General features: G+C 58.9%; 48 protein-coding genes, 1 tRNA gene, 1 other RNA gene and 5 pseudogenes (1 of these 55 running past the window's edge). 22 read left to right on the top strand and 33 right to left on the bottom strand.

Annotated features, from left to right (window positions below):
- The 6 genes from carB to grpE all read right to left on the bottom strand — a co-directional run.
- Window positions 1-654, bottom strand: the 5' portion of a protein-coding gene (carB, locus tag SOP85_RS21530; protein WP_323628169.1) for a carbamoyl-phosphate synthase large subunit. 2568 nt of this gene lie to the left of the window's left edge; the window shows 654 of its 3222 coding nt (coding positions 1-654); its start codon is at window positions 652-654; its stop codon lies beyond the left edge, outside the window.
- 118 nt (window positions 655-772) lie between these two features.
- The gene (gene carA / locus SOP85_RS21525; RefSeq protein WP_046820625.1) at window positions 773-1909 is read right to left on the bottom strand and encodes a glutamine-hydrolyzing carbamoyl-phosphate synthase small subunit; all 1137 of its coding nucleotides are present in this window, start codon (window positions 1907-1909) and stop codon (window positions 773-775) included.
- Between the two features lie 259 nt (window positions 1910-2168).
- Window positions 2169-2972, bottom strand: coding sequence for a 4-hydroxy-tetrahydrodipicolinate reductase (gene dapB / locus SOP85_RS21520; RefSeq protein ID WP_323628168.1), 804 nt, complete (start codon window positions 2970-2972; stop codon window positions 2169-2171).
- Window positions 2973-2982: 10 nt separating this feature from the next.
- Window positions 2983-4107 (bottom strand): molecular chaperone DnaJ, encoded by a 1125-nt coding sequence (gene dnaJ, locus SOP85_RS21515; RefSeq protein WP_274074075.1) that lies wholly within the window; start codon window positions 4105-4107, stop codon window positions 2983-2985.
- 294 nt (window positions 4108-4401) lie between these two features.
- The gene (dnaK, locus tag SOP85_RS21510; protein WP_274074076.1) at window positions 4402-6318 is read right to left on the bottom strand and encodes a molecular chaperone DnaK; all 1917 of its coding nucleotides are present in this window, start codon (window positions 6316-6318) and stop codon (window positions 4402-4404) included.
- Between the two features lie 102 nt (window positions 6319-6420).
- On the bottom strand, window positions 6421-6987 hold the full coding sequence (gene grpE / locus SOP85_RS21505; protein ID WP_274074077.1) for a nucleotide exchange factor GrpE: 567 nt from the start codon (window positions 6985-6987) through the stop codon (window positions 6421-6423).
- Window positions 6988-7227: 240 nt separating this feature from the next.
- Between grpE and recN the strand changes: the two genes are divergently transcribed.
- Window positions 7228-8901, top strand: coding sequence for a DNA repair protein RecN (recN, locus tag SOP85_RS21500; RefSeq protein ID WP_274074078.1), 1674 nt, complete (start codon window positions 7228-7230; stop codon window positions 8899-8901).
- A 181-nt stretch (window positions 8902-9082) separates the two neighbouring features.
- On the opposite strand, the gene fur is transcribed toward recN, so the two are convergent.
- Window positions 9083-9487, bottom strand: a complete 405-nt coding sequence (gene fur / locus SOP85_RS21495; protein WP_003197684.1) for a ferric iron uptake transcriptional regulator — start codon at window positions 9485-9487, stop codon at window positions 9083-9085.
- 97 nt (window positions 9488-9584) lie between these two features.
- On the opposite strand from fur, the gene SOP85_RS21490 reads away from it, so the two are divergent.
- Window positions 9585-10112: an outer membrane protein assembly factor BamE gene (locus SOP85_RS21490; RefSeq protein ID WP_274074079.1), complete on the top strand. Its 528-nt coding sequence runs from the start codon at window positions 9585-9587 to the stop codon at window positions 10110-10112.
- 59 nt (window positions 10113-10171) lie between these two features.
- Here SOP85_RS21490 and SOP85_RS21485 read toward each other — a convergent pair whose 3' ends face one another.
- From SOP85_RS21485 to SOP85_RS21475, 3 genes are read right to left on the bottom strand one after another with little or no spacing between them, the layout of a single operon-like run.
- The gene (locus SOP85_RS21485; protein WP_274074080.1) at window positions 10172-10486 is read right to left on the bottom strand and encodes an RnfH family protein; all 315 of its coding nucleotides are present in this window, start codon (window positions 10484-10486) and stop codon (window positions 10172-10174) included.
- The gene (locus tag SOP85_RS21480; protein WP_274074081.1) at window positions 10479-10913 is read right to left on the bottom strand and encodes a type II toxin-antitoxin system RatA family toxin; all 435 of its coding nucleotides are present in this window, start codon (window positions 10911-10913) and stop codon (window positions 10479-10481) included. The genes SOP85_RS21485 and SOP85_RS21480 overlap by 8 nt, the downstream gene beginning before the upstream one ends.
- Window positions 10914-10920: 7 nt before the next feature.
- Window positions 10921-12324, bottom strand: a complete 1404-nt coding sequence (locus SOP85_RS21475) for a sodium-dependent transporter (RefSeq protein ID WP_323628167.1) — start codon at window positions 12322-12324, stop codon at window positions 10921-10923.
- Between the two features lie 118 nt (window positions 12325-12442).
- On the opposite strand from SOP85_RS21475, the gene smpB reads away from it, so the two are divergent.
- Complete coding sequence (gene smpB, locus SOP85_RS21470; protein WP_008057382.1) at window positions 12443-12925, top strand: SsrA-binding protein SmpB; 483 nt, start codon at window positions 12443-12445, stop codon at window positions 12923-12925.
- A gap of 125 nt (window positions 12926-13050) precedes the next feature.
- Here smpB and SOP85_RS21465 read toward each other — a convergent pair whose 3' ends face one another.
- Window positions 13051-13818 (bottom strand): FCD domain-containing protein, encoded by a 768-nt coding sequence (locus SOP85_RS21465; protein WP_323628166.1) that lies wholly within the window; start codon window positions 13816-13818, stop codon window positions 13051-13053.
- Between the two features lie 263 nt (window positions 13819-14081).
- Here SOP85_RS21465 and SOP85_RS21460 point away from each other — a divergent pair, with 263 nt between their 5' ends.
- The 8 genes and pseudogenes from SOP85_RS21460 to SOP85_RS21425 form a co-directional block, all read left to right on the top strand.
- A complete protein-coding gene (locus SOP85_RS21460; protein WP_323628164.1) occupies window positions 14082-15776 on the top strand; it encodes a lactate permease LctP family transporter in 1695 nt (564 codons plus the stop codon).
- 151 nt (window positions 15777-15927) lie between these two features.
- Window positions 15928-16752: a (Fe-S)-binding protein gene (locus SOP85_RS21455; protein ID WP_274074085.1), complete on the top strand. Its 825-nt coding sequence runs from the start codon at window positions 15928-15930 to the stop codon at window positions 16750-16752.
- Window positions 16749-18203, top strand: coding sequence for a LutB/LldF family L-lactate oxidation iron-sulfur protein (locus SOP85_RS21450; protein ID WP_323605473.1), 1455 nt, complete (start codon window positions 16749-16751; stop codon window positions 18201-18203). The genes SOP85_RS21455 and SOP85_RS21450 overlap by 4 nt, the downstream gene beginning before the upstream one ends.
- Entirely contained in the window at window positions 18203-18874 is a 672-nt protein-coding gene (locus tag SOP85_RS21445; protein WP_323628163.1) for a LutC/YkgG family protein, read from the top strand. The genes SOP85_RS21450 and SOP85_RS21445 overlap by 1 nt, the downstream gene beginning before the upstream one ends.
- Entirely contained in the window at window positions 18871-21684 is a 2814-nt protein-coding gene (locus SOP85_RS21440; RefSeq protein WP_323628162.1) for an FAD-binding and (Fe-S)-binding domain-containing protein, read from the top strand. The genes SOP85_RS21445 and SOP85_RS21440 overlap by 4 nt, the downstream gene beginning before the upstream one ends.
- Before the next feature lie 241 nt (window positions 21685-21925).
- Complete coding sequence (locus SOP85_RS21435) at window positions 21926-22201, top strand: hypothetical protein (protein ID WP_323628160.1); 276 nt, start codon at window positions 21926-21928, stop codon at window positions 22199-22201.
- Window positions 22202-22296: 95 nt separating this feature from the next.
- Window positions 22297-22699: a transfer-messenger RNA gene (gene ssrA / locus SOP85_RS21430) on the top strand.
- A gap of 202 nt (window positions 22700-22901) precedes the next feature.
- Window positions 22902-24139, top strand: a pseudogene (locus tag SOP85_RS21425) (integrase domain-containing protein); the annotation flags it as partial.
- A gap of 163 nt (window positions 24140-24302) precedes the next feature.
- Here the strand turns inward: SOP85_RS21425 and SOP85_RS21420 are convergent.
- The 4 genes and pseudogenes from SOP85_RS21420 to SOP85_RS21405 all read right to left on the bottom strand — a co-directional run bounded on the left by SOP85_RS21420 (window position 24303) and on the right by SOP85_RS21405 (window position 27281).
- Window positions 24303-24575, bottom strand: coding sequence for a hypothetical protein (locus tag SOP85_RS21420; RefSeq protein ID WP_323628156.1), 273 nt, complete (start codon window positions 24573-24575; stop codon window positions 24303-24305).
- Window positions 24572-25552: pseudogene (locus SOP85_RS21415) on the bottom strand (integrase domain-containing protein). The gene SOP85_RS21420 and the pseudogene SOP85_RS21415 overlap by 4 nt, the downstream one beginning before the upstream one ends.
- Window positions 25536-25888: pseudogene (locus tag SOP85_RS21410) on the bottom strand (hypothetical protein). Before SOP85_RS21410 ends, SOP85_RS21415 begins: the two co-directional pseudogenes overlap by 17 nt.
- Window positions 25881-27281 (bottom strand): YfjI family protein, encoded by a 1401-nt coding sequence (locus SOP85_RS21405; protein WP_323628153.1) that lies wholly within the window; start codon window positions 27279-27281, stop codon window positions 25881-25883. The pseudogene SOP85_RS21410 and the gene SOP85_RS21405 overlap by 8 nt, the downstream one beginning before the upstream one ends.
- A gap of 969 nt (window positions 27282-28250) precedes the next feature.
- On the opposite strand from SOP85_RS21405, the gene SOP85_RS21400 reads away from it, so the two are divergent.
- Window positions 28251-28604 (top strand): hypothetical protein, encoded by a 354-nt coding sequence (locus SOP85_RS21400; RefSeq protein ID WP_323628152.1) that lies wholly within the window; start codon window positions 28251-28253, stop codon window positions 28602-28604.
- A 341-nt stretch (window positions 28605-28945) separates the two neighbouring features.
- Window positions 28946-30172: a phospholipase D family protein gene (locus SOP85_RS21395; RefSeq protein ID WP_323628151.1), complete on the top strand. Its 1227-nt coding sequence runs from the start codon at window positions 28946-28948 to the stop codon at window positions 30170-30172.
- On the opposite strand, the gene SOP85_RS21390 is transcribed toward SOP85_RS21395, so the two are convergent.
- From SOP85_RS21390 to SOP85_RS21380, 3 genes are all read right to left on the bottom strand, one after another.
- Window positions 30173-33061 (bottom strand): DNA methyltransferase, encoded by a 2889-nt coding sequence (locus SOP85_RS21390; protein WP_323628149.1) that lies wholly within the window; start codon window positions 33059-33061, stop codon window positions 30173-30175.
- Between the two features lie 84 nt (window positions 33062-33145).
- Window positions 33146-33448, bottom strand: coding sequence for a hypothetical protein (locus tag SOP85_RS21385; protein ID WP_122683635.1), 303 nt, complete (start codon window positions 33446-33448; stop codon window positions 33146-33148).
- A 491-nt stretch (window positions 33449-33939) separates the two neighbouring features.
- Window positions 33940-34015, bottom strand: a tRNA-Phe gene (locus SOP85_RS21380).
- Window positions 34016-34614: 599 nt separating this feature from the next.
- Here SOP85_RS21380 and SOP85_RS21375 point away from each other — a divergent pair.
- Window positions 34615-34773 (top strand): annotated as a pseudogene (locus tag SOP85_RS21375) (NAD(P)H-dependent oxidoreductase); the annotation flags it as partial.
- Window positions 34774-34833: 60 nt separating this feature from the next.
- Here the strand turns inward: SOP85_RS21375 and SOP85_RS21370 are convergent.
- Window positions 34834-35604 (bottom strand): APH(3')-II family aminoglycoside O-phosphotransferase, encoded by a 771-nt coding sequence (locus SOP85_RS21370; RefSeq protein WP_323628148.1) that lies wholly within the window; start codon window positions 35602-35604, stop codon window positions 34834-34836.
- A gap of 43 nt (window positions 35605-35647) precedes the next feature.
- Between SOP85_RS21370 and SOP85_RS21365 the strand changes: the two genes are divergently transcribed.
- Window positions 35648-36085 carry an N-acetyltransferase gene (locus SOP85_RS21365; RefSeq protein WP_323628147.1) on the top strand — a complete coding sequence of 146 codons (438 nt, stop codon included), beginning with the start codon at window positions 35648-35650 and terminating at the stop codon, window positions 36083-36085.
- 16 nt (window positions 36086-36101) lie between these two features.
- Here SOP85_RS21365 and SOP85_RS21360 read toward each other — a convergent pair whose 3' ends face one another.
- On the bottom strand, window positions 36102-36821 hold the full coding sequence (locus tag SOP85_RS21360) for a hypothetical protein (protein ID WP_323628145.1): 720 nt from the start codon (window positions 36819-36821) through the stop codon (window positions 36102-36104).
- 130 nt (window positions 36822-36951) lie between these two features.
- Between SOP85_RS21360 and SOP85_RS21355 the strand changes: the two genes are divergently transcribed.
- On the top strand, window positions 36952-37548 hold the full coding sequence (locus SOP85_RS21355; protein WP_323628144.1) for a hypothetical protein: 597 nt from the start codon (window positions 36952-36954) through the stop codon (window positions 37546-37548).
- Between the two features lie 483 nt (window positions 37549-38031).
- Entirely contained in the window at window positions 38032-38280 is a 249-nt protein-coding gene (locus SOP85_RS21350; RefSeq protein ID WP_323628171.1) for a DUF6124 family protein, read from the top strand.
- Between the two features lie 150 nt (window positions 38281-38430).
- On the opposite strand, the gene SOP85_RS21345 is transcribed toward SOP85_RS21350, so the two are convergent.
- A complete protein-coding gene (locus tag SOP85_RS21345) occupies window positions 38431-39264 on the bottom strand; it encodes a phosphatase PAP2 family protein (RefSeq protein ID WP_323628143.1) in 834 nt (277 codons plus the stop codon).
- Window positions 39265-39289: 25 nt separating this feature from the next.
- Window positions 39290-39961 (bottom strand): histidine phosphatase family protein, encoded by a 672-nt coding sequence (locus SOP85_RS21340; RefSeq protein WP_323628142.1) that lies wholly within the window; start codon window positions 39959-39961, stop codon window positions 39290-39292.
- Window positions 39962-40213: 252 nt separating this feature from the next.
- Here SOP85_RS21340 and SOP85_RS31455 point away from each other — a divergent pair.
- Both SOP85_RS31455 and SOP85_RS31450 read left to right on the top strand, forming a co-directional pair.
- Window positions 40214-41275: pseudogene (locus SOP85_RS31455) on the top strand (methyl-accepting chemotaxis protein); the annotation flags it as partial.
- Complete coding sequence (locus SOP85_RS31450; RefSeq protein WP_406592681.1) at window positions 41270-42133, top strand: methyl-accepting chemotaxis protein; 864 nt, start codon at window positions 41270-41272, stop codon at window positions 42131-42133. The pseudogene SOP85_RS31455 and the gene SOP85_RS31450, both read left to right, overlap by 6 nt.
- An 85-nt stretch (window positions 42134-42218) precedes the next feature.
- On the opposite strand, the gene SOP85_RS21330 is transcribed toward SOP85_RS31450, so the two are convergent.
- From SOP85_RS21330 to SOP85_RS21300, 7 genes are all read right to left on the bottom strand, one after another.
- The gene (locus SOP85_RS21330; RefSeq protein ID WP_323628140.1) at window positions 42219-43682 is read right to left on the bottom strand and encodes an N-acyl-D-amino-acid deacylase family protein; all 1464 of its coding nucleotides are present in this window, start codon (window positions 43680-43682) and stop codon (window positions 42219-42221) included.
- Window position 43683: 1 nt separating this feature from the next.
- Window positions 43684-44544, bottom strand: coding sequence for a MurR/RpiR family transcriptional regulator (locus SOP85_RS21325; RefSeq protein WP_323628139.1), 861 nt, complete (start codon window positions 44542-44544; stop codon window positions 43684-43686).
- 15 nt (window positions 44545-44559) lie between these two features.
- Window positions 44560-45909 carry a GntP family permease gene (locus SOP85_RS21320; RefSeq protein WP_274074108.1) on the bottom strand — a complete coding sequence of 450 codons (1350 nt, stop codon included), beginning with the start codon at window positions 45907-45909 and terminating at the stop codon, window positions 44560-44562.
- Window positions 45910-46095: 186 nt separating this feature from the next.
- On the bottom strand, window positions 46096-47541 hold the full coding sequence (locus tag SOP85_RS21315) for a SulP family inorganic anion transporter (RefSeq protein ID WP_323628138.1): 1446 nt from the start codon (window positions 47539-47541) through the stop codon (window positions 46096-46098).
- 198 nt (window positions 47542-47739) lie between these two features.
- Window positions 47740-48633, bottom strand: coding sequence for an NAD-dependent epimerase/dehydratase family protein (locus SOP85_RS21310; RefSeq protein WP_323628137.1), 894 nt, complete (start codon window positions 48631-48633; stop codon window positions 47740-47742).
- Between the two features lie 103 nt (window positions 48634-48736).
- Window positions 48737-49648, bottom strand: a complete 912-nt coding sequence (locus tag SOP85_RS21305) for a LysR family transcriptional regulator (RefSeq protein WP_323628136.1) — start codon at window positions 49646-49648, stop codon at window positions 48737-48739.
- A 130-nt stretch (window positions 49649-49778) separates the two neighbouring features.
- On the bottom strand, window positions 49779-50369 hold the full coding sequence (locus SOP85_RS21300; RefSeq protein WP_323628135.1) for an NAD(P)H-dependent oxidoreductase: 591 nt from the start codon (window positions 50367-50369) through the stop codon (window positions 49779-49781).
- Between the two features lie 164 nt (window positions 50370-50533).
- Here SOP85_RS21300 and SOP85_RS21295 point away from each other — a divergent pair, with 164 nt between their 5' ends.
- Window positions 50534-50848 carry a putative quinol monooxygenase gene (locus tag SOP85_RS21295; protein WP_274074113.1) on the top strand — a complete coding sequence of 105 codons (315 nt, stop codon included), beginning with the start codon at window positions 50534-50536 and terminating at the stop codon, window positions 50846-50848.
- Here the strand turns inward: SOP85_RS21295 and SOP85_RS21290 are convergent.
- Entirely contained in the window at window positions 50838-51602 is a 765-nt protein-coding gene (locus SOP85_RS21290) for a sulfite exporter TauE/SafE family protein (protein WP_323628134.1), read from the bottom strand. The genes SOP85_RS21295 and SOP85_RS21290 overlap by 11 nt on opposite strands.
- A gap of 204 nt (window positions 51603-51806) precedes the next feature.
- On the opposite strand from SOP85_RS21290, the gene SOP85_RS21285 reads away from it, so the two are divergent.
- Window positions 51807-52691 (top strand): LysR family transcriptional regulator, encoded by an 885-nt coding sequence (locus tag SOP85_RS21285; protein ID WP_323628133.1) that lies wholly within the window; start codon window positions 51807-51809, stop codon window positions 52689-52691.
- On the opposite strand, the gene SOP85_RS21280 is transcribed toward SOP85_RS21285, so the two are convergent.
- The 3 genes from SOP85_RS21280 to kynU form a co-directional block, all read right to left on the bottom strand.
- Window positions 52632-54071, bottom strand: a complete 1440-nt coding sequence (locus SOP85_RS21280; RefSeq protein WP_323628132.1) for an amino acid permease — start codon at window positions 54069-54071, stop codon at window positions 52632-52634. The two genes, SOP85_RS21285 and SOP85_RS21280, sit on opposite strands and share 60 nt — an antisense overlap.
- An 86-nt stretch (window positions 54072-54157) precedes the next feature.
- Window positions 54158-55471 carry an OprD family porin gene (locus SOP85_RS21275; protein ID WP_323628131.1) on the bottom strand — a complete coding sequence of 438 codons (1314 nt, stop codon included), beginning with the start codon at window positions 55469-55471 and terminating at the stop codon, window positions 54158-54160.
- A gap of 102 nt (window positions 55472-55573) precedes the next feature.
- Window positions 55574-56824 carry a kynureninase gene (gene kynU / locus SOP85_RS21270; RefSeq protein ID WP_323628130.1) on the bottom strand — a complete coding sequence of 417 codons (1251 nt, stop codon included), beginning with the start codon at window positions 56822-56824 and terminating at the stop codon, window positions 55574-55576.
- A gap of 176 nt (window positions 56825-57000) precedes the next feature.
- On the opposite strand from kynU, the gene SOP85_RS21265 reads away from it, so the two are divergent.
- The gene (locus SOP85_RS21265) at window positions 57001-57474 is read left to right on the top strand and encodes an Lrp/AsnC family transcriptional regulator (RefSeq protein ID WP_046820664.1); all 474 of its coding nucleotides are present in this window, start codon (window positions 57001-57003) and stop codon (window positions 57472-57474) included.
- Window positions 57475-57494 lie beyond the last annotated feature (20 nt).

Below are 57494 nucleotides of genomic sequence, written 5' to 3'. Positions count from 1 at the left end.
CATCTCGTATTCTTTCCAGCCGATCAGCGATTCGTCGATCAGCAGCTCTTTGGTCGGCGACAGGTCCAGGCCGCGGGCGCAGATTTCTTCGAACTCTTCACGGTTGTAAGCGATACCGCCACCGGTGCCGCCCATGGTGAAGGACGGACGGATGATGCACGGGAAGCCGAGCTTCTCGAGGACCGCATTGGCCTCTTCCATGCTGTGGGCGATACCGGAACGCGGGCACGCCAGGCCGATGGACTTCATCGCCTTGTCGAAACGCGAACGGTCTTCAGCCTTGTCGATGGTGTCGGCGTTGGCACCGATCATTTCTACGCCGAACTTCTCCAGAACGCCTTCACGCTCCAGGTCCAGGGCGCAGTTCAGTGCAGTCTGGCCGCCCATGGTTGGCAGCAGCGCGTCCGGACGCTCCTTCTCGATGATCTTGGCAACGGTCTGCCACTTGATCGGCTCGATGTAGGTGGCGTCGGCCATGGCCGGGTCGGTCATGATGGTGGCCGGGTTGGAGTTCACCAGGATGACGCGGTAACCCTCTTCGCGCAGGGCTTTGCAGGCCTGGGCGCCGGAGTAGTCGAATTCGCAGGCCTGGCCGATAACGATCGGGCCAGCGCCGAGAATCAGGATGCTTTTAATGTCTGTACGTTTTGGCATGGGTTTGTCACTCAAATCCGCAGGTCAGTCGGCAAGCCGTCTTGTTCAATCTGTGAAGACCCGAGGGGGCCACCGGTGTCGGGGCCGCCCTCAGGCTTTGCAACATCAGGGCGAGCGATCAGCGTCGCTTGGCCATCTCGTTGATGAAGCGATCGAACAGGGGTGCTACGTCGTTCGGGCCAGGGCTGGCTTCCGGGTGACCCTGGAAGCTGAAGGCGCTCTTGTCGGTACGCTCGATACCTTGCAGGGTGCCGTCGAACAGCGATTTGTGGATCGCGCGAACGTTGGCCGGCAGGGTCGCTTCGTCTACCGCGAAACCGTGGTTCTGGCTGGTGATCATCACAACACCCGTGTCCAGGTCCTGGACCGGGTGGTTGGCACCGTGGTGGCCGTGGCCCATTTTCAGGGTCTTGGCGCCGGAGGCCAGGGCCAGCAGTTGGTGACCGAGGCAGATGCCGAATACCGGGATCTCGGTTTCCAGCACGTCCTTGATCGCCTGGATCGCGTAGTCGCAAGGCTCCGGATCACCAGGGCCGTTGGACAGGAACACGCCGTCCGGCTTCAGGGCCAGTACATCGGCGGCAGGCGTCTGGGCAGGCACCACGGTCACACGGCAGCCGCGCTCGACCAGCATGCGCAGGATGTTCACCTTGACGCCGTAGTCGTAGGCCACCACGTGGTACGGCAGCTCGGAGGCTTCGATGGTCGCGTGGCTGTCGGTTTTCAGGTCCCAGACAGTCGAGCGCCACTCGTATTTCTCGGTGGTGCTGACGACTTTCGCCAGGTCCATGCCCTTGAGGCCAGGGAAACCCTGGGCAGCGGCGATGGCGGCCTCTTCGGAAATGTTGTCACCGGCCATGATGCAGCCGTTCTGCGCGCCTTTTTCACGCAGGATGCGCGTCAGGCGGCGGGTGTCGATACCGGCGATGGCCACAACGTTGTTGGCCTTCAGGTAGTCGGACAGGGACATGGTGTTACGCCAGTTGCTCGCCACCAGCGGCAGGTCACGGATGACCAGGCCAGCCGACCAGACGCGGTTGGACTCGGCGTCTTCCGGCGTGGTGCCGGTGTTGCCGATGTGCGGGTAAGTCAGGGTAACGATTTGTTGGGCGTAGGAAGGATCGGTAAGGATTTCCTGATAGCCGGTCATTGCGGTGTTGAACACCACCTCACCAACGGTTTGACCGTCGGCTCCAATGGCTTCGCCGCGAAAAATGCTGCCATCAGCAAGGGCGAGTATGGCTGGCTTAGTCAAGAAGACCTCCCGTAAATAAAGCCTGAAAGGGCGATCGCAGGTTGTAAAAAAGCGGAGTGACGTATGGACACGTCACCCCGCTTCTTCACTGAATTATTCTGCGCGCTTTTAGTGGACACACTAAAGCTGTAGCTTACAGAAAAAGGCCTTTTTGGTCTACCGCCAATGAGCCTTAAAGGCTGGAGAATGCGACAGGACGTCGCTTGGCGGGATAAAACCGGGCTCGAACGCTGTGCGCGAGCCCGATTTCGGGTGCATCTTAACGCAGGTCGAGCACGTCTTGCATGTCATATAGACCAGGCTCGCGCCCATCCAGCCACAAAGCGGCACGGACCGCACCCTTGGCGAAGGTCATGCGGCTGGAGGCCTTGTGGGTGATCTCGACACGCTCGCCATCGGCGGCGAACAGCACGGTGTGATCACCGACGATGTCGCCAGCACGAACAGTGGCAAAACCGATCGTCTCGCGCTCGCGAGCACCGGTCTGGCCTTCACGACCGTAAACCGCGACTTTCTTCAGGTCGCGACCCAGGGCATCGGCAATCACTTCACCCATGCGTACGGCAGTACCGGACGGCGCATCGACTTTATGCCGATGGTGGGCTTCGGTGATCTCGATATCGACATCGTCACCCAGCACCCGAGCGGCGGTGTCGAGCAGCTTCAGGCACAGGTTTACGCCGACGCTGAAGTTGGCCGCGAAGACGATCGGGATTTCCTTGCCCGCCTCCGCCAGCAACTGCTTCTCCTCAACGCTGAAGCCGGTAGTACCGATGATCATCGCCTTGTTGTGCTTACGGCAGAAGGCGAGGTTCTTCAGGGTCACCGTCGGGTGGGTGAAGTCGATCAGCACGTCGAACTCATCGACCACACGATCCAGATCACCCGACAGCGGCACGCCGATGCGACCGATGGCCGCCAGCTCGCCAGCGTCCGCGCCGACCAGCGTGCTGTCAGGACGATCCACTGCCGCCGTCAGACCGGCACCCTGCGCTTGCTGCACGGCTTCGATCAGGGTTTTGCCCATGCGCCCGGCGGCGCCCATCACAGCTATACGTCGCATGCCTGTCTCCTTACAAATCGCCGAAGAAGCGTTTCACGCCTTCGAACCAGCCTGTGGTTTTCGGTGAATGACTGTTGTCGTCCGCCAGGGAGTTGCGGAACTCTTCGAGCATTTCACGCTGACGACGGCTCAGGTTGACCGGCGTCTCGACCGCCACACGGCACATCAAGTCACCCGCACCGCCGCCACGCACCGGCGCAACGCCCTTGCCACGCACGCGGAACTGCTTGCCGGTCTGGGTCCCTTCAGGGATTTTCAGCTTGACCCGACCATCGAGGGTCGGAATCTCCAGCTCGCCACCCAGCGCCGCATCGACGAAGCTGATCGGCACTTCACAGAACAGGTGCTTGCCGTCACGCTGGAAGATCGAGTGCTCGCGCACGTTGATCACCACGTACAGATCGCCGGTCGGCCCGCCCATGGCGCCCGCCTCGCCTTCGCCCGACAAGCGAATGCGGTCACCGGTATCGACACCGGCCGGCACTTTCACCGACAGGGTCTTGTACTCTTCGACACGACCTTCGCCGTGACAGGAGTCGCACGGGTCGGAGATGATCTTGCCCTGGCCATGGCAACGCGGGCAGGTTTGCTGCACCGAGAAGAAGCCTTGCTGCATGCGCACCTGGCCGATACCGCCACAGGTCGGGCAAGTCACTGGCGAGGAGCCTTTCTTGGCACCCGAGCCGTCGCACGGCTTGCAGTTGACCAATGTCGGAACGCGGATATTCACGGTCGTACCGCGCACCGCTTCTTCCAGGTCCAGCTCCAGGGTGTAGCGCAAGTCACTGCCACGCTGGGCACCGCCACGGGAACCACCGCGACCGCCACCGAAGAAGTCGCTGAAGACATCGCCGAAGATGTCGGAGAAGTTCTGACCGCCGAAACCGGCACCGCCGCCACCCATGCTCGGGTCTACACCGGCATGGCCGTACTGGTCGTACGCCGCACGCTTGCTGGAGTCGGACAGCACTTCGTAGGCCTCGTTGGCCTCCTTGAACATCTCTTCCGATGCCTTGTCATCAGGATTACGGTCCGGGTGGTGCTTCATCGCCAGGCGACGGTAAGCCTTTTTCAGGTCCGCCTCGCTTGAGCCTCGTTCAACACCCAATATCTCGTAATAGTCACGCTTTGCCATAAGTCTCTGCACTCTTGAGGACGTTCGACAAAACCCTCCTGAGTCTGCCGAACTCATTGAGCCCCAATACAGGCCCGGACCCAACTCACGTCAATTCAACGATCCTGGTCTTGATTCTTGCGGTACTTGCGGCGCGAAAAGCAGGAGCATTTCCGGCCATACCACCAACATCCGAACGTTGTCGCATGCTGTAAAAATTCGCGTATTCCAGATACGCCAACGCGGGAGCAAGCTCCCGCGCGGCGACATCCTACCAGTCACCGCCGCAAGGCAGTCAACCGGCCGACCAACAACTTACTTGTGGTCTTTGACTTCTTCGAACTCAGCGTCGACCACGTCATCAGCCTTCTCGGCCGACTCACCTTGCGGTGCCGCGCCCTCAGCTGGCTGAGCCTGTTCGGCGTACATCTTCTGCGCCACTGGAGCGGAGACTTTCGACAGCTCTTCAACCTTGGCTTCGATAGCAGCCTTGTCGTCGCCTTTCACAGCGGCTTCCAGGGCAACCACGGCAGCTTCGATCGCAGTCTTCTCTTCAGCGCTTACCTTGTCGCCAGCATCGGCAACCATTTTGCGCGTCGAGTGAACCAGTGCATCGCCCTGGTTACGGGCAGCGGCCAGCTCTTCGAACTTGCGGTCTTCCTCGGCGTTGGCCTCGGCATCACGCACCATGCGCTCGATCTCTTCGTCGGACAGGCCGGAGTTGGCCTTGATCACGATCGACTGAGTCTTGCCGGTGGCCTTGTCCTTGGCGCCTACGTGCAGGATGCCGTTGGCGTCGATGTCGAAGGTCACTTCGATTTGTGGCACGCCACGTGGTGCTGGTGGAATCTCGGCCAGGTCGAACTTGCCCAGGGACTTGTTCTGCGCAGCCTGCTTACGCTCACCTTGCAGCACGTGAATGGTCACGGCGCCCTGGTTGTCGTCGGCAGTCGAGAACACTTGCGATTTCTTGGTAGGAATCGTGGTGTTTTTCTCGATCAGCGCGGTCATCACGCCACCCATGGTTTCGATACCCAGGGTCAGCGGGCTGACGTCCAGCAGCAGAACGTCTTTCACGTCACCGGCCAATACCGCGCCCTGGATGGCAGCACCCATGGCGACAGCTTCGTCCGGGTTCACGTCTTTACGTGCTTCTTTACCGAAGAACTCGGTCACCAGCTTCTGAACCAGTGGCATACGGGTCTGACCGCCGACCAGGATCACGTCGTTGATCGCGCCGATCTCGATACCGGAGTCTTTCAGCGCAATGCGGCAAGGCTCGATGGTGCGTTGAACCAGGTCTTCAACCAGCGATTCCAGCTTGGCGCGGGAGATCTTCACGTTCAGGTGCTTTGGACCGGTGGCGTCTGCAGTGATGTACGGCAGGTTGACGTCGGTCGACTGAGCGGAAGACAGCTCGATCTTGGCTTTTTCAGCGGCTTCTTTCAGGCGCTGCATCGCCAGCGGATCACCCTTGAGGTTCATGCCGCTTTCTTTCTTGAATTCGTCGACGAGGTAGTCGATCAGACGAATGTCGAAGTCTTCACCGCCCAGGAACGTATCGCCGTTGGTGGCCAATACTTCGAACTGGTGCTCGCCATCGACTTCAGCGATCTCGATCACGGAAACGTCGAACGTACCGCCACCCAGGTCGTAAACGATCACGGTGTGATCGCCCTTGGCCTTGTCCATACCGTAAGCCAGAGCGGCTGCGGTTGGTTCGTTGATGATACGTTTCACGTCCAGACCGGCGATGCGGCCGGCGTCCTTGGTCGCTTGACGCTGGCTGTCGTTGAAGTAGGCCGGAACGGTGATCACCGCTTCGGTCACTGGCTCGCCGAGGTAGTCTTCGGCGGTCTTCTTCATTTTCTTGAGGATTTCAGCCGAGATTTGTGGCGGCGCCATTTTCTGGCCGTTCACTTCAACCCAGGCGTCGTTGTTGTCAGCCTTGACGATCTTGTAAGGGACCATCTGGATGTCTTTCTGTACCACTTCTTCTTCGAAGCGACGACCGATCAGACGCTTCACCGCATACAGGGTGTTGTGCGGATTGGTCACGGCCTGACGCTTGGCGGACTGGCCAACCAGGATTTCGCCATCGTTGGCGTACGCGATGATCGACGGCGTGGTACGCGCGCCTTCTGCGTTTTCAATAACTTTGGCCTTGCCGTTTTCCAGCACGGAGACGCAGGAGTTGGTAGTCCCCAGGTCGATACCGATAATTTTGCCCATGTTCACTCTCCCGAAACTTTGGATTTGGTTGCCGCAGCAGTGGTGGCTAACTGCGGTAGCACTTAAACGCTTGACTTCTAAATGGGGGCCTCGCGGCTAATTTCAAGCCTGCTCGTCAATCGAAGGCGAAACTGGCGCAGGGGCCTTGCTGACCACGACCATGGCCGGGCGCAGCAGGCGTCCATTGAGCTGATAGCCCTTCTGGAACACCTTCAGAACACTGTTCGGCTCGAGGTCGGCGCTTTCCTGCATGGCCATTGCCTGATGCAGAACGGCGTTGAACGGTTCGCCGTGCGGATCGATCGCTTCCAGCTGATAACGTTTCAGGGTGTCCTGGAACATTTTCAGGGTCAGCTCGATCCCTTCGCGCATCGGACGGATGCTTTCGTCATCCGGGCTGGACAACTCCAGGCCGCGCTCCAGGCTGTCGATGATCGGCAGCAGGTCGCTGGCGAATTTTTCCAGCGCGAATTTGTGAGCCTTTTCCACATCCTGCTCGGCGCGACGGCGGACGTTCTGCAGATCGGCGGCTACACGCAAAGCCTGATCCTGCGCAGCTGCCAGTTGCTCTTCGAGCACTTGTACACGAGCCGCCAGGTCATCACCCGAAGCCTGGGAAGCCTGGTCGGCGTCTAGATTTTGCGTATCCACTGTCTGTTCGTCAGCCATAGAATTCTCCTTTCAATATCGTCCGCGAGCTCGACTCGCGCTTCTGTCCAGCTATATGGGGCCGCAAAATCCGGCTTCAAGGGGCTGGATGCGATTAACCCTACAAAAAGCTCTGCATTGTCATTCCCCAGCGCGCTAAGGATTTCGTCGGTTCAAGCGAAACGAGCTAACGAGGGGCATTGTCAGCCAGAAACAAAACACTGTATAAATAACCAGACCTAAAGCCTGGGAGCGGCCTTCATGCTGGTGCACCTGTCCGTACATAACTACGCCATCGTTGAACATCTCGATCTTGAACTGGATCGAGGAATGAGCGTGATCACAGGGGAAACCGGCGCCGGCAAGTCGATCATGCTCGACGCCCTGGGCCTCACCCTCGGCGATCGCGCCGACAGCGGCGTGGTCCGCCCCGGCGCAGACAAGGCCGACATCCTGGCCACCTTCGACCTGGTCGACATCCCGGAAGCCAGCGCCTGGCTCGCCGAGCGCGACCTCGAGAACGATGGCCCGTGCATCTTGCGCCGGGTCATCACCGCCGAAGGGCGTTCCCGTGGCTACATCAACGGCACGCCCTGCCCGCTGGGCGATCTCAAGGCCCTGGGTGAGCTGCTGATCGATATCCACAGCCAGCACGAACACCAGTCCCTGCTAAAGACCGACACCCACCGCCGCCTGCTCGACGAGTACGCCGGTGCCACGGACCTCGCCCGCCAGGTTCATCTGGCGGCCCAGCGCTGGCGCCAGACTCACCAGGAGCTTGAGCGACTGTCCAACTCCGGCGATGAGCAACGCGCCCGCCATCAGTTGCTCAGCTACCAGCTTGAAGAACTGGAAAACCTTGGCCTGGGCGACAACGAACTGGAAGAACTGGAACAGGAACACAAGAACCTGACAAACGCGGAAACCTTGCTGGGTATCTGCCGGCAAGTGGTGGAACAATGCAGCGAGAGCGATTCCGGCAATGTCCTGAACGCCCTGACGGCAAGCCTGAACCGCCTGTCGAGCGTGAACAGCTCGATTGGCGCGCTGGGCGAAGCCAGCAGCCTGCTGACCAGCGCGCAGATCCAGGTTGAAGAGGCCGTGGGTGAGCTGAACCGCTTCCTGGATAACTTCGACGCAGACCCGGCGCGCCTTCAATACCTGGAAGAACGCCTCGATGCGATCTACACCATGGCGCGCAAACACCGCATCCAGCCGACCGAGGTCGCCGAGATGCAGCAGCGCTTGCTGGATGAAATCGAAACCCTGAACGCCAACGATGAGTCCATCGAGCGACTGAGCGATGAGCTGGCGTCCTATGCCCGTCATTATCAGGAGAAGGCTCGGGAGTTGAGCGACCTGCGCCACCAAGCCTCCAGCAGCCTGGCCAGCGCGGTGGAACAGGAGATCCAGCGCCTGGGCATGCCCGGCGGGCGCTTTGCCATCGAGCTGCGGCCGAACAACAGCAATGAATTGCTGCCGAACGGGCTTGAGCAGGTAGAACTGCTGGTTAGCGCGAACCCGGGGCAGCCTTTGAAAGCCCTGGCGAAGGTGGCATCGGGCGGCGAACTGTCGCGAATCAGCCTGGCCATCCAGGTCATCACCGCACAAACCTCCCGCGTACCGACCCTGGTGTTCGACGAAGTGGACGTGGGCATCGGCGGCCCCACCGCGGAAATCGTCGGCCAGTTGCTGCGTCGTCTCGGCGAGCGCGGCCAAGTGCTGACAGTGACGCACTTGCCACAGGTGGCGGCGCAGGGCCATCAGCATTTATTTGTACACAAAGTTCGCGGCGCGGACGCCACTCGCACGGCCGTCTCCAAACTGAGCAAGAACGATCGCGTCGAAGAAGTGGCCCGGATGCTGGGCGGCATCGACCTGACCAAGGAATCCCTGGCTCACGCCAAGAAAATGGTCGTCACCGCAAAAATCTAAAGCGAACTGTAGGAGCTGCCGCAGGCTGCGATCTTTTGATCTTGCTTTTATAAGGTCAAAAGATCGCAGCCTGCGGCAGCTCCTACAGGCCTATCCAAACCTGCACAAGCAGCAGAAAGCACGAAGGCGACCCTGGGGTCGCCTTCGTTCGTTTCACGAACCGTGGGTTCGCGCGACATGCTTACTTTTTCTTGCGCACGTACAGCACAAGATTGTGATCAACCATCTCGAAGCCATACTTGTCGACGATGGCTTTCTGCAGGCGCTCGATTTCTTCGTCGAAGAATTCGATCACTTCGCTGGTTTCAACGTTGACCATATGGTCGTGATGCTTGCCGTCGTCCAGTTCGAAGACCGCGTGGCCTCCGTCGAAGTTATGCCGCACCACAAGTCCAGCTGCCTCGAACTGGGTCAGTACACGGTAAACCGTGGCCAGACCGACGTCCTCGCCAGCCTCCATCAATGCCTTGTAGACATCCTCGGCACTCATGTGGCGCTGCTCGGCAGAGTCGAGCATTTGCAGAATCTTGACCCGTGGCAGGGTCACTTTGAGGCCGGCTTTGCGTAGTTCGCTATTTTCAACCATGGTCAGCTTTCTCGCGATGCTGCTTCGCAGCTTCTCTTAATGCGGGTATGATCGGCGTTTACGTTGTCCCAGCCAAGATAGTGGAAGTCGCCCACCGATGCAAAACACCAAGCTCTTGCTAACCAGTTTCACCTTTGTGGGACTGCTCGCACTCGCCGGTTGTTCATTCCCCGGGGTTTACAAAATCGACATCCAGCAGGGCAATGTCGTCACGCAGGACATGATAGACCAGTTACGCCCGGGAATGACCCGAAAGCAAGTACGGTTTATCATGGGCAACCCCCTGCTGACTGATACGTTCCATGCCGATCGCTGGGATTACTTGTATAGCCTGCAACCGGGTGGCGGTGAACGCCAACAGGAACGCATTAGCGTTATCTTCAACCCAAATGACCAGCTTGTCAGCCTTTCTGGCGACTTCATGCCCGGCATGAGCCGCGACGAAGCCATTCTGGGCAAGGACAGCGCCCCTGCCGTCACTGCGCCGGCAGAGAACGTCGAACAGCCGAAACCGGAAAAACCGGTCAAGCCAGGTTCGTTGCTTGATCAGATCCAGAAGGAAGTGGACGGTGTCGAAACCGTACCCGTTCCGACTCCAGAACCTCTGGAAACCTCGCCGCAATAATTTGCGACGTAAAAAAACCCGGCATGTCCGGGTTTTTTAATGCCTGGCATTTACCCGGCTCACTGATTTCGCGCTTTAGCCTCGGCAGCCTTGGCCGCACGTAGTCGACGCACCTCCTTCGGATCCGCCAGCAATGGCCGGTAAATCTCGATGCGATCCCCCGGTTGCACCGGGCGACTGTCGGGATGGACGACCACCTTGCCGAAAATCCCCACCGGGCACTGCGACAGTTCCAGCTCCGGAAAAGCTTGTGCAATACCGGACTTCAGCAATGCGGCACGAACGGATGTGCCTGCCGGCACCTTCACCGGCAAGAGCACCTGGCGATCAACGGCGGCATAGACCACCTCGACCTCTATCATCGCCTCAACCATGCATTTGCTTGGCGCGCTGGCAGAACGCGTCCACCAGCGTATTGGCCGCCTGATTGAACAACGGCCCCAGGGTCGCGCGAATGATCGGGCCTGCGTAATCGAACGACAGGTCCAGGCTGATCTTGCAGGCTTTCTCGCCCAACGGCTTGAACACCCACACACCATGCAACTGAGTGAACGGCCCCTCTTCGAGATTCATCTCGATCGATTGGCCGGGCACCAGGGTGTTGCGCGTCACGAAATGCTGGCTGAGCCCGCCCTTGGCCACGCCAACGCTGGCTCGCATATGCTCGGCGGAGCTTTCCAGGACTTCGGCCGTTGAACACCAGGGCAGGAATTCCGGATACCGCGCCACGTCGTTGACCAGGTCATACAGCGCTTGCGCGGGGTACGGCAGCAAGGCCGAACGTGAAATGTGTGTCGTCATGTCAGCGTCACTTCCAGAGCTGGGCGGCAAACACTACGAGAATGCCGATGGGCGCCACATAGCGCATCAAGAACAAGGACAGGGCAAACAACATCGGGTTACGCATCGACAGTTCATCACGCACTGCGTCACGCCCCATTACCCAGCCTGCAAATACCACGAAACACAATCCACCCAGCGGCAGCATGATTCGCGAGGTGAAGAAATCGATCACGCCGAAGAAATCCAGGCCGCCCGCCGCACCCCATTGATAGAGGTGAAACAGCCCGCCTTCGTTCACGAAAAACTTGGCCTCCTTCCAGATATTGAAGGAAAACACGGTGCCCAGACCGACAAACCAGCAGGTAAACGCCAGCCAGAAGGTGACCCAGGCGCGACTGATCTTCGAGCGCTCGACCAAATAAGCCACCATGGGTTCGAGCAAGGATATGGCCGAACTCCAGGCTGCAATCGCGACCAGCACGAAGAACACTACGCCCATCAACTGGCCAAACGCTACGTTACCAAAGGCAAATGGCAGGCTGACAAACATCAGGCCAGGGCCTTCGCTCGGGTTCAGGCCGCCAGCAAACACAATCGGAAACAATGCCAGGCCGGCCACCAGGGACACGAAGGTATCCAGCAGCGCCACACCGACGACGGTCCCGGAAATCGACGAATGCTTGGGCATGTAGGCGCCGTAGATCATGATCGAACCTACCCCGACACTCAGGGAAAAGAACGCGTGCCCCATGGCCGGCAGCAAGCCGTCGAGGACTTTTTCCGGGTGGAAGTCGAACATGAAATGTACGCCCTCCATGAAATGCCCGGTGGTCATGCTGTAGCCCAGCAGCACAAGGATCATCACGAACAGCAGCGGCATCATGATCCGCAGGCTGCGCTCAAGTCCCGCCACCACGCCCTTGGCGATGACGACCGCCGATAGCAGCATGAAAATCGTGTGCCAAAGTGTCAGGCGCCATGGATCGGCAATCACATTGCCAAAGTACGCACCTACCTGATCGGCCGTCGCTCCCTGGAAGTCGCCACGCCCCATGTCGATGATGTAGTCCAGCGACCAGCCGCCGACCACACTATAGAAAGACAGGATCAGCAACGCCGTGATCATTCCGGCAAACGCGCCCCAGGACCACTTGCCCGAATGCCCCGCTTCCAGCGCCAGCACCTTCAAGGCGTTGGCCGGGCTCTGCCGGGCGCGCCGGCCGATCAGGGTTTCGGCGAGCATGACCGGCACACCGATCAATGCGATACAGGCCAGGAACATCAGCACGAAGGCCCCGCCGCCATAGACCCCGACCATGTAGGGGAATTTCCAGATACTACCCAGGCCCACGGCCGAACCGGTCGCGGCGAGTATGAAGACCCAGCGGCTAGCCCAACTGCCGTGGACAGAAACCTTGTCTGTCGACATCGTTATTACGACCAAGCGTTCAAAAAAGAGGCCGCATTGTCCGGGATTCAATCAACCTGCTCAAGCACGCAGCAATCCCGTAGCCGACTCGCGCGCAACTCCCTATAATGCCGCCCCTATGGCTAAACAGAAGAAACACCCAACAGGGACCATCGCGCAAAATAAAAAGGCGCGACACGATTACTTCATCGAACATCGGTTCGAGGCTGGTCTGGTCCTGGCCGGCTGGGAAGTAAAAAGTCTGCGGGCAAGCAAGTTGCAACTGGTTGACAGTTACGTACTGCTCAAGGATGGCGAAGCCTGGCTGCTCGGCAGTCATATCACGCCCCTGACGACCGCCAGCACCCATGTCATCGCCGATCCGGTGCGCACGCGAAAATTGCTGCTCAACCGGCGGGAGCTGGAAAAGCTTGCCGCCGCCGTGCAGCAAAAAGGCTACGCCTGCGTGTGCCTGTCCTGGTACTGGAGCAAGCACATGGTCAAGTGCGAGATCGCTCTGGGCAAGGGCAAGAAGGAATACGACAAGCGCGATACCGAGCGCGAACGCGACGCCGGGCGCGAATTGCAGCGTGCGGTGCGCAACAAGGGCAAGGAAGATTAGTCTTTGCCCTAAGACCGCTTTCGCGAGCAAGCCCGCTCCCACAATGGATTTGTGAACGACACAAAACAAATGTGGGAGCGGGCTTGCTCGCGAATGCAATCGCGCAAACGATACAAACCGTCTGACTACGTCCCCTTGCGCCGCTCCGCCCGAGCCACGCGCTGCACTTCCTGACGCACCTCCTCCAGCACCTCCTGCACATACAGGATGTGTCGACTGGAGACTTCCCGCGCCTGCTCCGCCCTGCCTTCGATAATCGCCTGATACAACTCCCGGTGCTGCGTAATCAGCATGTCGCGGGTTTCGGTGCGCTGCTTGTACATGCCGCCGATGTTCGTCACTACGTTACGCTTTAGCAGATCGAACAGGCCACGAATGGTGTGCAGCAACACCGCGTTATGACTGGCTTCGGCAATCGCCAGATGAAAACTGGCATCGGCCGCGCCCTCTTCCGCCCGACTGACTTCATCGTGGCGCGAATAGCAGTCCTGCAATTGATTGAACGCCGCGGTCAGTCGCTCGCGGTCAACGTCGGTGGCGCGTAACGCCGCGTAATAGGCGCAAGACGCTTCCAGCGTGTGGCGAAACTCCAGCAGGTCGCGCTGGGCTTCGGGGTTGCTTTCCAGCAGATGCAACAGGGGATCACTGAAGGTAGTGCCCAGGGATTCGACCACGTAATTGCCGCCGCCCTGACGACTGACCAACAGGCCCTTGGCGGTCAGCTTCTGAATGGCTTCGCGTAACGATGGACGAGAAACGCCAAATTGCTCGGCCAACGCGCGTTCGGCCGGCAAGCGCTCACCCGCCTTCAGCGTGCCCTCGAGGATCATCCCCTCGAGCTGCTCGACAATATCGTCAGACAAACGGCGCTGCCGAATCTGATCAAACGCCATAACTCATTTTCTCCAACAACCCGACGGTGCGCCGGGGCTCTATTCTGGCCTATCCATGCGGCGCAGGCACCTGCCACGCGAGCATTTCCCGAACAGGCCAGATCCTGCGCAAAACCCTGCCTACGACAAAAGTTTTAGGGCGGCAAATTGACACACCGCCTACAACGCTTTTACCCTAGCCAACAGCGATTGTAATTTGGTATTACCAATTAACCAAGAACGCTGATCAGTGCCTGACCAACAACAATTAGGGGCCACCCCATATGCAAACCTGGCAACAGCTCTACAGCCCGCTCGGCAGCCTCGGCCTGTCCGCACTCGCAGCCGTCATTCCCATCGTGTTTTTCTTCCTCGCCCTGGCCGTGTTCCGTCTCAAAGGACACGTGGCCGGCAGCATCACCCTGGCCTTGTCGATCCTGGTGGCGATCCTTGCCTTCAAGATGCCCGTGGACATGGCGCTCGCCGCCGCCGGGTATGGCTTTGCCTATGGCCTGTGGCCGATCGCCTGGATCATCGTGGCGGCGGTATTCCTCTACAAACTGACGGTCAAGAGTGGCCAGTTCGAAGTGATCCGCAGCTCGGTGCTGTCGATCACCGACGACCAGCGCCTGCAAGTGCTGCTGATCGGCTTCTGCTTCGGTGCGTTCCTCGAAGGCGCGGCCGGTTTCGGCGCACCGGTGGCGATCACCGCGGCGCTGCTCGTAGGGCTGGGCTTCAACCCGCTGTACGCCGCGGGCCTGTGCCTGATCGCGAACACCGCACCGGTAGCTTTCGGCGCCCTCGGTATTCCGATCATCGTCGCCGGGCAAGTGACCGGCATCGACGCTTTCAAGATCGGCGCCATGACCGGTCGCCAGCTGCCACTGCTGTCGCTGTTCGTGCCGTTCTGGCTGGTGTTCATGATGGATGGCCTGCGTGGCGTCCGTGAAACCTGGCCGGCAGCGCTAGTCGCAGGTTTGAGCTTCGCCGTGACCCAATACTTCACCTCCAACTTCATCGGCCCGGAACTGCCGGATATCACGTCGGCCCTGGCCAGCCTGATTTCCCTGACCCTGTTCCTCAAGGTCTGGCAGCCCAAACGCGCCGCCGGCCAGCACATCGTCGGTGCCGTGTCGGCTTCCGTGGTCAGCGCCAGCGCCGGTGGCTTCGGCCAGAAACGCACTACCGTAGCTTCGCCTTACAGCCTGGGGGAAATTTTCAAAGCCTGGTCGCCGTTCCTGATCCTGACCGTGCTGGTGACCATCTGGACCCTCAAGCCGTTCAAGGCGATGTTTGCCGCTGGTGGCTCGATGTACAGCTTCGTGTTCAACTTCGCCATTCCGCACCTGGATCAGTTGGTGATCAAGGTCGCGCCGATCGTGGCCGCGCCGACCGCCCTCCCGGCCGTGTTCAAGCTTGACCCGATTTCCGCCACCGGCACCGCGATCTTCTTCTCGGCGCTGATCTCGATGCTGGTCCTGAAGATCAACCTCAGAACTGGTCTGACCACTTTGAAAGAGACCTTCTACGAACTGCGCTGGCCGATCCTGTCCATCGGCATGGTGCTGGCCTTTGCGTTCGTCACCAACTACTCGGGCATGTCCTCGACCATGGCTCTGGTCCTCGCCGGCACGGGCGCCGCCTTCCCGTTCTTCTCGCCGTTCCTCGGCTGGCTGGGCGTGTTCCTGACCGGTTCCGATACCTCGTCCAACGCGCTGTTCAGTTCGTTGCAGGCAACCACCGCCCACCAGATCGGCGTCAACGACACCTTGCTGGTGGCAGCGAACACCAGCGGCGGCGTGACCGGCAAGATGATCTCGCCACAATCGATCGCCGTGGCCTGCGCCGCGACTGGCCTGGTGGGTAAGGAATCGGACCTGTTCCGCTTCACCCTCAAGCACAGCCTGTTCTTTGCAACGATTGTCGGCCTGATCACCCTGGCCCAGGCCTACTGGTTCACCGGCATGCTGGTGCACTGAGTCCTACAGGCGACAAGGAAAAAACCGACGCCGGGCCACAACCCCGGCGTCAGCTATTCACCACCCGGTCTGCAAGGCTGCTGAAAGAATCTCTGTCTATATTCAGCGGCCTCAGCGGACGGATAACCGGGCCCACCCGGAGACACGCCTGATGAGCGAGCTTTTTTACAACGCTGTGCCGAATGCGACCCGCGTCGCCCCGCCACTGCCCGAGCCTCGGCAATACCCCAGCGAAAAACCGCAACGGGTGTACCTGTTCGGCACCTGCGTAGTGGATCTGTTCTACCCGCAAGCCGGAATGGACGCGATCCACTTGCTGGAACGCGAAGGCATCCGTGTCGAGTACCCGCAAGGGCAAAGCTGCTGCGGGCAACCGGCCTACACCTCGGGTTACACCGAGCAGGCCAGGACCGTGGCGCGCTCTCAACTGGCGCTGTTCGCCGGGGATTATCCGGTGGTGGTGCCTTCGGGTTCCTGCGCGGGCATGTTGCGCGAACACTATGCCGACTTGTTCAAGGACGAACCGGACACCTTGAAGCAGGTTCAGGCACTGGCTTCCAGGACCTACGAGCTGGCCGAGTTCCTGTTATTTGTCTGCAAAGTGCAGTTCAAGGACAGTGGCACGCCGGTGAAGGTAGCGCTGCACACCTCGTGTTCGGCCCGCCGGGAAATGAACACCCACCTGCACGGCCGCGAACTGTTGGCGCAACTGGGCAACGTGGAACGAGTCGAGCACAGTCACGAAAGCGAATGCTGTGGCTTCGGTGGGACTTTCAGCGTCCGAATGCCAGACATTTCCGGGGCGATGGTGGCCGACAAGACCCGCTCGCTGAAGGAATCCGGCGCGCACCAGGTACTCAGTGCCGATTGCGGTTGCCTGATGAATATCAACGGCTCGCTGGAGAAACAGAAAGAAGCGTTGCGCGGCCAACACCTGGCCAGTTTCCTCTGGCAGCGTACCGGGGGTGCCCAATGAGCGCCGCCGAGATTATTCCTACGGTCGCCGTAGAAGAAGACTTCCGCAGCCGGGCTCACGAGGCCTTGGGTGATGCGCAGTTGCGAGGCAACTTCCGCAAGGCGATGGATTCACTGATGATCAAACGGGCCGCGGCGTTCAGCGATGCCCATGAAAGAGAACATTTGCGCGCGCTGGGCAATGCTGTCCGCGCCCGAGCTTTATCGAAGTTGCCCGACCTGCTCGAGCAACTTGAACGAAACCTGACCCGCAACGGTGTGACAGTGCACTGGGCGGAAACGGTGGACGAAGCCAATGGCATCGTCCTCTCGATCATCCGCGCTCACGAGGGGCGGCAAGTGATCAAGGGCAAATCGATGGTCAGCGAAGAAATGGAGATGAACCACGTCCTCGCTGAACAGGGCATTGAATGCCTGGAATCGGACATGGGCGAGTACATCGTCCAGCTCGACCACGAGAAGCCTTCACACATAATCATGCCGGCGATCCACAAGAATGCCGGTCAGGTCGCGTCCTTGTTCCACGACAAACTTGGCGTGGAATACACCAAGGACGTTGACCAACTCATTCAGATCGGCCGCAGGGTCCTGCGGCAGAAATTCTTCGAAGCGGACATCGGCGTCTCCGGCGTCAACTTCGCCGTGGCCGAGACCGGCACCCTGCTGCTGGTGGAAAACGAAGGCAACGGCCGCATGACCACCACGGTGCCACCGGTGCACATCGCCGTCACCGGCATCGAAAAAGTCGTGGAGAACCTGCGCGACGTAGTGCCGCTGCTGTCGTTGCTGACCCGCTCGGCCCTGGGCATCCCGATCACCACCTACGTCAACATGATCTCCGGCCCGCGCAAGGCGCATGAGCTCGACGGCCCTCAGGAAGTTCACCTGGTATTGCTCGACAATGGTCGCAGCCAGGCCTTTGCCGACAGCGAACTGCGCCAGACCCTGAACTGCATCCGTTGCGGCGCCTGCATGAACCATTGCCCGGTCTACACTCGAATCGGCGGCCATGCCTACGGCGAGGTCTACCCCGGCCCTATCGGAAAAATCATCACCCCGCACATGGTTGGCCTGGCGAAAGTCCCGGACCACCCAAGCGCCTCTTCATTGTGCGGTGCCTGCGGTGAGGTGTGCCCGGTAAAGATTCCGATTCCTTCACTGCTGCGTCGCCTGCGGGAAGAAAACGTCAAGGCGCCCGACAGCCCTCATCAAGTGATGCGCGGCCAGGGCAGCAAGTACTCGCGCAAGGAGCGGTTCATCTGGAACGCCTGGGCCAGGCTCAACAGCTCGCCGACGCTGTATCGCCTGTTCGTCCTGGCGGCGACTCGCCTGCGCGCCCTGACGCCAAGGAATGTCGGCCCGTGGACGCAAAACCACAGCGCGCCAAAACCCGCTGCCCGCTCACTGCATGACATGGCCCGCGAGCATCTGGCCAAACAGGGAGACCGTTGATGAGCGCCAAGCAAAACATCCTCGCCAAATTGCGTAAAAGTCTGACAGGCACCACGCCAGTGGCGGACGACTTCGATGTCGATCTGGTGACCCAGCCCTACACTTACACCCCGGAGCAACGCATCCCGCAGCTGCGCAAACTGATGGAAGCGGTACACACGGAAATCCATCTGACGTCCGGCGAAGACTGGCCGGCGGTGTTGGCGAAACTGCTGCAGGAGCGCCAACTGCCCAGCCTGTTGATCGCCCCGACTACGCCGCATGGGCAACGTGTCACGCAGCACTGGGCGACAAATCCCGGGCTGCCGGCGCTCAAGGCCTACAACCGTCCGGTTGAAGAATGGAAAGCCGAACTGTTCAACGATACCCCGGCGAGCCTGACCACCACCCTTGGTGCAATCGCCGCCACGGGCAGCCTGATTATCTGGCCGACGCGGGAAGAACCGCGCCTGATGAGCCTGGCGCCCCCGGTGCATTTCGCCCTGCTCAAGGCCAGTGAAATCCGCGACAATTTCTATCAGGTACAACAGGAATTCGAATGGGCCCAGGGCATGCCGACCAATGCCTTGCTGGTGTCCGGCCCGTCGAAAACCGCTGACATCGAGCAAGTCCTGGCCTACGGCGCCCACGGTCCGAAAGACCTGGTGGTGCTGATCCTGGAGGACCAATGAGTCTACCAGCCGCTTTCCTGCGCGATGCGCAGCAACTGATTCCCCAGGAACGACGTTTCGACGATCCGCTGTCGACGCTGGCCTTCGGCACCGATGCCAGCTTCTATCGCCTGATTCCACAACTGGTGATTCGCGTCGAGTCCGAAGAGGAAGTGGTGGCGCTGCTCAAACTGGCGCAACGCGATCGGGTGCCGGTGACCTTCCGCGCCGCCGGCACCAGTCTGTCCGGGCAAGCCATCAGCGATTCGGTGTTGATCGTGCTGGGGGATAACTGGAACGGTCGCGAGATCCGTGGCCAGGGCACACAAATCCGCCTGCAACCGGGGGTGATCGGCGCGCAGGCCAATGCCTGGCTGGCACCGTTCGGGCGCAAGATCGGCCCGGACCCGGCCTCGATCAACGCCTGCAAAATCGGCGGCATCGTTGCCAACAATGCCAGCGGCATGTGCTGCGGCACGGCACAAAACACCTATCACACCCTGGCCGGCATTCGCCTGGTACTGGCCGACGGCAGCCGTCTCGATACCGAAGATGCTGCGAGTGTCGCGGCGTTTCGCGCCAGTCATGGCGACCTGCTGGAGCGTCTCGCGACCTTGGGCCGCGAGACCCGCGCCAATGCCGATCTGGCTGCGAAAATTCGCCACAAGTACCGTCTGAAAAATACCACCGGCCTGTCACTCAACGCCCTGGTGGATTACGACGAGCCTGTGGATATCTTGAGCCACTTGCTGGTGGGCTCCGAAGGCACCCTCGGCTTTATCAGCGCAGTGACTTACGACACGGTGATCGATCATCCGAACAAGGCCTCGGCGCTGATCGTATTCCCCGATGTGGAAACCTGCTGCAACGCCGTCACCGTGCTTAAAAGCCAACCGGTGTCAGCGGTAGAGCTGCTGGACCGGCGCAGCCTGCGCTCAGTGCAGAACAAACCCGGCATGCCCGCTTTCGTACAACAGCTGTCGAACAATGCCTGCGCCCTGCTCATCGAATCCCGCGCCGCGTCTTCCTCATTGTTGCAGGAACAACTGGCGCAGATCATGGCCTCACTGTCCGACTTCCCGGTGGAGAAACAAGTCGATTTCACCGAAGACCCGCTGGAAAACGCCCGACTCTGGGCGATCCGCAAGGACACCTTCCCCGCCGTCGGCGCGGTGCGCAAAACCGGAACCACGGTGATTATCGAGGACGTGACCTTCCCGGTGGAACAACTGGCCATCGGCGTGAACCGACTGATCGAACTGTTCGACAAACATCACTACGACGAAGCGATCCTTTTCGGACATGCACTGGAAGGCAATCTGCACTTCGTCTTCACCCAAGGCTTCAACAACCCGGAAGAAGTCGCACGCTACCAGGCGTTCATGGACGACGTGGCGCAACTGGTGGCGGTCGAGTTCGGCGGTTCACTGAAGGCCGAGCACGGCACCGGGCGCAACATGGCACCCTTCGTCGAACTGGAATGGGGCAGCGACGCCTATCAGTTGATGTGGCAGCTCAAGCGCCTGCTCGATCCCAACGGCATACTCAATCCGGACGTGGTTCTCAGCGAAGACCCGCAGATCCACCTCAAGCACTTGAAACCCTTACCCGCCGCCGACGAGATTGTGGATAAGTGCATCGAATGCGGCTTCTGCGAACCGGTCTGCCCGTCCAAAGGACTGACCTTGAGCCCGCGCCAGCGCATCGTCATCTGGCGGGACATCCAGGCGAAGAAACGCGCCGGCGTCGATACCCGCGAACTTGAAGCGGCCTTCGAATACCAGGGCATCGATACCTGCGCGGCCACCGGTCTTTGTGCCCAGCGTTGCCCTGTGGGAATCAACACCGGCGAGCTGGTGAAAAAGCTTCGCGGCCTACACGCATCTCATACGAAAACCGCCAACTGGCTTGAAGGCAATTTCGCCACGGCGCTGCAAGGTGCGCGTTTCACCCTGCACGTGGCCAATGGCGCACGGATGTTGCTGGGGGCGCCGCGCCTGGCAAAGTTGTCGGCGACCTTGACGCGCTTGTCCAAGGGTCAGGTCCCGCAATGGACCAACGCCATGCCGCAGCCGGAAAAAGCCATTCGCTTCAGCCCGACGGTGACCGACGAACGCCCGCGCGTGGTGTACCTGGCCGCATGCGTCTCACGCGCGATGGGGCCGGCGGCGGGCGACAAGGAACAGATGTCGCTGTACGACAAGACCCGCGGCCTGCTGGAAAAAGCCGGTTACCAGGTGGTCTTCCCGGACAACCTGGACAACCTCTGCTGCGGCCAGCCGTTCGCCTCCAAGGGTTATGCCGAACAGGCCGAACACAAACGCCAGGAACTGATCGGCGCCCTGCTCCACGCCAGCCGTGGCGGACTCGACCCGATCTACTGCGACACCAGCCCCTGCACGCTGCGCCTGACCCAGGACCTGGGCGATGTGCGCCTGGACCTCTACGACCCGGTGCGCTTCATTCGTACGCACTTGATGGATCGACTGCAGTTCACACCGCAGGACGCGCCCATCGCGGTGCATGTCACCTGCAGCACCCAGCACCTTGGCGAAAGCCAGGCGCTGATCGATCTGGCGCGCAAATGCAGCAACCACGTGGTCATCCCCGAAGGCATTCACTGCTGCGGATTCGCCGGCGACAAGGGCTTTACCACCCCCGAGCTGAACGCGCACTCGCTGCGCACGTTGAAGGACGCGGTGCAGAATTGCAGCGAAGGCATTTCCACCAGCCGCACCTGCGAAATCGGCCTGAGTCAGCATGGTGGAATCGATTACCACAGCCTGGTGTACCTGGTAGACCGCGTAACCCAAGCGCGCCCCACCCTGTAGGAGCAAGCTTGCTCGCGATGGACGTCAACGATAACGCGTGCTGTCTGGATAAACTCGTTACCCCAAGATCCATCGCGAGCTCGCTCCTACAAATTCTTACCCCACAAAATCGCAAAAAAAAACCGAATTCCTGCGCGCGGCTATAGTCATTTAGCTAGGCCCTCTAATCGGGCTTATAACCACCTCGGCTGGCAGCCCGATTCACCGGCAGCACCGAGCCCTCATGCGCAAGGAGATACCCATGAAGCACTCTGCAATGGCTGGATTGTTCATTTCTGCTGCACTGTTGGCATCGCCGGTGTTCGCGGCGGATAAAGATCTTTGTGATGGGAATATCCAAAAACTGGACGATTTCGTTAAAAGCGCGCCTTCCATACCCGAAACCACCATGGACAGCGTCAAGGCCGCACAGGAAAAAGCCAAAGCAGCACGAGCCAGCGGTAATGAGAAGGATTGCATTGAAATCACCAGCAGCATCCTTTCCAAGGAAGAGGTTCGAAACCCTACCCGGAACTGATCCAAGGCAAGGCCAACCTTCGGGTTGGCCTTCCGTGCCACATTGACGTACACTGTACAGGCTTGTTGCTCATACGATTCACGAGCAATGAGTTCGGGGCCGTTTAGGATTCGACGCCGGTTGCGAAACTTTAGGTGCATGCCGAGTTGGTAACAGAACTCGTAAATCCACTGTTGCAACTACTTATAGTTGCCAATGACGAAAACTACGGCCAGGAACAATTCGCTATCGCTGCGTAAGCAGCCTTAGAGAACCTGAGCTTCTGGTACCTTCGGGTCCAGCAATCACCAGGGGATGTCTGTAAACCCAAAGTGATTGTCATATAGAACAGAATCGCCGTGCAGTACGTTGTGGACGAAGCGGCTAAAACTTACACAACTCGCCCAAAGCACCCTGCCCGTCGGGTCGCTGAGGGTTAACTTAATAGACACGGCTACGCATGTAGTACCGACAGCGGAGTACTGGCGGACGGGGGTTCAAATCCCCCCGGCTCCACCACTTCATCATCTAAAGACGTCCACGGACGTCTTTTTTTGTGTCTGAAATCCAGTTAATACAGGGGTTTCAGCGCTTCCTGGGGCTTTGGAGAATTTCTGAGTTCCAGGCGCTTTGGTATCCTAGGTGGTATCCCGGAGCACCAAATGCTATTTTCAGGATACCAAAACGGTGCTGGAGGTAGCCCCATGCCTACTAACGCAACCGCCACTCCGATCGCCAGCTCAAGGCGGTCAAGGCAACTGGTAAAGACTTCGTCCTCAGCGACGGCGATGGCTTACAGCTTCGAGCACGCGCGATCGGCTCAATGATGTGGAATTTCAATTACCGCGAGCCGTTGACCAGAAGCCGTATCAACATGGCGCTTGGCCATACCCCGACCTCTCGCTAGCCAACGCCCGGAAGAAAGCCGCAGAGGCGCGAGAGTTGCTCGCTTTGGGCACTGATCCCAAAACCCAGCGTGATGAGGTAAGGCAAGCCAAACTTGCTGAGACTGAACACACTTTCGAGAAGGTGGCCACTGCCTGGTTCGAACTGAAGAAAGACTCCGTAACCAAAGCCTACGCCGAAGACATTTGGAGATCGCTGACGCTGCATGTTTTCCCAAGTATGAAAACAACGCCGCTCTCGCAAATCACCGCCCCGATGGTTATCAAGATCCTTCGCCCAATCGAGGCCAAAGGGAGCCTCGAAACCGTCAAACGATTGAGCCAACGACTCAACGAGATCATGACCTACGGGGTCAACTCCGGGCTGATATTTGCGAACCCCCTCAATGGAATTCGGGCGGTGTTCAAGAAACCCAAAAAAGAGAACATGGCTGCGCTACCACCTGAGGAGCTTCCCGAGCTCATGATGGAAATCGCGAACGCAAGCATCAAGCGCACGACCCGCTGCCTAATCGAATGGCAGTTGCACACGATGACCCGCCCTGCCGAAGCAGCCACCACACGATGGGCAGATATCGACTTCGACAAGCGCATTTGGACCATTCCGCCAGAGCGCATGAAAAAGCGGCGCCCGCACACAATCCCCCTCACCGATCAGGCACTTTCGTTACTGGAAACGCTCAAGCAACTCAGTGGTAACAGAGAGTACGTGTTCCCCTCAGATAGAAACCCCCGCACCCATGCCAATAGCCAGACCGCCAACATGGCGTTGAAGCGCATGGGCTTTCAGGACCGTCTAGTCAGCCACGGCTTGCGCTCGATGGCGAGCACCATCCTGAATGAGCATGGCTGGGATCCGGAACTGATCGAGGTCGCACTGGCGCATGTCGACAAGGATGAAGTTCGTAGCGCCTACAACAGGGCGGATTACATCGAACGCCGGCGTCCGATGATGGCCTGGTGGAGTGAGCATATCCAGAAGGCAGCCACCGGCAGCCTGTCAGCATTGGCCATCAATCAAACCAGAGATCGCAACGTCATACCGATTCGCTGAACATCCAAAAGGTACCCGCCACCGGCTACGATCCGTGTCGTGTAGCAGGGCGAAAGGAGTGACGACAGTTGCCAGATCTCTGGTATGCCTGCGCTTTTTCAGCCAAGCCCCTGAGTATGGGAAGGCTCCGCATTCCCATACTCAGGGGCTCACGCTTAAAGGTCTATCGGGCAACCACGACTTCTGCCTTTCTACGGCGGATCAACCCCGCGGTTAACTCGTAGTAGTAGATGGTAGCTGGAGCTGAGCATCGCAAATAGTGCTCCAGAAACCATCTCACGTGTTTTTCCCTCCAGGACCAGGGAGTCGCGCAACCCCAGCGCTCACGAATCACCTCTTGCATCCTTTCAGCTTGCCTGATGTGCCGCTGCTGCGTGGCATGTGCACCTTTGAGCATGGGGCGTAGGAACAACGCTATGTCGAACTCGGCCGTCATCGCCGGCCTCCGATGTAGGCACTCACCACATCGATGCGGTTATATCCCAACTCGTGGCTGATCTGCTTACGGGCTCGCTGATCGAGTGCTCGATCCTCTTGATGAACACGACCACCATTAACGGGTGCAGGAAAGCCGACTAGTTGCTCATAGCGCTCACAGGCGTAAGCCGCCCGCAGCTCATGAAAACCTTTCGATCCATGCTCATGCAGGATGTCCCGTGCCGGTCGCACAACTGCCTGCATAAAGTCTTTGTAGCTTTCGTCGGGTGCCAACAAATTCCGACTGCCATTGGGTGAGGTCGCGCTGGCCCAATCCAGGGCATCGCGAACTTGATCCGTTACCGTAATCCAGCGCGGTGCCGAGGCCTCTGATCGACCACCTTTGGTGCCATCCTGGATGTTGATCTTGCCCAGTTGCCGAATCTCACGTTGCAGTCGGGGCAGATCGGCCAGGATCGCTTCGCGCAGGCGCATACCAGCCTCACGGGCGAGGAGCACAATGGCACTCACCCTCGATTGCTGACGATCTGACAGCGCCCGTGCGATCAACTTGACCTGCGCACGGTCTTGGCCATGCGGAGCCTCACTACGCACGCTTGAGCGCTGCAAGCCCAGCGCCTTACTCGGACTCGGGATTTTGACTTACTGATCACCGCGCAGCGCGGCCATCGTTCGGTTTACGCTGGACAGCCGGTTCTGCGCGGCGGCAATGCCGACGTTGCCCTGATCAACCTGCTCCCGCACGTGGACGGCGTACCGCATGAGGATCTCGCGGTCTATCTGGCGCGCGTCGTTGCCCCCCGGTCCTTCATCGGATCGACACCAATGCACGAACGCCTGCCAGCGATCACTATGGGCTTTGACGGAAGCAAAATGGCCGTCGCCAAACAGGTCTTTCAGTGCTTCCGGTCCAGCATAGCTAAGCTGGCGACCGAAGCCGAAATTGCGCCCCGCTCGCTTACCGACCCGAGCCATTTTTCTGTTCCTGATCGACTGCCGCGAGATCATGCAAAAGGGCTCGCCAGTGCGCACTTACAATCGCGAACTGAGCCCAATCAGTCGCGCGAAAACACAGCGTGTTGTCGGTGACGTAAAGATGCGCACCCTCCTCTTTCAACCATTGAATAATGGCTGTCGTAGAGGCGATAGCTTATGGGTGGTGGCGACACCGGCGACACCGGCGACAACCCTTGTCCTGCCTGGCTTTGAGCGTGGCGACAAAGTGGCGACAGTCGCGGCGACAAACCGCGCTTTCGGCTCCTTTTGGCGCTGAGCCAGGTGGTTGCGCAGCGCTTCATCAAGATTAAACATGGCGCACCTCGAAGGTACAACCGTCGGTGCTCAGCCACTGATGATCAATCAACTCGACCAACAGCTTGGCGGCATGACGACTGCTCTTACGGGCAAATCGGGGACCATTGCGATTCAGCTCCCGAATACTGAAGCGCTTCCAATCTTTGACCTGCAGCCAGCGCAGCAGCCGGTCTGCCTCCTCTTTTACCCGGCACACCGGTTCCTGTTCGGTCAGGCGCTGGATCTCGGAGAGGTAATAGCCGACTAAGGCCGAGGCCCGTTGGATATGATCGACCTCCACGACGCTGCTCTCCTCCACGACTGCCAGATTGCCGGCGACGCGCAGCAGGTTATCGGCGGCCTTCGATCCGCTAGGCCGTACGCTGGCCAACTCGCCAAACTCACCCAACTGGGCCTCGATGGCATCATGCAGATCAATCCAGCGACGACGAGCCAGTGGACTGAGGCTCAGCGGTGACAGCCGCAAGGCACCGTCAGCGGAAAGCGACCAAGGCTGATGAAACAGGGCCGAAAGACGGTGGTGATATCGCTTTAGGGCGGGGTCTTTGGACAAGTCGACAGCCTGGTAACTGCGTTGTCCGGCCAGGCTGGTGGGCCAGGTCATGAGGCAGCGACCGAGAATGCCTTGCCCCCGCAGCAACGGGTCACTGAGTAACTGCATGGCTAGATACGGTTGCAGCATCAGGTGCAGGCTTAAGCGTCGATCGTAAGCTCGCAAGCTTTCACCCACCATGGACCGCGCGCGATCTATCGGACTGCCGTCCCAAAGTGACGACAAGGTCGTAACCGCTTTCAAACGGTTATCTCGACTCATGGTGCTGCTACCGAGGAATTGTCCCCCCTCGTCACAGAACAGGCCCATGCTCGGCAAGTCATGGCAGAGTCCCTTGATCACGGCCTCGATAGTCGGATCCGTGGTGATCAGCCTAGGTGCAGAGGGCTCCGTTTCCAGCGGTACGCCGTTTGTGGGGTCGGGATCGCCAGGGTTGATACGCTGCGCCTGTCGCTGCGCGACACGGTACCGGGCGAGTTGTTCGCGGTAGCGCTGCCACTGCTCACGCTCCCATTGCCGTGCTGGCAGCAATGCAAAACGATCTGCCGCGGTCTTGCGATCACCTGACGCGGCCACTGTAATCAGGAACAGCGACAGGGGGTAATTTCGCCCATCGAGTTGCAAGCCCGCATGACCTTGAGTGGCCAGCGCCGAGGCAGCCAAGACCGATTGTGCGGCCAGTGCCTGGGGCACGCCGATGACCTCGGCCATGCGCTCCACCGCAGGCCCAAGAATCCCACCCAGTGCCTGCACCGGATAAGGCTGGGCCACGGGATTCGCCTCAATCAGAGGTCGAGGTGGTCGTGGTAGTTCAAGCTTCGGATCTAACTGCTGCATGGGCCCTCTCCTCGCTGATTGCTGGCTGTCCTCACGTAGTCCCGCCACGGCTGTTGAGTGTTATCAGGGATCAAGGCCCCTGCGGCCTGTGAGGTATTCACTGACGCGGAACGTACGGCTCCTTACGACCGGGAGCGAGGGCATGAACCCATGAATCTGGCCTCCTTAGCGCATCCGAAAATGCGGGCGGGTGGAGGCTGTGCCGACTGACGAGTTCGGCACCTGGAGATCCTGGGTGGGAGAAGGCAGTGACATGGACACCTGGGGCATGCCTGACTGTCAGTCAGGTACAGCCTGTCCATAGGCTGCGGCACCGGTGTCTGTGTCGTTGCGGATGGCGACGAATCGGGTTTGTCAGGTCGATTGTCACGAAGAGAGTTGCGGCAATACCGTGTACGACGCGGCTGGCAGCAGCGGTAGGAGCGCCCGTCTCTTTCCTGGAGAAAGAGACGGGCGCTGTCTGGCGCAGCGAAGTGTGCCGAAAGGTAAGCTTGCTGCAGCGCAGTGAGGTAGGTCCATCGTCTGCCGCAATGGACAGATAAGTCGAGTAGGCATCCATCACTCTTGGGGAGTGACCGTGCGAGCCGCCGGACGCTGTATCGCACTTTGGGAGAACCACCACGAAAGTGGCGTGAAGGTTCTGGCTACCTGGGCTGGTGCTGTCAACGACAGCGATCCTTGCGCCAATTTTTATACCCACTCGAAAAGACGGTCAAGCGTCACGGGCAAAGCACTCAAAAAGTGGCGACTGTCGCCACTTTTGTCGCCATGCTCCAGGCCGCGTTCTGCATGGGTTGTCGCCGGTGTCGCCACTTCTCTAGCCATAGCTCTACGACAAGCTCGGCTCTGACGCTGAACTGCGTTCCACTCGCTAGAGATCACGGACAATTACTGACGGATTAACAACGGCGTGGCGCTAATCAAATTTGAAATGGAAGGGCGGAACGAGTTGGCTTCGAGAAAAAGCGAGTGAACCCTCCGATCGGCGCGATCGAAGATCGCAGGATCGCAGGATCGCAGGATCGCAGGATCGCAGGATCGGAGGGTTTGGCGGGAAAAGCAAAATCTCAAACGTCAATCAGAGCCTCAAGCATCGAAACTTGTTGGTCGGGATGCAGCCGCTTCTCGAAGGTTGATCAGCGCCTGCTGCAAACGCCCAGGCTGAGAGTCACGCTGCGGGTGGGAAATGAATTTGAAGGCAAGATGCACGAGATGGTACATGAGGCCGATACGCTGAGCTCCCTAGTAGCGGAGCAAGAAGCCACTAAGACGGCCAGAAAAAAATTCAGATTTGTGGAAGTGATATCGGTCAAGTCGATGTAAGTGAGCGCTCTCACTTGGCTCGCTCGCCTGACATTGAACCGCATTCGTTACCGCGAGCCACCTGACCGAACGGCTCATGTCAACTGAGGCCTCAAACCTCAGATACGGTAGTCGTATAGCGGACCTATGGGATTATGAATCGGTGACCATAGCTAATAGCATCATTAAAATTCAACGAGGTTGCCGTAGCACAGTCAATCAATGCAACGCTTAAGCCATAATTTCGAGTAATCTACGATAGATGAGATCATTTTGCCACTGCACACCTAGCGTACCTCGTCACTCCCTGAGGCATGATGCCTAACAGCGGGTGAGGTACTTCAATAAGGACATGAAGACGAATGCCGCAATTTTCCATCCTTTCCCCTCTTGATCAACCACTCGGCAGTAGACGCTTGCTGGAGGATTTGAAGCGGTTCCTTAGTGATCCTGAGCTTAATGAATTTGGTTTTGCCGTCGCTTTCGCCAAGGTTGGTCCGTTATACCGCCTTCAGGAGTTTTTGGAAGCTTGGACTGCACAAGGTAAGACCGCTACCGGCATTTTTGGGATTGACCATAAAGGAACTAGTTTACAAGCCTTGAGTTTTGCGGTCGAAAATCTGAGCGCCTCATATTTTACTCAACAAATAGGAAATAGCTTCCACCCCAAGATTTATTGGTTCAAAGGTGCCACCAAGGCAGTTGCATACATTGGGTCGAATAATCTGACAGTCGGTGGCACCGAAATAAACTTTGAGGCCGGAGTTGAACTATCCTTTGAACTTCCGGCTGAAGAGGATGATTTTTCAGCTATTACGAAGACTTTTGAAGGTCTTTTGCCAGATCAATGCCCGGTAACTCATCCGCTAACTTCAGAGACACTCGCGGTGCTCATTTCAGCCGGACTTCTTCTCGATGAGTCTGTGGTTAACCGTTCGGGGTCTGGGGGTAGACTACCGGGGTTTCGCGCAAAAACTGGAGCGAGACTCCCAGTCTTGCCGGCAAGCAGCTTGCCGAAAGGTGTCTTTGGTAAAAAAAGTACGAAGCAAGCACTTGCGAGCAAAGCTGTAATTATCCAAACGCAAGCTGAAAAGGTGGATGTTACTAAGCCCCTCACTCCCGTGACTGGTTTGGCGATTCAGATCACGCCCCATGACAATGGAGAAATATTCTTGAGTAGTACTGCCGCCAAACAAAATCCAGCATTTTTCGGAATGCCGTTCACTGGGATAACAACCCCTAAGCAAGGAAGCAAAAACGGTGGCTATCCTCAGCGTTTTCCGGACCCCGTATGTAACATCAGAGTAATAGGCGGCGAAGAGCCGCTATTGTTAGAGTTGCCGGCTTATGAATTGAATACGGTGTTTTACACCAAAAAAAGCGAGATTCGTGTAACAGCTTCGCCGCTTGTTCCAGTTGTCCCCGCTTATTCAGTTATGATTATGTATTTCTCAGAATCCGCAGGAATAGACTACGAACTGGATATTCATACTCCCCAATCACCTGAGTATGAAAGATGGGTTGAGATATGCAACCAGAAAATGCCCGGCGGGGGTAAGAAAGAGCCCCGCCGGTTTGGGTGGTTCTGATTACTTGATAAACTGAATTATACCATTCTCGGTTATTGCATGCTTCATATGACGTAGATTTTCCGTTGTGACGGAAATGTCTAAGTACCGTGAAGCTTGCAAGCCTACCATGTCTCCAATTTCTAGGAGCCATTCCGTAGTTTTGATCGGGAACCAGTTTTCCCCAACCTTCGTTTTACTGTTGCCAACTACATAAAAGGCTTTGCCATCGACACGCAAAACTTTTTGAGTGTTTTCGATATTTTTCTTCATGTCCAAGAAGTACCGAAGAAGCAGAGATGGCATGTTAAGTTTCCTGAAACCTGCCCCCTCCAAAATATTTTTCTGATGGATTTCTTTTAACTCATCTATCAGCTTTTTCGGGAGTGACGTCGATGCATCTTCAGAATATAGGAGTTTCTCAAATGTATTTTTTTCAGATTTGGCAATTTCTCTTGAACCGGTGAGTTTTTCTTCTACAGACTTACGAACGTTGGACGGTATACCAAGTATCGCCATGAGTGAGAGGCGATCTGTATCAATGTAAGGTAAAGCAGTAGCGTAGGGTGGACTCGTAATGATCGCGTCTACGCTGCTCTCTTTCAGGCCTAAGTTATCAAAAGTGGAAGGTTCTCGGGAGTCGCCCTGAATTATGGTTGGCGAATGAAACGCGAACGGCCGCCGACTGGAAACAGACCAGAAATGTTGCAAGCGACGGTGCTGTGTCTCAAGTTTTTGCAAAAAAAGCTCAACTAGTGGAGCATCCTCAATGGGAGTGGACCGTCTACGGATACGCAGGTCTGTAGGGTCCTGTTGTGATACCTCTCGTATGCAATCGCTTACGATAGTCTCGAGAAAACTTACCAGCCTATCTTCTCCAAATAGCCTGATCTGCTTAAGCAACCAATTCAGCTTAGATATCACCTTTTCCGGGAACCACGCTTTTAATTCGTCACTAATTGTTCCCGTGAACTGATCAGACGAAGAACTATAAACGAGGGCGCTAGTTTTTAACGATTGGGCTAAGGCCGAAAGGCTCCGATCAACAGCGCTTTGTGGTAATTGAAGAATCTCTGATTTAGCTTTCCCTATCTTGACTGCAAGTGGATTCATATCGCAGCCAAAGGCTTTGAATCCATTTAGATAACCTTCAAGCGCCACCGTGCCACTGCCTGAGAATGGGTCAAAAATTATAGAACCTGGCTCAATTTGCGCGATATTGATCAGACTTTTTGCAAGCTGCGGGTAAAATTTCCCCTTATATGCATGGAGACCATGAGTGACATACTTTGGTTCTTTTCGCTTCGATGTATCACTGTCACCATTTTCCAGGAGTTTTTGCCAAGTCTTTTCGGGTAGACCGTCAGCTGTGTGGTGCATGCTCGTGAACGTTAGTCGGTTGAGTTTCCATCTTTCCGCTGGACTTAACTCGATAGCGCTCCAATCCCCTTTTAGAGGAGATTTATTTGTAACGTCACCAAGAACTGCTTTAACTTCTCGCTCCCTCAATATCTCCTCGTAGTCCCATAGCCTATACGTCGTAGGGCTTAGATTATATGTCTTAAGCTCTTCGGGCTTGCGGAGCACCAGTAGTTTTTCCGCCCTAGCGCGTCGTGCAGCAGCGGAAAACGAACGTCTTGTCTGGTGAATGGGCCTTTCTACGGTCACCACGTGTTCAAACCCGAGAGCCTCGGCCGCGACTGCCAAGCCTGCAGCTGTATCTATAGTTTCCCCGGAAAAAACAGCGTCTCCTACAACAAAAACCGCGTACCTTCCTGGACTTAAAACATTAAAGCAATCTTTAAACACTGCGGACATGTCATCGACATATTCTTCAAAACCCGTATTTTTCCGTTGGTGCTTCAAGTGAGAGCCAATCTCGACGTCACCCAGCTTTTTGGGGTTATGCCCTAGCCAAAATATCCTAAACCTGTGGTAAAGATGGTAATCGGTAGCATTGGGATATGGTGGAGAGCTGACGATCAATCCTACGGATTCAGGAGAAATATCATTTCGCATGACGAAGCGACTGTCGCCTGAGTGGAAAGTGGCGTCACTTGTGGTGCAAAGCTGGCTAAATCGCTCTACCCGTAACCGTACGGCCTTTATGCTCTCAAGATATGCGCGGATAGCATATTTAGGCGCATGATTTTTTTCCTTGGACACATAGCGTGTCTCAGAGTCTTGGTTCGAAACTCTCACAATTATTCGGGAGAATGCTAAGTAGGCAATATCTTTAGCCCGACCGCTAGTCAGCTCTTCGATTAGGTGTCGTATGCAGGCGAGTTCGGCAGTTATCGAAGTTGAAAACCATTTTTCATGATTTGGAATTTCCGGCAACCATTTTTTAAATAAGTCAATATTCGGTACTGGCGAAGACTCTAGTGAATAAGTATAGACAGCGGTAGCCAGCCTTTCTAATTCAGTACGATCTTCATCCTTAATTCCTGCGGTTTTGACCTTGCCAATTAGCGTCGCGAGAGGGTTTGCATCGACCGATACAGCACGACGAGAAAGCCTGACAGATTCAGTCGCGGTGGTACCACTACCCCCGAACGGATCAAGGACTAGCTCCCCGGGTAGTGACAGTCGTCGAATCACATTGGCGGGAATCTGCGGAATGTACTTTGCGGGGTAGGGATGAATGTCGTGCGTCAGGAAGCCGGTTTCATCATTCACAAAGGACCAATCAGCATTTTGAATGTCAGATGCTACCTGGGTAGCATCCGCGATGTCCCTAGGATGCTGGGCCTCTGGCATGCACGAGGCCGCCAAGTCAATCTGAACCGGCGTGATCGTGTCTGCGAGCTGTTCTTCGAACCAGTCAGTGAAGGTCTTGCCAGCGGGTTCCAACGCTGCAGCGAGGGCTGCTTTATCGGCATCTGTGGTCTCAAAAACTAATCTGGTCATGTCAAATCTGCATTTATGTACAAAAATGCATTCTAGCCTTTCGGGCTCCTCTCATCAACGTAAAGCCGCACAAAATCGCCCTGCCTAAATCCAGTGAGACGGAATATCCAGGTCGTAAATTTTAGCAACTTGTTGAAGAGATTTAATAATAACTTCATGTCTACCAAGCTGTCGGTCCGTCCACTCTTTGCGGGTGGATAGAAGTATTTTTAGTTCGGGAAGGTTATACATGTCTAGTTTGTGAAAATTTGACCATGTGGCAATTCCAAATAAGTTATAAATAGTTTCCGTGGCGTCTCGTTCACTTGCCAGCCTGCATTCCCCGCTTAGTTTTTTTAGCGCGTCTTCTGCGTCATCGCGGTCTTCGTAAGTATTAAGTAGTTTCATTTGGTCTTTCTCTTGAAATTTAGAGCGGTTTCTAGTTTGTATCCTTCGTCTCGGCGCGCAGCTTTTTAGAATTCAGCTGGTTGAGACTGGGACGTAAATCCTACCGATAATTTTGATAGAGGGTTCCATGTGCGATGATAGAGTGAGGAGGCAATTGTACTGCTGAAAGTCGATGTGGCGGGCTTCAAGCATTGTGATAACTCACTTAGCTTCGACTCTTTATCAAGTTAAGATAGGCAGCCGGTAAAGCTGTTCCGTCGGATTAGCTGCATGGAGCGTGGTATCTGAGATTGGCTCGCAGCGTCTTTGCAGGTCGTACCAGGCGCGTATTGCCGCATATGGCGTGAGTAGATTTCGAGACCGAAATGGATCTACTCACTTCTGTTTGGGCTGCGACGGTACGGTGGGAGGCACGGAAAACAAAAAGCCCGCACGAGGCGGGCTTCTTGTGTGCTTTCGAGTGTGCTTGGCATCACTCAAAAAACGAAAGGTGGTGCCCAGAGACGGAATCGAACCGCCGACACGGGGATTTTCAATCCCCTGCTCTACCGACTGAGCTATCTGGGCCGCGGCGGAATTAAACGTTGCCACGGCTTGGGCGTCAAGCAAGAAATCAAAAAAAATCAATGAATACCTATGTTTAGGATCGCCCGGGATATGGAAAACACACAAACTCAAAAATCGTAAACAGGTTCAAAATCAGAGATGAACGCTCACCCTCTGCTCAACAGGGTCAGGCGGCGCCAAGGACATTTATTCCCATGCCCGATGGCAGGAACGGCCGAATTTCGTCGATTACCACAACGCAAAGGCGCAACTCCGAGGATGCAATCAGCCCATCTACTAGTGCCGGACATCCAGATAAAACCGTTGGAAATACACTTCTTTGACCCGGCGGTATTCCAATCAGTATTCCAACAAAAAAACTCAACTGGAATTAGTCAATTAAATCAATAAAATACATCCTCAATTCAAATTACCCCGCCCCACCAAATACGAAGCAAGCCAAAACCCGCCCAGTGCGGGTTTTGTTGCATCTGGGGTTCGGTAATCCAACGCTGATACGCCCCCCCTGTAGGAGCGGGCTTGCCCGCGAAGGGGCCAACCAAACCACCGCAAAAACGGCGGCATGCACTTCACGCAGAGCCTGCGGGAAGGGAGTCAGCATGAATAATGTTCTGTTGATCAATGCCAGCCCCAATGGCCAGGTTTCCCATGCGAACCAGTTGGCACTGGAGTTGGTGCAATCCCTGCGCCAGCGCTATCCGCGGCTCGAACTGGTCGAACGTGACCTGGGCGCGCATCCACTGCCACCGCTCGGTATGGACTACGCCCGCGCCCGCCTGTCACTGGAGCCGCTGTTCAGCAACCTCGTTCGCAGCTCATCAGTAGAACTCGTCCAGCAAACAGTAAAACGCTATCCGTTGCTGATCGGGTTCCACACCATAGGCGTGGAAAAATGGCGCTACCCATGCCTGTCCAAGGTTGCGCTCTATGCTTCGGGCAGCCAGCGCAAGATCTTGGTAAATGTCACTGATGCCTAGTCGGCCGCAGTCGATGTAGCCGGTAAAGCGGGTTCCTTCGACCATGAAATTCGGCAGGCAGGCGTCGCCGTGGGTGACCGCAAGATCATAGGTTTCAGGGAGCGTCGACAGCAGCTCTGCGAAAACATCCACAGCGGTCCGACCCAGCCGCTCATCGTCAAAGTCTGCCTCGTCAACGAGCCCGGCACTCACTCGACTCCGGGCGGCGGCTATGCGCTGCTCCAACGGGTGATCAAAGGGACATGTCTCGATTGGCACCTGGTGCAGAGTACGCAGTGCCACTGCCAGGATGCTGATGACTTGGGGGGGAGACAGATCGTTGGCACTGGCCAGATCCTGTCCGGGGACGGCACTCATGAGTAACCAATGGCGACTGTTTTCTGTCGTGGCATCAAGAACGGTTGGCGCAGGCAGGTCGAGCCGGTTCATCCAGCGAAGACGCTCAATCTCTTGCGGCAGCTCACTATGGGCGCCAACGGGTTCGGACTTCACAAACAGGTGTTCGCCGCTGATGCAGCGAATGCGAGAAACCTCGGCGCCTGACTCGCCGATGGTTTGTCGTTCAATGGGTGCACCACTGGATGTTTGGGACCATTGGGTGGGAATGTACATACTGTTACTTACCCTGCTCCGGCAGATAATTATGAGAGGCCTCATGATCCGCGACTTTCGAAACCTGGACCTGGAACCCGTATTGGACATCTGGCTACGGGCGTCAATCCAGGCGCATCACTTCATCGCTCCCGAATTCTGGCGCAACCAGCTTGATGCCATGCGCGAGGTCTACCTGCCCGGCGCCATGTCCAGAGTATTTGAGGCCGATGGGGTCGTCGCAGGATTTTGCTCTGTGTATGGCGACACGCTTGCGGCGCTTTTCGTATCGCCTGAGCATCAGGGGCACGGCATAGGTACGCAGCTTCTCGCGGACGCCAAGGCCTCCAGGTCAACGCTACGGTTGACTGTATATTCGGCGAATGCGCCCAGCATCCATTTCTATGAGCGCCAGGGCTTTGTGGTTCTCAATGAACAACGGGATGAGCACACTGGCCACCTTGAGAAGGTGATGCGCTGGGGTGACCTGGTTCAGGACTAGGCACCACTTCTGCCCTTCAACTCAAACGAAAGTCGCTCAGGTCAATCGACACCATCACCCTCTCGCGCAGGGGTTGCCTGTCCTCGCCCCGCAGGTAGGCTCTGCGCCGGGAGGGAAAGCGAAAGCCCTGGGCTTCAACGTACTCGCCCACGTATTGGGCGGCTGCGAAGCCGCCGGCCACGTCGACGTGATAGTCGTGTCGACGCAACAGGCCGTCGTCAGCGAAGTAAAAATCCTGGAAACGGCTATGGCTGGCGATGTGTTCCGGGAACTCGACCCGCAGACCGCGCCAGGCTTCGGGGCCTTCCTGCCAGGGTGCGATTTCAGTGACGTTGAAACCCGCCATCGCCATGAAAAACGGCGTCGTCAGGTAGGTCCACATGGCGTACCCGCTGAAGTAAGCACGGTGTAGCGGGTCCCAGGGGGTATCCATGTCGTGCCCGGCGAATGACTCTCGCGGGTTCGCGCGCTCGCGCACGATTTCGCCCTCGGTGGTTTCGATGGCGATGTAGTCGGCCCGGAATGCCGTGCGCCAGTGCGGGTTGCCGAACGGCGTGACGCCGGCGCTTTGCTGGTGCAGGCTGACGGTCATCTCGCGGGGCATCGTGTCTTGCGCCACGCCCTTCATTGCCCATAATTCTCCGCCCGTGACGATGGTTGCGTTGAGCGTTGTGAACCTGTTCCAGCGCTCCAGGCCGCCATGGGCGTCGAGTATTTTTTTCAGCAAATCGTTCATGGGTCTTGTCCCTTTCGATGCTGGGCGGAATCAAAAGAATAGGTCACTGGCAGGTCGTGGGCGGATCTATGCTGATGACTTCCCTACAGGCTCGGGCCTCCACTGAACAGAAGCATTCAGGAATGCAAACATGAATATGCGGATTCTGACCCTCCTGGCAGCGATGGTTTGCCTACCAGCACACGCCGCCAGCGAAGTCGACGCCTTCGATGCCGGCAATGGCAGCCGGCCTTTCGACCAGTCGCTGGAACTGCAGGGCATTGTCTTTAATGTGACGGATGAGTCGGTCGATGGCGGCCGGGCAATGCGCATCGCTCCCCAAGGGCTGGAAATCGATAATTCGGCCATGACTCACCCACTGAATGGCGACATCGCCCGGGCGGAGGTCGCGGACCTCGATCGGGATGGCTCTCCGGAAATTTACGTGTTCGTCAGGTCACCAGGGCGCGGATTGCCCGGCGAGCTCGTTGCCTATGCCGCGAACCGTAAAAAATCCCTCAGTGCGATCTATCTGCCACCGGTCAGCGAAGACCCAGAGATCGCCGAGGGGTATCGCGGCGAGGATGAGTTTGCCGTGGTGGAAAACACCTTGGTGCAGCGGTTTGCGCTGTATGACAGTGCCGACGCTTCGGCGGGCCGGACCGGGAAAATGCGCGAGATTCAGTATCGGTTGATGCCTGGGGAGGCGGGGTGGATTTTGCAGAGGCAGAAGGTGATGGAGTATTGAGCTTTTCCCCTTTCACCCTCGGGCAACACATGAACTTTTCTTCACCCCGGGTTCAGGCAACTCCCTGTACATTTACCCTCGCTCATTCAAGAAACTACGGTTTGCCCGCCCTCCCGCGGGCTTTTTTTTGTCTTGCGAAATGTCCTACGCTGGGGCAAACCGCAGAGAAAAATCCCACAGGTCTTTCAGGTTGTCGGTCGGAAGGGGGCTTATTAATCTTTTGTCGTCACTGACTACTCAGTGATCGGGTGTGAGAACCCGGCAAGTAATAGCCATGCACTACCAGTATCCGCATAATTGCCGGCAGCTTGTCCGCTGCCTGTAGATGCGTAATGGCGGCTGTGTGCGGGCAGACTTTTGTCTGACCGGGTGGCTATGACCGGATTCTCACCTCGCACATAGCTGCCACCTCTTTGCTGTGTGAGAACGGCAAGTACTGGCACCCACGCAAGAGGTTAATCATCTTGGATAAGCTAACCCCCGATCCCCCCTTCGAAACCACCAAACCCCTATCGCCCCAGCCCCTTCTTCACGATCCTCCCCGACATCAAATCCGAAAACCTCCTCGCCCACGCTTGCGAATCACTGGCTTCAGCCAGCGTCATGCTCAATGACTTCGCCACTTACCTTAATGGCCCCCAGCGCAACACCGCGCTTGGGATTGCGCAGATCGTCATGCTGGCGGAGCTGGCTGTGAACAGGGCGCTGGATAATGTCGATCCGCAGGGCTAGGAAAGTAGACCGCGTTATCGTTCTTCGCGAGCAAGCCCGCTCCCACATTTAGTCTGTGGCGTATGCAAATTCTGCGACCACCGAAAGACTATTGTGGGAGCGGGCTTGCTCGCGAAAGCAATTTGCCAGGCAACAAAAAAACAGAACATCTCACTCAAATTGCGGGCTACGCTCAACCCGCAATTTGCGACAATCCTTTTGCAGCACCGGCATCTCCAACCGCGCTCTTCCGTAAAAGGCCAGCGCCGTCAGCAAACACGCCAGCCACACGAAGATCCCGGCCCAGAAGGTGTGGGACATGTAGTGCCAGCCCTGCACCACCCGCGTCGTGCCATAGACAAACCCCAGGGCCAGCGAGCCGTACATGATTGCCTTGGAATAGCGCCAGCGGTAACGGCGGGCAACAAAGTACAGCGCCAGCATGGTGAAACCACCGGAGGCATGCCCGCCGGGCCAGCAACGACCGTCACCGGCGACTTTCAACAAATCGAAATTCTCGTACCACTCCTTGTGCTCGATCTTCCCGCCGTACTGGGTGGTCTCGATCGGGCAATACACACTGGTATGACCCTTGAGGTAGTGGATGACGCCGGTGCTGATGGAGAACGCGAACACCACGTAGAGGAAATCCCGCCGATGTTTGCTGGCAAAACGTAGCACCGGCGCGACCTTGATCTTTTCCAGGACGGCGATGATCTTCGCGTGTTTTTCCGCTTCCAGACGCGGCCAGAGAAACGACAGCAAGGCACCGATGATGGCGATCTCGCCGGTCCAGTTCGGAATGATCCGCGCCCATTTATGGGTGATCTTTTCGAACAGGTGCACATGGTCCAGCGGGAATGTTTGCGTCACCGGGTCATAAAACAGATCGTTGAAGGCGATGTCGATCCGGGTCAGGTCGAACATCAGGAACACCACGACCGCGCAGGCCAGTGGGATACCGAAGTTCACCCAGTAAAAACGCGAGCGGGAAGCCGTCAGCATGGTGTGTCCTGGTGACAGAGTGAATTCATTCGGTGGTCATCGAGTGCCAGTCCGAGGCCTCGATGAACCCGAGTATGTGCGGCGCTTGTTGCGCTTGGGCGGTAACGAAAAGCGAGGCGCCGTAACCAAGGGTCGAGATGGGCAACTTGAGATCCTTTTGCAGTTGCGCCATGCATTCGCTATGGGTCACCAGGATCAGGTTGCGCCCGGGGACCTTGTGCGTCAGCGCGTCGCGCAGCATCGTGCCCTTGCAGTTGATCAGCCAGTCGTCGCCAGCGCCGACCGTGTTGAACATGTACCCGCTGGTCTGCGCCGTACGCACCATCGGGCTGTTGTAGATGTCGGCCTTCCCCAGCCCAAGCTGCTCGAACTGCGCACCGACCGCCACCGCAACGCTGCGCGAACGATCGGTAATGCCATCGTCGCCACTCAGGCAGGGCGCGCTGGAGTGATCGCAACGCTCGACATGGCGCACCAGCACGATCATGTCGCCCCTGGCCCAACCCGCCAACAGCGCCCGCGCGCCCTCCACGTTGCCATGCGCCAGGTCCGGCACGGCGTCAGGCCGTAACAGCAATACCGTCATGGCCAGCGCCAGCATCGCCGTGGCCAGCACCACGAGCGGATTGCGATAACGGGTAAAACGGCTCAGGTCGATCGAGCGTTGTATTCCGAACAGACTCAGTCTCAATTCCACAACAAGCCGCCTCGCAGCCCTTCATCAGGTGCCGTGAGAGTAAAGAGGCGGGCGTCGACTGCCAGTGAAACCAATGTGAAAAAAAACTTAAGCCCGTGGCAAAAGCTTGTTACAGCATCCGTCCGACAAAATCCTTTCAGCGCTCGCGATTGCTGCCGATACAGACCTGCAACCCACCTTGCTGGCGCCTAAGAACAACAATCTTCCAGCCAACCGACGATCAAGAAACACCACGTTCCTGGAGGAATTTTGATGAATAGCTGGTTCGGCAACATCAGCGTGAACCTGAAACTGGGCCTGGGCTTTGGCCTGGTCCTGGCCCTGACCTGCGTCCTCGCCCTGACCGGCTGGACCAGCCTGGGCAGCCTGATTGACCGCAGCAACTGGATGAGCGACATCACCCAGCTCAACGCCGGCCTGACCAAACTGCGCGTGGTGCGCCTGCAGTACATGCTGACCAACGGCGACGAAGCCACCGCGCAGAACGTACAGACCACCCTTCAGGCCTTTTCCGATCAGCAACAAGCGCTGCTGGCGAAGTTCAAGAGCCCGGAAAACCTCAAGCTGCTCAAAGAACAAGGCAGCGTCATCGACGCCTACAAGACGTCCCTGGCCAAGATGCGCGACGCCTACCGTACCGGCAACAGCGCGCGCGACGTCATGGGCAGCAACGCCGAAACGGCCAGCACGCTGATCGACGACCTGAACAGCCGCGTGCAACGACTGCCACCGAGTGATCAGCGCTTCGAACAGTTCCAGGCCATCACCGCGGCCAAGCAAGCGTTCCTGCTGGCCCGCTACGAAGTGCGTGGCTACACCGCCACCACCAATGCCGAGACCGAGCAAAAAGCCGTGGCGCAACTGGACGCCGCGATTGCCAGCCTGCAACAGCTCAACGTGCATTTCAGCGACATCCAGCCCCAGGCCCTGCGCCAACTGGAGACCGCGCTGGGCAACTACCGCAGCGCCTTGCAGGCCTATAAAGCGGCGAACAGCGAGGCTGTGCAGGCGCGCAAGGAAATGACCGACGAGGGCGCGGCCATCGTCAGCCTGAGCGAGCAGCTGTATCAGATCCAGCTCGACCGTCGTGACGCTGAAAGCGCCCAGGCGCGTACCCTGCAACTGATCAGCACGCTGCTGGCATTGCTGGTGGGCATTATTGGCGCCGTTGTCATTACCCGGCAGATCACCGGTCCGTTGCGCGAAACCCTGGCCGTGGTCGATCGCATCGCCAGCGGCGACCTGTCCCAGGACGTCAGGGTCACGCGTCGCGATGAGCTGGGTGTCTTGCAACAAGGCATTGCGCGCATGGGCGTGACCTTGCGCGACCTGATCAGCGGTATCCGCGACGGCGTCACCCAGATCGCCAGCGCAGCCGAAGAGCTGTCGGCCGTGACCGAGCAGACCAGCGCCGGGGTCAACAGCCAGAAAGTCGAGACCGACCAGGTCGCCACCGCCATGCACGAGATGACCGCCACCGTGCAGGAAGTCGCGCGCAATGCCGAGCAAGCCTCCCAGGCCGCCGCCGCGGCGGATGGCGAAGCACGCGCAGGGGACAAGGTTGTCGCTGAAGCCATCACCCAGATCGAACGCCTGGCCAGCGAGGTGGTGCGTTCCACCGAAGCCATGGGCCTGCTGCAACAGGAAAGCGACAAGATCGGCAGCGTCATGGACGTGATCAAGGCCGTGGCCGAACAAACCAACCTGCTGGCACTCAACGCCGCCATTGAAGCGGCACGCGCTGGTGAAGCCGGACGTGGTTTTGCCGTGGTGGCCGACGAAGTGCGGGGCCTGGCCCAACGCACGCAGAAATCCACCGAGGAAATCGAAGGCCTGGTGGCCGCCCTGCAGAACGGCACCCAGCAAGTGGCGACCGTGATGAACAACAGCCGCACCCTGACCGACAGCAGCGTGGCCCTGACCCGCAAGGCCGGTGCTTCACTGGAAAACATCACCCGCACGGTGTCCAACATCCAGTCGATGAACCAGCAGATCGCGGCCGCGGCCGAACAGCAAAGCGCGGTGGCCGAAGAGATCAGCCGCAGCATCGTCAACGTGCGTGATGTGTCGGAACAGACCGCCGCGGCGAGTGATGAGACGGCGGCGTCCAGTGTTGAGCTGGCGCGGTTGGGGAATCAGTTGCAGATGATGGTCAGCCACTTCCGCGTCTGACGTTCAAGATCAAAAGATCGCAGCCTTCGGCAGCTCCTACAGGGGATCGTAGTTCCATGTAGGAGCTGCCGCAGGCTGCGATCTTTTAGCGGTGCTGGAAACCTGCACGCAAATCCCCTTCCCGCGCCAGGAACCGCCCTTCCCTGCGCCCGTTCGCCTGACCGTCCTGGTAGCTCAATACCCCGTTGACCCACACGCCATCGATGCCTTCAGCCGCCCGTTGCGGATCATTGAAGTCAGCCACGTCGCGAATGGTCGCCGGGTCGAACAGCACCAGGTCGGCCCAGTGGCCTTCGCGGATCTCGCCCCTTTGCTTCAAGCCGAACCGCGCCGCCGACAAGCCGGTCATCTTGTGCACGGCGGTGTGCAGTGGAAAAAGGCCGACGTCACGGCTGAAATGGCCGAGCACCCGTGGGAAAGCGCCCCACAGGCGTGGATGGGGAAACGGGTCTTCGGGCAGGCCGTCGGAGCCGACCATCGACAGCGGGTGCGCGAGGATCCGTCGCACATCGTTTTCGTCCATCCCGTAGTACACCGCGCCGGCCGGTTGCAGCTGGCGGGCGGCATCGAGCAGGGACAGGTTCCACTCGGCGGCGATGTCCATCAGGTCGCGCCCGCCCATCTGCGGGTGTGGCGTCGACCAGGTGATGGTAATGCGGTGGGCATCGGTGACCTGCTTGAGGTCCAGGGTCGAGGAGCTGGCGGCATACGGGTAGCAATCGCAGCCCACTGGGTGGGTCTTCGCGGCCTGTTCAAGAGACGCCAGCAGTTGCGGGCTGCGCCCCCAGTTACCGGCACCGGCACATTTGAGGTGGGAAATGATCACCGGGGATTTTGCATGACGACCGATCTGGAACGCCTCGTCCATGGCCTCCAGCACCGGTTCGAATTCACTGCGCAGATGGGTGGTGTAGACCGCCCCGAACGCGGTCAGCTCTTCGGTCAGTTGCATGACTTCGTCGGTGGAAGCCGAGAACGCACTGGCGTAGGCAAGACCGGTGGACAAGCCCAGCGCGCCGGCCTCGAGACTGTCGCGCAGTTGCTCGCGCATCGCGGCAATTTCATCCGGCGTGGCGGTGCGGAACAGGTCGTCGAGGTGGTTGCTGCGCAACGCGGTGTGGCCCACCAGCGCGGCGACGTTGAGCGTGGTGTTCGCCGCCTCGACCGCCGCGCGGTAATCGCTGAACTTCGGATAAACAAACGCCGCCGCGCTGCCGAGCAGGTTCATCGGATCCGGTGGATCGCCGCGCAGGCTCACCGGCGACGCGCTGATTCCGCAATTGCCAACGATCACCGTGGTCACGCCCTGGCTGAGCTTGGGCAGCATCTGCGGCTGACGGATCACCACCGTGTCGTCGTGGGTGTGCACATCGATGAAGCCGGGCGCCAGCACGCGGCCGGCGGCGTCGATCTCATCGCTGGCACGGGCATCCTGCAAGTCGCCGATGCGCTCGATACGTCCGTGCAGGATCGCCACGTCGGCCAGGTAGCCAGGACTGTTGCTGCCGTCGATGACCAGGGCATTGCGAATCAGCGTGTCGTACATCATGTCAGTCTCCCAGCGGCAGGTGATCGTCGCCGCCGCGGTAATCGTCCAGGGCGAGTTTGATCCGCCGCAGGCGTTCTTGATTGTCTTGAGGATTGGCCAGTGCCAGCTCGGTGGCAAGCACATCGATGGCGAGCAACATGCCGTAGCGTGCCGCTGTCGGTTTGTAGATGAACGAGGTCTCGGCGCTTTGCAGCGGCAGCACGATGTCGGCCAGTTGCGCCAGCGGCGAATCGCCTCGGGTGATGGCCAGGATGCGCGCGCCGTAGTTGCGGGCCAGTTCCACGGTTTCCAGCAGTTCGGGGGTGATGCCCGTCAGTGAGCAGACGATGACCACCTGATCAGGACTGAGGCTGGCCGCCGTGATGCGCATCATCACCGCGTCGTGGCAGACCGCGATCGGGTAGCCAAGGCGCACCAGGCGCACCTGCAACTCATCGCTGCACAAGGTCGAGCAGCCACCCATGCCGAAGGCGTGGATCATCCGCGCCTTGCCCAGCAGTTTCACCGCATCGGCGAACCGCGACTCGTCAAAAGCCGACAGGTGCTGGCGCAGGGTCGACTCGATGTCGCCGACGATCTGCCCGTAAAACGCCGACTGCTCGGGCGTGCCCGCCGGGTCGAGGAAACGGCTGCCGACGCCGCTGGCCTGGGCCAGTTGCAAGCGCAGGTCGCGCAGATCCTTGCAGCCGACCGTGCGGGCGAAACGCGAGAGCGTGGCGGTGCTGACTTCCGCGCGCAGCGCCAGCTCATCGAGGCTGGCGGAAGCGGCAAAGCCCACATCGTCGAGCATCAGGCGGGCGATGCGTCCTTCGCCGGCGCTGAAGGAATCCTGGCGGGCGCGGATCTGGTAGAGGATGTCCATGGCAGGCGGCTCCGGCTAAATCAGGTAGGAAAGGCCCACGGTCAGGCCGAAGGCGACGAGCGAGATCAGGGTCTCCAGCACCGTCCAGGTCTTGAACGTCTGGGTGACCGTCATATTGAAGTATTCCTTGATCAGCCAGAAGCCGCCGTCGTTGACGTGGGAAAAAATCACCGACCCCGCCCCCGTCGCCAGCACCAGCAACTCCGGATGTGGATACCCCATGGCGATGGCGACGGGTGCGACCACGCCCGAGGCGGTGGTCATGGCCACGGTGGCAGAACCGGTGGCGATGCGCATCAACGCCGCGAACAACCAGCCCATCAGCAACGGCGACAGGTGAAATTCGTGGGCCAGGCCGACGATCTGATCGGTCACGCCGGCGTCCACCAGGATCCGGTTCAGACCGCCGCCGGCGCCCACCAGCAAGGTGATGCTGGCGGTCGGCGCCAGGCATTCGTTGGTGAACTTGAGGATCGACTCGCGATTGAAACCCTGGGCCAGGCCGAGGGTCCAGAAGCTCAGCAAGGTCGCCAGCAGCAGCGCGATAACCGAGTTGCCGATGAACAGAAGGAACTGGTTGAGGCCGCTGCCCGGGGTGGAAATCAGGTTGGCCCAGCCGCCGATCAGCATCAGCACCACCGGCAACAGGATGGTCGCCATGGTCAGGCCGAAACTCGGCAGGCTGTCGCGCGGCTCACGCTCGAGGAACTGCCGTTCCAGCGGGTTTTCCGCCGGCAGCTGGATGCGCGGTACGATGAATTTGGCATACAGGGGGCCGGCGATGATCGCGGTCGGAATGCCGATCGCAATCGCATAGAGCAAGGTCTGCCCCACCGACGCCTGGTACACCTGCACCGCCAGCATCGCCGCCGGGTGCGGTGGCACCAGCGCATGCACCACCGACAGGCCGGCGACCATCGGCAGGCCGACCATCAGGATCGACACGCCGACCCGCCGCGCCACGGTGAAGGCAATCGGCACCAGCAGCACGAAACCGACCTCGAAGAACAACGGCAGTCCCACCAGGAAGGCGATGCAGACCATCGCCCAATGTGCGTTCTTCTCGCCGAAACGGTCAATCAGGGTGCGCGCCACCTGCTCGGCGCCGCCGGACTCGGCCATCATCTTGCCGAGCATGGTGCCCAGCGCCACCACCAGCGCGATATGCCCCAGGGTCTTGCCGACACCCGCCTCATAGGCCCCGACCACGCCGGACGGCGGCATGCCCGCCACCAGCGCCAGGCCGATGGAAATCAGGGTGATGACAATGAACGGATTGAGCCGGTAGCGGGCGATCAGCACGATCAGCGCGATGATGGCGACAGCGGCATACACCAGCAGCCAATAGCCGAAGGACGGGGTCATGCGGTACTCCTCGAGAGGGTCACGTCGAAAGTTTTGTGAAACTCTTAAAACATTTCGGGGCGTGGTTTTCAAACGAGGTGAAAGTAATTTTCGTGCAGAGGTAAGGGATGTCGCTCAGAGATATGTCGTGTCGCAAATAATGAAAATCAGGCAGGCGGATTTTCATCACGCCTGCGCTGGTCGGTCTCAGTCGTGTTGCACCCGGGCACGTTTGAGCAGTTTCTTGCAGCGCTCGGACAGTCCCAGCACCCGCAGGTGTTTGCCCGCCTTGCTGTAGCGCTCGCGCAGGGTGTCGAGCGCGGCAATGGCCGAATAATCGACGAAGCTCAGGTGGCGGCAATCGAGGGTCACTTGCGCCGGGTCGTTGGCCGGATCGAATTGATTGAGGAAAGGGGTGGTCGAGGCGAAAAACAGCGTGCCATGGACGCGGTAAAGCTTGCTGCCGTCGTTTTCCAGGTGACTGTCGGCGTACAGCTGCCGGGCCTGCTGCCAGGCGAAATTGAGCGCCGCGATGATGATGCCGCACAACACCGCCGTGGCCAGGTCGGTGAACACCGTGATCACTGTCACCGCGATAATCACCAGTACATCGTTCATCGGCACCTTGTTCAGCACCCGCAGCGAAGCCCAGGCAAAGGTCTGTTGCGAGACCACGAACATTACCCCGACCAACGCCGCCAACGGAATACGCTCGATCAGCGGCGACAGGAACAGGATGAACAGCAGTATCGACACCCCGGCGACCACACCGGACAGCCGACCGCGGCCCCCGGAGCTCAGGTTGATAACGGTCTGGCCGATCATCGCGCAACCGCCCATGCCGCCGAACAGACCGGACACCACGTTGGCCGCGCCCAGCGCCACGCATTCGCGATCGGGGTAGCCGCGACTCTCGGTGATTTCGTCGGTGAGGTTCAGGGTCAGCAACGTTTCCAGCAGGCCGACCATCGCCATCAGGATCGCGTAGGGCGCGATGATGCGCAGGGTTTCCAGGTTCCAGGGAATGTCTGGCAAAGCGAATGTCGGCAAGCCACCGGCGATGTGTGCCATGTCACCCAGGGTGCGGGTTGGCAGGCCGAGGAAGTAAACCGCCAGCCCCACCCCCAGGATCGCCACCAACGCGGGCGGCACCGCGCGGGTCAGGCGTGGCAGCAGATAGACGATCGCCATCGTCACCGCCACCAGGCCGATCATGTAGTACAACGGCGTACCGCTCAGCCAGGTCTCGCCACTCTTGAAGTGCTCCAGTTGCGCCAGGGCAATGATGATCGCCAGGCCGTTGACGAAACCGAGCATCACCGGGTGCGGCACCATGCGCACCAGCTTGCCCAGCCGCAGCAGGCCGAACGCCGCCATGATCAAGCCGCCCAGCAGCACCGTCGCCAGCAGGTACTGCACACCGTGCTGCACCACCAGCGCGACGATCACCACCGCCATCGACCCGGCGGCACCGGAGACCATGCCTGGCCGGCCACCGAACAGCGCGGTCAGGGTGCAAATGATGAACGCACCATACAGGCCCATCAGCGGATTGAGATGCGCCACCAGCGCGAAGGCAATGCATTCGGGCAACAGGGCGAAAGACGTCGTGAGCCCGGCCAGGGCATCGGCGCGTAGATGTTTTGGTTTCATGGGGGACCGCATGCAGGGAGTAGCAAGAAAGAGTGTGCGGATGTTACGGAATCGAGGGCGTTCCGGCCAGTTTATGCAACTTCAGAAACGCCTTCGCGAGCAAGCCCGCTCCCACATTAGACCGCGTCCGTCTGGACAATGCGGTCAAGTGTGGGAGCGGGCTTGCTCGCGAAAGCAGCAACTCGGTCTAAAGCGAACTCACACCATCTCGTTACGAATCCACTCCAGCACCGACGTACGCTTCGGCACCCAACCCAATATCTCCCGCGCACGGGTACCGCGAACCCGGCTGTTGGAGCCCAGGCCATAGTTGGCCATTTCATAACCCCACTCGGCTTCGGCATCCTTCAGTGGCCAGTCTTGCGGCTGGCCCAGGTTCAACGCCTCGGCGATCGCCGTGGTCATATCGATGAACGACGCTTCGCCGCTTTCGACAAAGTAGAAGGTGCCTGGGACGTTTTTGCTCAGCGCCAGCAGGTACAGCGCCACCACGTCTTCAATGTGCACGTTGGACCAGATGTTCTGCCCGGTGCCGACATGGTGGACCACGCCGCTTTTGCGCGCCTGTTTCAGCAAGCGCGGCAGCTGCACGCTGTCGCGATTGACGCCGAGGCTGTGGCCGTAGATCAGGGTGTTGCAGATGACGGCCGAGTTCACGCCATCCTTGGCCGCGGCGAGGATCAGGTTGTCGATGGCCACCCGTGCGGCCTTGTCCACAGTGGGTTCCGGCAAGTTGTCTTCACGGTAGATGACGTCGCTGGACTTGCCGCCCGAGGCATCGCCGACGATGCTCGAACCGCTGGTGTGCAGGAACACTTTGTTGGAGCCGCGCAAGGCATCGAGCAAAGCTTCGACTGCACCGCGATGGTCGCTGCTGGCGGCGTTGATCACAGCGTCGGCGGCCCGGGCCTGTTCGGCCAACAGTACGCTGTCATCCAGCGTGCCGATGACCGGGGTGATGCCCAGCGCGTTCATTTCATCCGCCTGTTCGGCGTTGCGCACCAGGCCGGTAACCTTGTGACCGGCCTTGATCAGGCCGGTGGCGATGGAGCCGCCGATAAAACCGGCAGCGCCGGTAACGAATACGTTCATGGAGAAACTCCCTGCGTGGATAAGTGATGCAACGAGTATCCAGCAGCGATCCCTGGCGAAAAATCCCCGCTGACCCAATTCACTCTTGCGCTGCAATCACGAATCAGCCGCTGAAATCCGTGGACGCGTACACCGCCAGTTTGCTCTGGATGAAGTCGAGGAAACACTGGATGCGCAAGGCCAACTGCGAGTTGCGGTAGTACACCGCGTTGATCGGCTGGCGATAGCCGCTGTTGAATTCGGCCAGCAACACCTTCAACCGTCCGGCACGAATGTCTTCGATGGTCATGTAGTGCGACAGGCTGGCGATGCCCTGGCCTTCCAGCGCCAGGTGGCGGATGGTTTCGCCGCTGGAAGCGCTGAGCGACGCCTGGATCGGCCAGCGATCGCCGTGCACGTAGCGCAGCGGCCATTGGTTGAGGCCTTCGTTCTGGGTGAAGCCCAGCAGGGTGTGTTCGGCCAGATCCGCCACGGCGGTCGGGGTGCCGTGTTTTTTCAGATACGCCGGGCTGGCGACGATGTGAATCGGACTGCATCCCAGAGAGCGTGCGTGCAGGGTCGAGTCGGCCAGGGTGCCGATGCGGATGGCGATGTCGGTGCTTTGCTCAAGCAGGTCGATGATCAGGTCGTTGCTGTTGAGTTCGAGCTGGATGTCCGGATAGAGCCGGCGGAATTCATCGATGTAGGGCACGATGGCGTGCAGCATGAATGGCGACGCGGCGTTGATGCGCAAGCGCCCGGAAGGGGTTTGCTGGCGTGAGGACAAGCGCTCCTCGAGTTCGTCCATCTGATCGAGAATCAGCTTGGCGTGTTCGAAGAAGTACTTGCCCTCCTCGGTCAGGTCCATGCGTCGCGTGGTGCGGTTGATCAGCGTGGTATCGAGCTTGGCCTCGAGCCGCGACAGCGTGCGGCTGACCGCCGACGGCGTTTGCCCGACCTGCTCGGCCGCCGCGGAAATCGACCCGCACTCGATCACGCAGACGAAAATCTGCAATTCATCGGATCTGGCTTTCACGAGTGTCCTCTTTGACGAAAATCGCTAAAAGATCGCAGCCTTCGGCAGCTCCTACAAGGTATTGCGTACACCTGTAGGAGCTGCCGAAGGCTGCGATCTTTTAGCCGCTGAGACCGATAGTAGCCGAGCGTTACGCCTTCAGGCCAAACACCTCTTTCAGATGCTGCTCATAACGCGCCACATCGGCTTCGATGTTCGGGCGTTTCATCACGTCCACGCAGAGGAAGGTCGGCAAAGCGGTCATGCCGAGGAATTCGTTGGCCTTGTGGAACGGGAAGTACACCGCGTCCACGCCCTTGGCCTCGAAGAAGTCGGTCGGGTCGTCGAAGGCTTGCTGCGGCGCGTTCCAGGTCAGCGACAGCATGTACTGCTTGCCGTGGATCAGGCCGCCACTGCCGTATTTCTGCGAGGCGTCGGAACGGGTGCGGCCGTCGCTGGCGTAGAGGCTGCCATGGCCTTCGGTGAAGACTTCGTCGATGTACTTCTTGACGGTCCATGGCGCGCCCATCCACCAGCCGGGCATCTGGTAGATGGTCACGTCGGCCCAGAGGAATTTGGCAACTTCTTCGGCGACGTCGTAACCCTCGTCGATGAACGTGGCTTTGACATCTACCCCACCGCGATCCAGCACGCTCAGCGCGGCTTCATGCAAGGTGGTGTTGTAGCGGCCATCGGAGTGGGCGAATTGTTTGCCGCCATTGAGCAACAGGACTTTTTTCATGGGAGGTCTCGGGAAGGGTCAGGAATCGGATGGCGGCAGAGTAAAGACCTGGCTCGCGCGGAGTAAGCGGCCATTGTGCAAAATTCATTTGACCCACACGCACGAATCAATCGGTGATTGTTGCCTTAGACTAGGGCCGATTCTGAAATGAGGAGTGTTTTCTGATGAGTGAAATGCAAGGTTTCATCCTGCACGCCAAGACCCGCCCGGAAAAATCCGACGCCTTCGAAGCGTTTTTCAGCGGCTATGTGGAAGCCAGTCGCGCCGAACCCGGCTGCATCGAGTACCACATGCTGCGCGACAAGCAGGACCCGACCCTGTTTATCTTTTACGAGATCTGGCAGTCCCAGGCACACCTCGACGTGCACTCGAACCTGCCGCACATGAAACAGTTTCTCGAACAGCGCGATGAATACCTGGAGCGGGATTTCGAGATCCGCGCCATTGACATGCTTAGCCCGTCATCCGCTAGCCGCTGATCAACAAATGGCCGCCAAGCAAGCCGAGGCCAATGAAGAACACACGCTTGAACAACACGGCGCTGATCCGCTGGCGCAGCCACTGCCCCAGCCACATGCCGAGCACCGCCGGGATCAGCGCCAACAACGATGCACTCAACTCGCCACCGCCGAGAGCGCCGCGCCATAGCAGGCCGCCGGCCAGGGCCAGGGTCGAGACGGTGAACGACAGGCCCAGCGCCTGCACCAGTTCATCCTTGCTCAAGCCCAGCGCCTGCAGGTACGGCACCGCCGGAATCACGAACACGCCGGTGGCCGACGTGATAACCCCCGTCAGCACGCCGCACAGCGGACCCAGCCAACGCTCATTGCGGACGCCTACACGCAAGGTCGGCAGGAACAACCCGCTCAGCGCATAGAGCAACAACGCCGCCCCCAATCCGCGTACCACCCAGTGGCCGCCAGCCATGCCGATCCACAGCGTGCCCGCGCCGGTGCCGATGAAAATGGCCAGCAGCATCGGCCACAGCCGCTTGATCAGCCCGTGCAGATGCCCGCCGAAGGCCAGTTGCCAGACGTTGGTCAGGGTCGCGGGAATGATCAACAGCGCGGCAGCCTGTGATGGGGCCATAGCCAGACCGAGCAAGCCCATGGCGATGGTTGGCAGGCCGAGGCCGATGACGCCCTTGATCATGCCGGCCAGCAGGAAGGTGGCGATGACCAGCAATGACAGGGTAAATCCGAGATTTTGGTAGAACGAGGCGAGTGTGTTCATGGGGCTATCCTGAGCCTGGATTGGCCGGATGAAAATCTGCCATATACTGAGGGTGCCTCTCTTACAACAAGAGGCTGAAGAAGAGTTAAGGCCACTGGCGACTTCGCGAGCAAGCCCGCTCCCACAGGGGAATGCATTTCAAATGTGGGAGCGGGCTTGCTCGCGAAGGCGTCCGACCAGACAACACATTCCCAGAGATTGCCGATGCACTTCGACCTGACCGACCTGCGCCTCTACCTGAACATCCTCGACAGCGGCAACATCACCGCCGGCGCCGCGCGCAGCCATCTGTCACTGGCCGCCGCGAGCGCGAGAATCCGCGCGATGGAAGCGTCCCTCGGCACGGATTTTCTTGAGCGCGGCCGTCGCGGCGTAACGCCGACCCCGGCTGGCAAAGCCCTCGCCCAGCACGCCCGGGTCCTGCTGCAACAGGCCGAACGCATGCAGCAGGACCTGGCCGACTATGCCAAGGGTGTCAAAGGCCAGGTGCGCTTGTTGTGCAACACCACGGCGATCACCGAATACCTGCCGGAGCTGCTCGCCGACTTCCTGCGCGAGCACCCCAACCTCGACATCGACCTGCAGGAATTGCCCAGCACGCGCATCACCCACGCCTTGCGCCAGGGTGCGGCCGACCTGGGCATCGTCTCCGACGCGGTAGACACCCACTCGCTCGAAACCCTGCCCTTTCGCAACGATCCGCTGGTGCTGATCATGCCGCCCGGGCATCCCTTGGCAGGCGGCGAACCGCCGAGTTTCAGCGATACCTTACGGCACGACTACGTGGGGCTGACCGCCAACAGCGCACTCGCGGTGTACCTCGAAGAACAGGCGCTGCACGCGGGCATGCGCATGCAGATCCGCATCCGTGCGGAAGGCTTCGACGGGGTGATTCGCATGGTCGCTCACGGTGCCGGGCTGGCCATCGTGCCGCTGGCGGCGATCCAGCGCCGGACACTGGATCAACCGCTCAAAAGCTTCGCGCTGAAGGAAGATTGGGCACAGCGAAAATTACTGCTGTGCGCGCGCTCATTCACTGGCCTGCCCGGTTATGCCAGAGCGTTGCTCGAGGCCTTGCGCAGCGAGTGAGGCCGGTTTTGGCTTCCTGAAAAACACGCCATAGACCACCGTCAGCAGCACCAGGAACGGCACGCCAAACACCAGGGTCATCTTGAAGGCTTCGGTGAAGTAGGTGGTAATCATCACCGCACCCATCAGCACCAAGCCCAACAACGTGCTGTAGGGGAACAGGCGCATGCGAAACGACAGTTTTCGCTCGCCGTGGCGCTGGTGATAACGACGGAAACAGTAGTGGGTCAGGAAGATCATGAACCAGGTGAAGATGGCGCCGAACATCGAGATCGCCATCATCAAGGTGAACGAACTTTCCGGGTACAGGATGTTGAGCAACGTCGCCAGGGCAATGCCCGAGCTCGACAGCAACAGGGCGTTCAGCGGAATCCCGGTCTTGCTCAGTTTGCCCATGGACTTGGGTGCGTAGCCGCCACGGGACAGGCTGAACATCATGCGCGTGGTGATGTACAACTGACTGTTCATCGCCGACAGCGCGGCGATCAGGATCACGAAATTCATCACCCCGGTGGCGCCGGGAATGCCGATGGCCTGCATCACCGTGACGAACGGGCTCTGGGCATGACCGGCCTGGACCCACGGCACGATCGCCAGCATCAGGGCGAGGGTCAGGAGGTAGAACACCACCAGGCGCACGATAGTCGCGCGAAAGGCTTTCTTCACCGCTTGCTCCGGGTCCTGCGCCTCACCGGCAGCCACCGCGATCATCTCAACGCTCAGGTAGCTGAAGATCGACACGATCACCGCGACCCACATGCCTTGCAGGCCATTGGGGAAAAAGCCGCCGTGGGCGGTGTAGTTGTGCACGCCGTATTCCGGGTTGCCGGAACCGAACACCACGTACACCGCGAGGATGATGAAGCCGACAATCGCGCCGATCTTGATGGTCGAGAACCAGTACTCGAAGGTACCGAATGTCTTCACGCTAATGGCGTTGAGCACGATCAGCACACTGGAGAACGAGACGATCCACACCCACTCCGGCACGTTGGCAAACCAGTACTTCATGTACATCGCCACCGCCGTCACTTCCGTGCCGACCGCCAGCACGATCGCCGCCCAATAGGCATAGCGCACCAGGAACCCGGCCAGCGGGCTGACATAGAATTCGGCGTAGGCGCCGAACGAGCCGGAGGTCGAATGGGCCACGGTCATTTCCGCCAGGCAGCCCATCAACAGCAGCGTGATGATCGCGCCGATGGCGTAGCTGAGCAGCACGCTCGGCCCGGCATACCCGATCGCGTAGGCACTGCCCATGAACAGCCCGGTGCCGATCGCACCGCCAATGGCGATCATGCTCATCTGCCCGGACGTCAGCTGACGCCGCAGGCCCTGTTCACGGTTGGATATCGTTTCAAAACCGGTGTTATCGGTCATTTTTATGTCCTCTGAATATTGTCTTTCTTGAAGAGCACGTCTTGGTTTTTACCGGTGGGGATCAGCCACGCACAGCAGGACAGGGATCAGAAAATACTCAGTGGATATTCGATGATGATGCGCACTTCGTTGTTGTCCGTGGTATCGGCCCTCGCCACTTGCGCAGTCGAGCGCACACTTGCCTGGCGCACCCGCAGCGACAGGTCCCTGGCCTTGCCCGACTGCACGACGTAGCGCGCTTCGATGTCGCGCTCCCAGCGCTTGCCGTCATCGCCGTAGCGTCCATAAGCGCCGTTGGGGCCACCGTCGTAATGGCTGTCGTCGATATGATCGCCACTGACGTAACGCGACATGAAGCTCAGGCCAGGCACGCCAAATGGCGCCATGTCCAGGTCATAACGCAGTTGCCATGAGCGTTCGTTGGGGGCGTTGAAATCGAGCACCTGCACCGAGTTGGAGAGGAAAATCGAAGTGCCCGGCTGCTGGTCGAAACCCAGGTAATCGAACGGCTCATTGCCATCGACCTGTTGATACGCCAGGGTCAATCGATGGGCGCCGAACTTGTACCCGCTGGCCAGCGACCAGGTGGTGTTGTCGATCCTGCCGGCCAGGCTCTGGCCGTCGTCGTTGGTGCGATAAATATTGAAATCCAGGTTCAGCGACTGGCCTTCACCCAGGGCAAAGGTGTAGTTGCCGTTGGCGTAGTACTGCCGCCAGATGTCGGTGAATTGCGAACCGTACAGGCTGACGCTCAGTTGATCGCTCAGGGCGTAGCTGCCGCCCAGATAATCGACGCTGCGGGTTTCCACGCCAGCGTACAGCGCTTTCAGCGCGCCATCGGCGTTGGTCGAATTGCTGTCGTTGCCGGCGGTGAAATGACCGATGTCCAGTTGCAGGGCCTTGAGCTCATTGCTGGTCAGTTGAAAGCCGGTGGCCACGCTGGTGAACAGTCGCGCATTGCCAGTGCCGAACACCGGGTTGAGCGGTGTCAGGTTGCCGTACTTGAGTTCGGTGCGGGATATCCGCGCCTTCACCGCGCCACCCGCTTCGGAGTACTCATCCTCGGGATGGCCATTGGAATCGACCGGCAGCAAACCCGTGCCCGTGCGTCCCTTGCCACTGTCGAGCTTGATGCCCAGTTGCGCGTAGGCATCGACCCCGAACCCCACCGTGCCCTGGGTGTAGCCGGAGCGGTAATCGAGCATGATCCCGTGGGCCCATTCATCCCGGTAATTCTGCCCGCCTGGGTTGTTGAGGTTGTTGCGGTAGAAATAGAAGTTACGGTTGGTCAGCGTCAGGCTGCTGTCTTCGACGAATCCATTGTCGGCGGCGGCGTAGGCCATTTGCCCGAGGCAACTGCCGAGGGCGAGCGACAAGGCGGGCCAGGGGGAGAGTCTCATTCTGCGTGTTCCTTGTTATTGTGATTGCACAGAACTGTTTATCGAGGACGACCGAAGCCCTGCTGCCAGGAAACCCGGCAACAGGGGTGAATATCGGCGGTATCAGGTGACGCTGTGGCGAACCTGGAATTGCGCTTGCGCCCAGGTTTTTTGATCGAGAATTTCGCCGAGGATCTGCACCGCGTCCCAGACCTCGGTGAAGGTCGTGTACAGCGGGGTGAAACCGAAGCGCATGATGCGCGGCTCGCGGTAATCACCGATGACGCCCCGCTCGATCAGGGCCTGGATCACCGCATAACCTTCAGGGTGTTCGAAGCTGACGTGACTGCCGCGCTTGGCGTGATCACGGGGCGTGATCAGGGTCAGCTCATGAGCGGCGCAGCGCTGCTCGACCAGTTCGATGAACAGGTCAGTCAACGCCAGGGATTTGCGGCGCAGGCTGGCCATGTCGGTCTGGGCGAACACGTCCAGGCCGCACTCGACCATCGCCAACGAAGTGATCGGCTGGGTGCCGCACAGGTAGCGGGCGATGCCGCTGCTCGGCTCGTAGCGCGACTCCATGGCGAACTGCCGCGAATGGCCGAACCAACCCGACAGCGGCTGCGCCACCAGGTCACACAACTGTGGATTGACCCAGACAAACGCCTGGGAACCCGGACCGCCATTGAGGTACTTGTAGGTGCAGCCGATGGCGTAGTCGGCACCCGCCTGATGCAGGTCGACCGGCACCGCCCCGGCGGAATGCGCCAGGTCCCAGATGGCCAGCGCCCCACACTCATGGGTCAGCGCGGTCAGGGCCTGCATGTCGTGCATGTAGCCGGTCTTGTAATTGACGTGGGTGAGCATCACCACCGCCGTGTCCTGGTCGATCGCTTGCGGCAGCTCTTCAGGGCTGTCGACCAGGCGCAGGCTGTAACCCTGCTGCAGCATGTCGGCCAGGCCTTCGGCGATGTACAGGTCGGTGGGGAAGTTACTGCTTTCGGTGACAATCACCCGTCGCGTCGGCGACCTTGTGGCCTGCACACGCAGCGCGGCGCTGAGCACCTTGAACAGGTTGATCGAGGTCGTGTCGGTCACCACCACTTCACCGTCACCGGCGCCGATCAGCCCGGCCAGGCGATTGCCCAGACGCTCGGAAAGGTCGCGCCAACCGGCACTGTTCCAGCTGCGGATCAGGCCATTGCCCCACTCCTGGGCAATCACCTCCTGAGCACGCGCCAATGCCGCGACCGGCCGTGCGCCCAGGGAATTGCCATCGAGATAAATCACACCGTCGGGTAGCGCAAACTGCTGGCGTAGCGGCGCGAGAGTGTCCTGGGTATCGAGCGCCAGGCAATCGTTTCTTGTTGTCATCGGGTGTCCTGTTCTTTTGAAGGTCGTCGCGTTTTTCCGGGCGTTATCGGGCCCTTTTCTGTGGAGAGATAATGAACGATGCTTTGCAGAATTTTCGTGCAAAGTAAGCGGCCATGAGCTATTTGTTTCGCATAAAATTCGAATACAACTCTTATAAACGCGGATTTACACCAGCCATGAATCTCGACTCGACAGACCTGCGAATCCTCCATCAACTGCAACAGGATGGCCGTATCAGCAACCAGGAACTGGCAGAGAAAGTCGCCCTGTCGCCGTCGGCCTGCCTGCGCCGGTTGCGCCTGCTGGAAAGCGAGGGAGTCATCAGCGGTTATCGCGCCGTGCTGAATGCCGAGCGGCTGGGGATCGAACTGGAAGCCATCGTCCATGTGTCGTTGCGACAGGACGTCGAGGACTGGCACGAGACCTTTATCAAGAAGGTCCAGTCGTGGCCGGAAGTGGTCACCGCGTACGTGATCACGGGCGCGAGCAACTATGTGCTGCGGGTCCAGGCGCGCAACCTCAAGCATTTCTCCGATTTCATCGTCAACCACTTGAACCGCACCGCGGGGGTCACCGATATCCGCTCGGAAATCGTCCTGCAGAAAATCAAGGAGCGCGAAGCGTTGTTGGACCTGGTGGTGCGCAAGTAAGGGAGCAACGCACTGCTAAA

This window comes from Pseudomonas sp. YuFO20 (assembly GCF_035064975.1).
Lineage (GTDB): Bacteria > Pseudomonadota > Gammaproteobacteria > Pseudomonadales > Pseudomonadaceae > Aquipseudomonas > Aquipseudomonas putida_AE.
This window is presented reverse-complemented; position numbering and strand designations above follow the sequence as displayed.

Coding starts and splice junctions, on each gene's coding strand:
- dapB (WP_323628168.1), bottom strand. CDS start 2,972: ATGCGACGTATAGCTGTGATGGGCGCCGCCGGGCGCATGGGCAAAACC.
- dnaJ (WP_274074075.1), bottom strand. CDS start 4,107: ATGGCAAAGCGTGACTATTACGAGATATTGGGTGTTGAACGAGGCTCA.
- dnaK (WP_274074076.1), bottom strand. CDS start 6,318: ATGGGCAAAATTATCGGTATCGACCTGGGGACTACCAACTCCTGCGTC.
- grpE (WP_274074077.1), bottom strand. CDS start 6,987: ATGGCTGACGAACAGACAGTGGATACGCAAAATCTAGACGCCGACCAG.
- recN (WP_274074078.1), top strand. CDS start 7,228: ATGCTGGTGCACCTGTCCGTACATAACTACGCCATCGTTGAACATCTC.
- fur (WP_003197684.1), bottom strand. CDS start 9,487: ATGGTTGAAAATAGCGAACTACGCAAAGCCGGCCTCAAAGTGACCCTG.
- SOP85_RS21490 (WP_274074079.1), top strand. CDS start 9,585: ATGCAAAACACCAAGCTCTTGCTAACCAGTTTCACCTTTGTGGGACTG.
- SOP85_RS21485 (WP_274074080.1), bottom strand. CDS start 10,486: ATGGTTGAGGCGATGATAGAGGTCGAGGTGGTCTATGCCGCCGTTGAT.
- SOP85_RS21480 (WP_274074081.1), bottom strand. CDS start 10,913: ATGACGACACACATTTCACGTTCGGCCTTGCTGCCGTACCCCGCGCAA.
- SOP85_RS21475 (WP_323628167.1), bottom strand. CDS start 12,324: ATGTCGACAGACAAGGTTTCTGTCCACGGCAGTTGGGCTAGCCGCTGG.
- smpB (WP_008057382.1), top strand. CDS start 12,443: ATGGCTAAACAGAAGAAACACCCAACAGGGACCATCGCGCAAAATAAA.
- SOP85_RS21465 (WP_323628166.1), bottom strand. CDS start 13,818: ATGGCGTTTGATCAGATTCGGCAGCGCCGTTTGTCTGACGATATTGTC.
- SOP85_RS21460 (WP_323628164.1), top strand. CDS start 14,082: ATGCAAACCTGGCAACAGCTCTACAGCCCGCTCGGCAGCCTCGGCCTG.
- SOP85_RS21455 (WP_274074085.1), top strand. CDS start 15,928: ATGAGCGAGCTTTTTTACAACGCTGTGCCGAATGCGACCCGCGTCGCC.
- SOP85_RS21450 (WP_323605473.1), top strand. CDS start 16,749: ATGAGCGCCGCCGAGATTATTCCTACGGTCGCCGTAGAAGAAGACTTC.
- SOP85_RS21445 (WP_323628163.1), top strand. CDS start 18,203: ATGAGCGCCAAGCAAAACATCCTCGCCAAATTGCGTAAAAGTCTGACA.
- SOP85_RS21440 (WP_323628162.1), top strand. CDS start 18,871: ATGAGTCTACCAGCCGCTTTCCTGCGCGATGCGCAGCAACTGATTCCC.
- SOP85_RS21435 (WP_323628160.1), top strand. CDS start 21,926: ATGAAGCACTCTGCAATGGCTGGATTGTTCATTTCTGCTGCACTGTTG.
- SOP85_RS21420 (WP_323628156.1), bottom strand. CDS start 24,575: ATGACGGCCGAGTTCGACATAGCGTTGTTCCTACGCCCCATGCTCAAA.
- SOP85_RS21405 (WP_323628153.1), bottom strand. CDS start 27,281: ATGCAGCAGTTAGATCCGAAGCTTGAACTACCACGACCACCTCGACCT.
- SOP85_RS21395 (WP_323628151.1), top strand. CDS start 28,946: ATGCCGCAATTTTCCATCCTTTCCCCTCTTGATCAACCACTCGGCAGT.
- SOP85_RS21390 (WP_323628149.1), bottom strand. CDS start 33,061: ATGACCAGATTAGTTTTTGAGACCACAGATGCCGATAAAGCAGCCCTC.
- SOP85_RS21385 (WP_122683635.1), bottom strand. CDS start 33,448: ATGAAACTACTTAATACTTACGAAGACCGCGATGACGCAGAAGACGCG.
- SOP85_RS21370 (WP_323628148.1), bottom strand. CDS start 35,604: ATGTACATTCCCACCCAATGGTCCCAAACATCCAGTGGTGCACCCATT.
- SOP85_RS21365 (WP_323628147.1), top strand. CDS start 35,648: ATGATCCGCGACTTTCGAAACCTGGACCTGGAACCCGTATTGGACATC.
- SOP85_RS21360 (WP_323628145.1), bottom strand. CDS start 36,821: ATGAACGATTTGCTGAAAAAAATACTCGACGCCCATGGCGGCCTGGAG.
- SOP85_RS21355 (WP_323628144.1), top strand. CDS start 36,952: ATGAATATGCGGATTCTGACCCTCCTGGCAGCGATGGTTTGCCTACCA.
- SOP85_RS21345 (WP_323628143.1), bottom strand. CDS start 39,264: ATGCTGACGGCTTCCCGCTCGCGTTTTTACTGGGTGAACTTCGGTATC.
- SOP85_RS31450 (WP_406592681.1), top strand. CDS start 41,270: ATGGGCGTGACCTTGCGCGACCTGATCAGCGGTATCCGCGACGGCGTC.
- SOP85_RS21330 (WP_323628140.1), bottom strand. CDS start 43,682: ATGATGTACGACACGCTGATTCGCAATGCCCTGGTCATCGACGGCAGC.
- SOP85_RS21325 (WP_323628139.1), bottom strand. CDS start 44,544: ATGGACATCCTCTACCAGATCCGCGCCCGCCAGGATTCCTTCAGCGCC.
- SOP85_RS21320 (WP_274074108.1), bottom strand. CDS start 45,909: ATGACCCCGTCCTTCGGCTATTGGCTGCTGGTGTATGCCGCTGTCGCC.
- SOP85_RS21315 (WP_323628138.1), bottom strand. CDS start 47,541: ATGAAACCAAAACATCTACGCGCCGATGCCCTGGCCGGGCTCACGACG.
- SOP85_RS21310 (WP_323628137.1), bottom strand. CDS start 48,633: ATGAACGTATTCGTTACCGGCGCTGCCGGTTTTATCGGCGGCTCCATC.
- SOP85_RS21300 (WP_323628135.1), bottom strand. CDS start 50,369: ATGAAAAAAGTCCTGTTGCTCAATGGCGGCAAACAATTCGCCCACTCC.
- SOP85_RS21295 (WP_274074113.1), top strand. CDS start 50,534: ATGAGTGAAATGCAAGGTTTCATCCTGCACGCCAAGACCCGCCCGGAA.
- SOP85_RS21290 (WP_323628134.1), bottom strand. CDS start 51,602: ATGAACACACTCGCCTCGTTCTACCAAAATCTCGGATTTACCCTGTCA.
- SOP85_RS21285 (WP_323628133.1), top strand. CDS start 51,807: ATGCACTTCGACCTGACCGACCTGCGCCTCTACCTGAACATCCTCGAC.
- SOP85_RS21280 (WP_323628132.1), bottom strand. CDS start 54,071: ATGACCGATAACACCGGTTTTGAAACGATATCCAACCGTGAACAGGGC.
- SOP85_RS21275 (WP_323628131.1), bottom strand. CDS start 55,471: ATGAGACTCTCCCCCTGGCCCGCCTTGTCGCTCGCCCTCGGCAGTTGC.
- kynU (WP_323628130.1), bottom strand. CDS start 56,824: ATGACAACAAGAAACGATTGCCTGGCGCTCGATACCCAGGACACTCTC.
- SOP85_RS21265 (WP_046820664.1), top strand. CDS start 57,001: ATGAATCTCGACTCGACAGACCTGCGAATCCTCCATCAACTGCAACAG.